41 protein-coding genes are annotated in these 49,817 nt (G+C 43.6%); 21 read left to right on the top strand and 20 right to left on the bottom strand.

Translation table 11 applies throughout. From position 1 onward, the window contains the following. On the top strand, positions 1 to 213 hold a 213-nt coding region (locus tag DFP82_RS14025), incomplete at its 5' end, for a copper resistance protein B (RefSeq protein WP_146221345.1). A 77-nt stretch (positions 214 to 290) separates the two neighbouring features. Here DFP82_RS14025 and cobA read toward each other — a convergent pair. The 5 genes from cobA to DFP82_RS14000 form a co-directional block, all read right to left on the bottom strand. Continuing rightward, the gene (cobA, locus tag DFP82_RS14020; RefSeq protein ID WP_110924345.1) at positions 291 to 1,202 is read right to left on the bottom strand and encodes a uroporphyrinogen-III C-methyltransferase; all 912 of its coding nucleotides are present in this window, start codon (positions 1,200 to 1,202) and stop codon (positions 291 to 293) included. Between the two features lie 157 nt (positions 1,203 to 1,359). Then, positions 1,360 to 4,854: a molybdopterin-dependent oxidoreductase gene (locus DFP82_RS14015; protein ID WP_110924341.1), complete on the bottom strand. Its 3,495-nt coding sequence runs from the start codon at positions 4,852 to 4,854 to the stop codon at positions 1,360 to 1,362. Further along, entirely contained in the window at positions 4,851 to 6,329 is a 1,479-nt protein-coding gene (locus DFP82_RS14010) for an NAD(P)/FAD-dependent oxidoreductase (RefSeq protein ID WP_110924340.1), read from the bottom strand. The genes DFP82_RS14015 and DFP82_RS14010 overlap by 4 nt, the downstream gene beginning before the upstream one ends. 52 nt (positions 6,330 to 6,381) lie before the next feature. Further along, positions 6,382 to 8,571 (bottom strand): bifunctional protein-serine/threonine kinase/phosphatase, encoded by a 2,190-nt coding sequence (locus tag DFP82_RS14005; RefSeq protein ID WP_342767481.1) that lies wholly within the window; start codon positions 8,569 to 8,571, stop codon positions 6,382 to 6,384. A 16-nt stretch (positions 8,572 to 8,587) separates the two neighbouring features. Beyond that, a complete protein-coding gene (locus tag DFP82_RS14000; RefSeq protein ID WP_110924339.1) occupies positions 8,588 to 10,096 on the bottom strand; it encodes a NarK family nitrate/nitrite MFS transporter in 1,509 nt (502 codons plus the stop codon). A 641-nt stretch (positions 10,097 to 10,737) separates the two neighbouring features. Here DFP82_RS14000 and nirB point away from each other — a divergent pair. Together nirB and nirD are read left to right on the top strand one after the other, a co-directional pair. Next, positions 10,738 to 13,338 (top strand): nitrite reductase large subunit NirB, encoded by a 2,601-nt coding sequence (gene nirB / locus DFP82_RS13995; RefSeq protein WP_110924338.1) that lies wholly within the window; start codon positions 10,738 to 10,740, stop codon positions 13,336 to 13,338. A gap of 136 nt (positions 13,339 to 13,474) precedes the next feature. Continuing rightward, the gene (gene nirD, locus DFP82_RS13990) at positions 13,475 to 13,825 is read left to right on the top strand and encodes a nitrite reductase small subunit NirD (RefSeq protein ID WP_110924337.1); all 351 of its coding nucleotides are present in this window, start codon (positions 13,475 to 13,477) and stop codon (positions 13,823 to 13,825) included. Between the two features lie 149 nt (positions 13,826 to 13,974). Here nirD and DFP82_RS13985 read toward each other — a convergent pair whose 3' ends face one another. Together DFP82_RS13985 and DFP82_RS13980 are read right to left on the bottom strand one after the other, a co-directional pair. Continuing rightward, entirely contained in the window at positions 13,975 to 14,796 is an 822-nt protein-coding gene (locus tag DFP82_RS13985; protein WP_110924336.1) for a DODA-type extradiol aromatic ring-opening family dioxygenase, read from the bottom strand. 113 nt (positions 14,797 to 14,909) lie between these two features. Beyond that, the gene (locus tag DFP82_RS13980) at positions 14,910 to 15,362 is read right to left on the bottom strand and encodes a DoxX family protein (protein ID WP_110924335.1); all 453 of its coding nucleotides are present in this window, start codon (positions 15,360 to 15,362) and stop codon (positions 14,910 to 14,912) included. A gap of 161 nt (positions 15,363 to 15,523) precedes the next feature. Here DFP82_RS13980 and DFP82_RS13975 point away from each other — a divergent pair, with 161 nt between their 5' ends. Then, positions 15,524 to 16,450, top strand: a complete 927-nt coding sequence (locus DFP82_RS13975; RefSeq protein ID WP_110924334.1) for a LysR family transcriptional regulator — start codon at positions 15,524 to 15,526, stop codon at positions 16,448 to 16,450. A gap of 164 nt (positions 16,451 to 16,614) precedes the next feature. Here DFP82_RS13975 and DFP82_RS13970 read toward each other — a convergent pair whose 3' ends face one another. From DFP82_RS13970 to DFP82_RS13945, 6 genes are all read right to left on the bottom strand, one after another. Then, complete coding sequence (locus DFP82_RS13970; RefSeq protein WP_110924333.1) at positions 16,615 to 17,340, bottom strand: DUF3726 domain-containing protein; 726 nt, start codon at positions 17,338 to 17,340, stop codon at positions 16,615 to 16,617. Next, on the bottom strand, positions 17,324 to 19,063 hold the full coding sequence (locus DFP82_RS13965; RefSeq protein WP_245905735.1) for a hypothetical protein: 1,740 nt from the start codon (positions 19,061 to 19,063) through the stop codon (positions 17,324 to 17,326). Before DFP82_RS13965 ends, DFP82_RS13970 begins: the two co-directional genes overlap by 17 nt. A gap of 134 nt (positions 19,064 to 19,197) precedes the next feature. Continuing rightward, the gene (locus DFP82_RS13960) at positions 19,198 to 20,889 is read right to left on the bottom strand and encodes a BCCT family transporter (protein WP_110924332.1); all 1,692 of its coding nucleotides are present in this window, start codon (positions 20,887 to 20,889) and stop codon (positions 19,198 to 19,200) included. 195 nt (positions 20,890 to 21,084) lie between these two features. Beyond that, on the bottom strand, positions 21,085 to 22,074 hold the full coding sequence (locus DFP82_RS13955) for a membrane dipeptidase (protein ID WP_110924331.1): 990 nt from the start codon (positions 22,072 to 22,074) through the stop codon (positions 21,085 to 21,087). A 107-nt stretch (positions 22,075 to 22,181) separates the two neighbouring features. Then, complete coding sequence (locus DFP82_RS13950) at positions 22,182 to 23,657, bottom strand: aldehyde dehydrogenase family protein (RefSeq protein WP_110924330.1); 1,476 nt, start codon at positions 23,655 to 23,657, stop codon at positions 22,182 to 22,184. Between the two features lie 59 nt (positions 23,658 to 23,716). Continuing rightward, complete coding sequence (locus DFP82_RS13945; RefSeq protein ID WP_045445827.1) at positions 23,717 to 24,106, bottom strand: RidA family protein; 390 nt, start codon at positions 24,104 to 24,106, stop codon at positions 23,717 to 23,719. Between the two features lie 189 nt (positions 24,107 to 24,295). Here DFP82_RS13945 and DFP82_RS13940 point away from each other — a divergent pair, with 189 nt between their 5' ends. Beyond that, positions 24,296 to 25,186 carry a LysR family transcriptional regulator gene (locus tag DFP82_RS13940; protein ID WP_110924329.1) on the top strand — a complete coding sequence of 297 codons (891 nt, stop codon included), beginning with the start codon at positions 24,296 to 24,298 and terminating at the stop codon, positions 25,184 to 25,186. Positions 25,187 to 25,337: 151 nt separating this feature from the next. Here DFP82_RS13940 and DFP82_RS13935 read toward each other — a convergent pair whose 3' ends face one another. Next, positions 25,338 to 26,576 (bottom strand): NADH:flavin oxidoreductase/NADH oxidase family protein, encoded by a 1,239-nt coding sequence (locus DFP82_RS13935; protein WP_110924328.1) that lies wholly within the window; start codon positions 26,574 to 26,576, stop codon positions 25,338 to 25,340. A gap of 77 nt (positions 26,577 to 26,653) precedes the next feature. Beyond that, a complete protein-coding gene (locus DFP82_RS13930) occupies positions 26,654 to 26,962 on the bottom strand; it encodes an ArsR/SmtB family transcription factor (RefSeq protein ID WP_110924327.1) in 309 nt (102 codons plus the stop codon). A gap of 177 nt (positions 26,963 to 27,139) precedes the next feature. Here DFP82_RS13930 and DFP82_RS13925 point away from each other — a divergent pair, with 177 nt between their 5' ends. The 12 genes from DFP82_RS13925 (at position 27,140) to DFP82_RS13870 (ending at position 41,506) form a co-directional block, all read left to right on the top strand. Then, positions 27,140 to 28,837 carry a phosphoethanolamine transferase gene (locus DFP82_RS13925; RefSeq protein ID WP_110924326.1) on the top strand — a complete coding sequence of 566 codons (1,698 nt, stop codon included), beginning with the start codon at positions 27,140 to 27,142 and terminating at the stop codon, positions 28,835 to 28,837. A 43-nt stretch (positions 28,838 to 28,880) separates the two neighbouring features. After that, a complete protein-coding gene (locus DFP82_RS13920) occupies positions 28,881 to 29,567 on the top strand; it encodes a response regulator transcription factor (RefSeq protein WP_110924325.1) in 687 nt (228 codons plus the stop codon). Positions 29,568 to 29,676: 109 nt separating this feature from the next. Then, positions 29,677 to 31,023, top strand: a complete 1,347-nt coding sequence (locus DFP82_RS13915; protein WP_110924324.1) for a sensor histidine kinase — start codon at positions 29,677 to 29,679, stop codon at positions 31,021 to 31,023. Between the two features lie 407 nt (positions 31,024 to 31,430). After that, entirely contained in the window at positions 31,431 to 31,820 is a 390-nt protein-coding gene (locus DFP82_RS13910) for a diacylglycerol kinase (protein WP_245905737.1), read from the top strand. A 164-nt stretch (positions 31,821 to 31,984) separates the two neighbouring features. After that, positions 31,985 to 32,746: a PAP2 family lipid A phosphatase gene (locus tag DFP82_RS13905; protein ID WP_110924322.1), complete on the top strand. Its 762-nt coding sequence runs from the start codon at positions 31,985 to 31,987 to the stop codon at positions 32,744 to 32,746. A 348-nt stretch (positions 32,747 to 33,094) separates the two neighbouring features. Further along, positions 33,095 to 34,516, top strand: coding sequence for a cytochrome c (locus DFP82_RS13900; RefSeq protein ID WP_110924321.1), 1,422 nt, complete (start codon positions 33,095 to 33,097; stop codon positions 34,514 to 34,516). Between the two features lie 69 nt (positions 34,517 to 34,585). After that, positions 34,586 to 36,232: a flavin monoamine oxidase family protein gene (locus DFP82_RS13895; protein ID WP_110924320.1), complete on the top strand. Its 1,647-nt coding sequence runs from the start codon at positions 34,586 to 34,588 to the stop codon at positions 36,230 to 36,232. Positions 36,233 to 36,368: 136 nt separating this feature from the next. Further along, positions 36,369 to 36,983, top strand: coding sequence for a c-type cytochrome (locus tag DFP82_RS13890; RefSeq protein ID WP_110924342.1), 615 nt, complete (start codon positions 36,369 to 36,371; stop codon positions 36,981 to 36,983). 665 nt (positions 36,984 to 37,648) lie between these two features. Next, the gene (locus tag DFP82_RS13885; RefSeq protein ID WP_110924319.1) at positions 37,649 to 38,923 is read left to right on the top strand and encodes a patatin-like phospholipase family protein; all 1,275 of its coding nucleotides are present in this window, start codon (positions 37,649 to 37,651) and stop codon (positions 38,921 to 38,923) included. Positions 38,924 to 39,150: 227 nt separating this feature from the next. Then, positions 39,151 to 39,846, top strand: coding sequence for a haloacid dehalogenase type II (locus tag DFP82_RS13880; RefSeq protein ID WP_110924318.1), 696 nt, complete (start codon positions 39,151 to 39,153; stop codon positions 39,844 to 39,846). A 42-nt stretch (positions 39,847 to 39,888) separates the two neighbouring features. Then, positions 39,889 to 40,305: a DUF6789 family protein gene (locus DFP82_RS13875; protein WP_342767482.1), complete on the top strand. Its 417-nt coding sequence runs from the start codon at positions 39,889 to 39,891 to the stop codon at positions 40,303 to 40,305. Positions 40,306 to 40,594: 289 nt separating this feature from the next. After that, on the top strand, positions 40,595 to 41,506 hold the full coding sequence (locus DFP82_RS13870) for a haloalkane dehalogenase (protein WP_110924316.1): 912 nt from the start codon (positions 40,595 to 40,597) through the stop codon (positions 41,504 to 41,506). A gap of 423 nt (positions 41,507 to 41,929) precedes the next feature. Here DFP82_RS13870 and DFP82_RS14745 read toward each other — a convergent pair whose 3' ends face one another. Further along, positions 41,930 to 42,103, bottom strand: a complete 174-nt coding sequence (locus tag DFP82_RS14745) for a hypothetical protein (RefSeq protein ID WP_181416335.1) — start codon at positions 42,101 to 42,103, stop codon at positions 41,930 to 41,932. Positions 42,104 to 42,234: 131 nt separating this feature from the next. Beyond that, positions 42,235 to 42,870: a DUF411 domain-containing protein gene (locus tag DFP82_RS13865; protein ID WP_110924315.1), complete on the bottom strand. Its 636-nt coding sequence runs from the start codon at positions 42,868 to 42,870 to the stop codon at positions 42,235 to 42,237. Between the two features lie 478 nt (positions 42,871 to 43,348). Between DFP82_RS13865 and DFP82_RS13860 the strand changes: the two genes are divergently transcribed. From DFP82_RS13860 to DFP82_RS13845, 4 genes are all read left to right on the top strand, one after another. Then, positions 43,349 to 44,068, top strand: coding sequence for a heavy metal response regulator transcription factor (locus DFP82_RS13860; RefSeq protein WP_110924314.1), 720 nt, complete (start codon positions 43,349 to 43,351; stop codon positions 44,066 to 44,068). Beyond that, complete coding sequence (locus DFP82_RS13855) at positions 44,058 to 45,542, top strand: histidine kinase dimerization/phospho-acceptor domain-containing protein (RefSeq protein WP_110924313.1); 1,485 nt, start codon at positions 44,058 to 44,060, stop codon at positions 45,540 to 45,542. The genes DFP82_RS13860 and DFP82_RS13855 overlap by 11 nt, the downstream gene beginning before the upstream one ends. Positions 45,543 to 46,258: 716 nt before the next feature. Continuing rightward, a complete protein-coding gene (locus tag DFP82_RS13850; protein WP_110924312.1) occupies positions 46,259 to 46,519 on the top strand; it encodes a hypothetical protein in 261 nt (86 codons plus the stop codon). 69 nt (positions 46,520 to 46,588) lie between these two features. Further along, positions 46,589 to 46,942: a hypothetical protein gene (locus DFP82_RS13845; RefSeq protein ID WP_110924311.1), complete on the top strand. Its 354-nt coding sequence runs from the start codon at positions 46,589 to 46,591 to the stop codon at positions 46,940 to 46,942. Between the two features lie 254 nt (positions 46,943 to 47,196). Here the strand turns inward: DFP82_RS13845 and DFP82_RS13840 are convergent, their stop codons facing one another. From DFP82_RS13840 to DFP82_RS14970, 3 genes are all read right to left on the bottom strand, one after another. After that, a complete protein-coding gene (locus tag DFP82_RS13840; protein WP_110924310.1) occupies positions 47,197 to 47,844 on the bottom strand; it encodes a glutathione S-transferase in 648 nt (215 codons plus the stop codon). A gap of 92 nt (positions 47,845 to 47,936) precedes the next feature. After that, complete coding sequence (locus tag DFP82_RS13835; protein ID WP_181416333.1) at positions 47,937 to 49,607, bottom strand: phosphatase PAP2 family protein; 1,671 nt, start codon at positions 49,605 to 49,607, stop codon at positions 47,937 to 47,939. Positions 49,608 to 49,755: 148 nt separating this feature from the next. Further along, positions 49,756 to 49,815 carry an IS3 family transposase gene (locus tag DFP82_RS14970; RefSeq protein ID WP_077447752.1) on the bottom strand — a complete coding sequence of 20 codons (60 nt, stop codon included), beginning with the start codon at positions 49,813 to 49,815 and terminating at the stop codon, positions 49,756 to 49,758. Positions 49,816 to 49,817: the final 2 nt, after the last annotated feature.

Below are 49,817 nucleotides of genomic sequence, written 5' to 3'. Positions count from 1 at the left end.
AGTAAAGATGACCATGATAATGACATTACCAAAGGCTTTAATGAGATGGAAGCTGAGGTTAGGCTGACTTATGAGACGTTTAGTCGCCAGCTAGCCCCTTATGTGGGTGTTAGTTATGAGACAGCGCTTGGCAAGGCTCGTGGTCAACGACGTCAAGAAGATGAATCGGTTGATAGTAGTAGTTTGACTGCGGGGGTCAAATTCTGGTTTTAGCTTTCTGCTCGTTTTAACCCAGTATGAGATGATTAGCTGTAGACACTTTTAGGATTTTTTACTAGACGTGCTTCAACTTATACAACACTCTCAAGACTGGGTGCTAAAACTTCACTGTCTATGACTTCGTTCACATCTATAAATGACGTTTTATCCAGATTGCCAAGGTTGTAGCCTGCAAACTCATGATATAAAGCGACCACATCACCCATGATTAAAAGTGCAGGGGTTGGCAGTTTTGCTTCAGCTTGCTGATCAGCGATATCACTTAATGTACCGATAAGTACCTGCTGCGTTGGCATACTGGCATGGCTAATAATGGCAAAAGGCGTCTCGCTGTCGCGCCCACTTGCTATCAATCCTTGTGTCAGCTCATGCAAACGGTGCAAACCCATATAAAACACAACTGTCTGGCTGCTGTCCATTAGCTCACTATAATCATTATTAGGCGCGCCATTTTTTTTGCAAGCGGTAACAAACTTGACCGACTGAGCATGGTCACGGTGCGTTAGTGGAATCCCTGCACGGCTAGCAGCAGCACTTGCGGCAGTGATACCTGGAATAGACTCAAAATGAATGCCATGACGCACCACTTCCTGTAGCTCCTCACCACCGCGTCCAAAAATAAAGGGGTCGCCACCTTTTAGACGAACCACTATCTTGCCTGCCAGCGCGTGTTTGACCAGTAGCTCGTTAATACTCTCTTGTGGCAATGCATGGTTGGCGCGGCGCTTACCAACGAATATTTTTTCAGCCGTAGTCGCGCACATATCCAAAATATCTTCAGACACCAGACTGTCATATAACACTACCTCTGCACGCTGCATCACTCGCCACGCTTTTAAGGTTAAGAGTTCAGGGTCACCAGATCCTGCGCCAATCAGATGCACGGTGCCTCTTTTGGTGCAAGTTTGCACGTTTTCTGCGCAGTGTTGACCCATTAGCTGATAGGTCTCATGCGTTGAGGTAGCGGCAGATATATTGGTCATGGTGGTGACTCCTGATAACAGCGTGAATACAGCAAAATGGGCAACCACAAGCAAAGTTTGCAATAAACCCCTACTCTAAAATGGCTTATTTTTCATAACACAACACTCAACCAGTAATTGCATATAAAAGGTTGCAAGCGACGTGCCACACGACTATCTAAGCTTGCGCCAAGGGGGCGCATTCTGCGATTAATGCATTGATTTGCCCCACGCAAGAGCCACAATTGGTACCTGCTCGGCACTGCTTACCCACTGCCGTCGCACTAGTACAACCATGCTGCGTGATAGCGTTGAGAATGGTGTTTTTTCCAACTGACATACAAGAGCATACTAAGGGTCCTGGATCGACATAACCGCTGGCAGGCCGCCCCGCGAGTAACCATTTGTATCGTTGATTGGCAGGTATTTGGCTAGTATCCGTAAAGCAGCTATCGAGCCAGCGGACACTCGGTAATTGCGTTTGCGTTGGGGCAACATAAACAGCCATAATCAGTTGTGTACTGGGCCTTTCATCATCAGATGACCCACTATTTATGACAGCGTTATTTGAGTCTATCTCAGGCGCAGATTGCGTCACAATAAGACGCAATTGATTCTGTACATTATCGACCGTAAACGCTGTATGCATGACACGCTCTTGAGAGTTTGGCTGTGATAATGATTGCATAGAGGCCATAAACTGCTGCCAAAACTCGGGGCACGCTAAGGTACTGCTAGCCTCCACCATCGGGCTAGCGAGATTGATCAAGACGCTGTTATTTTGATGACTCAAGCTCCAAGTGAGTGCAGGTAATGCCTCTGGTAAAATGTTGTTTGAACGTGCCTTGTATTTTGTTTCAGACAATTCTTTCTCTGACGCTTTGGCAGAAAAATTGGCCAAAATAGTACGTAATTGCACTATAACGGCGTCTTGCCACTCAGGATGCACCAAAATCTTGCCAAATGATTGCATAGAAACGGGCGTGACACTAATCGCCGAATTTTTGAGCTCTGGCTGCCCTGAATGTGGATCGACGACTGTTGGGATAAGCGGGCCTACTCGGGCAAAGCTAGCAAAAGCATTGCTCCAATGCATGGGCATAAATGCATCACCAACGCGCAACGTATCGCTAATGGCAACTTGCGCCAGTACGGTACTTGCGGGCTCGTTGCCATTCCTAGCCGTACTCATCGCGGTATCACTGACTATGCCATCACTGGTCACGCCGTTCTCATAGCTTTCATACTTTTCGTAGTTTTCATACCTACGATGCAGTTGCACAAAGTCATTGTCTTGGACACCCAGTTGCTGTGCATCGTTAGCGTGTATGGTCAGTGTGGGTATTGGCTGATGTTGGTTCAACTGCGGTGCAAGGCCTGTACGAGTCATGGTATGCCACTGATCACGCAGCCTGCCCGTAATCAGGCGTAAATGGATCGCTTGGCTCTCAAATTGAGTATGATAATCAGATTCATGTTCAAAGGATGCTCGATTCTCACCAATCCGTTGAGGATTCTGCCTTCTTTGACGTCGATGCACATTGGCTATGCTCGCTTCATTAGAGGGCGTAATAGCGATTAACTGTGACTTAGTAATAGTAGCAGCGGAATTAATGATCTCGTTTTCTAAAGGTTTTATCTTATCAATCATAGAGATACGCGTGCCACCCCATTGAAATGGTAACAGCTCTTCGTATGCTTGATGACTGAGTGCGATTGGGGTATGTATTTGATTGCCGTTCTGATTAACATACTGGCTAATATATTGTTGAGCTGGTTTATCGGCTGGCACCTCATCCGTCATTAAAGCATACAAGTCTTTGCTAAGATTCAGGTAGCGAGGATAGGTCTTAGTGGAGTGAGATGTGCTGTGGTTAGACGTATTACCATAAGCAGTCAATGCCACATGTTCATTAAATACCTCGCTTGGGTGTTGGTAATCAAATCCCGTTAACCCCATGCGTGTGGCAACTTGAGACAGTATCCACCAATCTGGTTTGGCAAGCCCTGCTGCAGGCATTAATGTCCGCTGCCGAGAGATGCGCCGTTCAGAGTTGGTGACCGTTCCAGATTTTTCACCCCACCCTTGAGCAGGCAATACAATATCGGCACACTTCACCGTATCACTGTCTACCGAGCAATCAGAGACAATCACCAAATCACATTCAGCAAGTGCTTGGCGAAAATTATCAGCATCTGGCAAACTGACTACAGGGTTAGTGGCCATAATCCAAATAGCTTTGATACGACCATCCAATATGGCAGCGGCCGCATCGCAGGCTTTCACACCCACATTTGGGGAGATAGGCTGAGACGACTGCCAAAAGTCTGCCACAAGCTGCCGGTGATCAGCATTGTCTAGTTCTAAATGCGCCGCCAACAGATTAGCAAGGGCGCCTACTTCTCGTCCACCCATGGCGTTAGGCTGTCCAGTGAGTGAAAACGGACTGGCCCCTACTTTGCCCACACGCCCTGTGAACAAATGGGTGTTGATGATGGCATTGACCTTATCGGTTCCGCTTTGTGATTGATTGACACCCATACTAAAGGCAGTGACTGTTTTATCAGTAACGGCAACGCATTCATAGAACTGGCGGATACTATCAGCAGACACTTGGCAAGCGCTGGCGACTTCATCAATGCTCCATGCTTTGGCCGCATTCACCGCATCATCAACGCCCAAGCTTTGGCTAACATACTCATCATTTTGGTAACCCTGCTGATCTAGGTAATGCAGCAGTCCATTATATAAATGTGTATCCGTGCCCGCAGCAATTGGTAAATGTAAATCGGCAAACTCGCAAGAGTCCGTACGGCGCGGGTCTATCACAATCAGTTTTTTATTATGATTGGCTTTTTTGGCTGCTAAAAATCGACCAAACAAAATAGGATGGCACCACGCCATATTGGAGCCTACCAGTACCAATAAATCACAAGCTTCCAAATCCTTGTAATTACCCGGCACAAGGTCTGCACCAAATGCACGTTTGTGCCCAGCTACTGCGGATGACATACACAGCCGAGAGTTGGAGTCGATGTTGTTATTACCGATAAACCCTTTTATAAATTTATTGGCCACGTAATAGTCTTCAGTCAGCAATTGACCTGAGACATAAAACATAACGCTGTCTCGCCCATGCTTAGTGATGGTGTCATTTAAACGGCTGGCAACGTCCTCTAGTACGGTATCCCAGTCTGTCTGCTTTATAAGTGGCTTCTCAGATAGGTTTCTAGCAGTAAAATTATTATTCGATTGCATAGGCTGATGCTGTTGCATGACTACGTGCTTGTTTTGATAATATGGCTCGGTCAAGCGGCGCGCGGTACCCAGTGTTTGTGCCAGTGCACTCCCTTTGGAGCACAATTTACCAAAGTTAGCCGGATGTTCAGGATCTCCTTTGACGCTCAGCACCTCTGTTGCATTCACACTCGCTAAAACACCGCATCCCACGCCGCAATAAGGGCACGTCGTGCGGATAGTAGTTATCAAAGCATCAATCGAACTATCAATCAAATCACTATTAGATGACAACTGTGCTTTTTTGATATTTTTGGCAGCACTTATATCATGTGTTTCAATGACGCGGTCTGTTGTTTTTTGCACGCCATTAAGTAGGCCATTAGCTGATACTACTTTGCTAGCAGCAGATTGATTGGCGGTAGCATCATTCATAATGCATCCTCTAACAGTTCGGCCACTTTATGATGATTAATGTTTTTTTCTGTATCATTAAATTCTACATCTACTTCCGTAGTTGGCGAATTGTTAAGCGTGATTTCGTCCAAATGACAATATGCCTCGCCAAATATGAGTGTGTCTTTGATAGGCGTAATATCAACATTATCTATAATCAACTGACTGTAAAAGCTGCCATCGCTGGTGTCCCCATAAAGCACAGCGCCAATGAGTTTGTTTTCTTTGAGGTACAGACAGTGATAATGGTTTAAGGCAGGCTGACGATACACGAGGGTTTCAACAGTATCAGCGGCTTCGTCATCAAAAGCGATTTGCCCTGCAGAAAATGCCGACATACCAGATACTTTCAATTTTAATGACAACGGCTTGCTGACAAAGGGAACCCAGTGGTCTGGCACGGTGGCTTTACTATCTATGACATTTATATCGTTTTCTATCAAAGCATCTTTTAAAACCGTGACCAATGTATCCACTTGCTGATTGACCGGCGCCACCATTCCAAATAGCTCACCCTCTCGCTCTATACACTCACCAATGGCATAAACATTGGGACAACTGGTGTGCATAAAATTATCGACCACAATACCGCGATTAACCTCAAGCCCGCTTTGTTTGGCAAGCGCTGTATTGGGTATCACACCCACTGCCATCACGATAAAATCGGCCGCTAGCGTATGCCCGTCCTTTAAAGACAATCCGCATACTTCTCCTGCATCATTCATCTCAATGGCCTCAGTATGGGCAGAAACTGCGAGATCAACCCCTCGGCGACTGAGCTCAGCTTGCAAAAGCTCGGCCGCTGGCAGGTCTAGTTGGCGATTGAGTACATAACCGTCCATATGAATGACCGTCATGCTCGCGCCCTGTGCCGCTAACGCGCAGGCAGCTTCCAATCCCAGTACGCCACCGCCAATCACCAACCCCGTTTTTCCTTGACGGGCATAGTCCATCAGAGCGGTCACATCGGCAAGGTCTCGAAACACATGCACGCCCTTAGCTGTGTGATTGGGGAATGGAATGACTCGGGCAGTTGATCCTGTGGCCATTACTAACTTGGCATAGTTGAATGTTTGCCCATCATCTAGCTCAATACACTGGCACTTGGTATCTATTGTCTCTACCGCAACCCCAGCCAGTACGGTGATACCCAGCTGCTCATACTCTGAGTTGTCATATAAATAAGTATCTTCAAACGCTGTGTCGCCAGCCAATACGGGTGACAACATAATTCGGTTATAGCCCACGTGCGGCTCTTTACTGATTAACGTAATTGGTAAACGGGATTTATCATCATTCGATTGTGTGCGAGCAAGCTCAATGGCAAAGCGACTGCCTGCCATGCCCGCCCCGATAATAACGATGCCAGCGTTTTTTTGATGACCTGATGCTAAGGCGTGATTGTTGGTATGAATATCTACCGTAGTGGCGGCTTGCGATATAGATAACGACATAAACAGAAAGTCCCTTAGCCGCGCGGAGCAGCATTGAATGCAAAACAGCGTGTCATGAAAAGTACGCCAACAATAATAAAATGATGACAAACTCTATGAAGCAAATGCCATGCCATACCAGTAGAGGGTTACGCTTAATGAGCGGTTCTGGGTCACGGCTGTGCGCCTTATTATCGGGATTAAAGTCCTGTAAAAACTCACCAATGGCTTGATAGCGCGCGTTAGTATTGACATGCAGCGCACGCATGAGTGCCTGTTGGCTGGCGTCAGGTACGTTCTGTTGCCGTAGCGGCTGCGCGGGCATCATTAGTGTTTGGTTTGGCATCATTAGTGTTTGGGTATTAAATGGCAATTGCCCCGTCAGCAGTTCATAACCAATCACAGCAATCGAGAACAAGTCAGAATGCACGCCTTTTGGTGCATCGGTGTAATATTCTGGTGCAGCATAGTGCAAATCACCATTTGGTGGTCGAGTGCTGTCTTTTAAGATAGAGGAGCTGGCGGAACCAAAATCAATAAGTTTGACGGCGCCAGATTTGGTTAAAAGAATGTTTTCGGGTTTGATGTCTTGATGCAACAGATAATTGCGATGCATGACTCGAACCGCCATGCCAATTTTGGTGAGTAAATCAAAGGTTTGCCACACATCACAAGGCGTATGACGATCCATAAAGTCCCGTAAACTCTCACCAGCGATATATTCAGTCAAATGATATAAGTATGTGGTACTTGCTGGTACTGGATAGTAACGCAGCAGCCCCGACTCACTGAGTCCAGAACCCACGTTATGACCAATATTATTGGATGCAGGATTGATAGGTAATCGATTGGGGTCAGCTTGATTGTAAGCCGACTCGCCCGCGCGGCGATGTTTTGATAGGCTCAAACCAATTTTGCGTTCCTTTAAAAAATCACGCAGATAGTGACCATCGGCCACAGAGTCTAAACTAGGCGATTTCAAGACAAAGTCACGGTTGTCTTCATCTTGTACCCAGTACACGTGACTGCGAGCCGTGCGGGCAATGATACCAATCACAGTAAAGCCATCAATATGATCGCCTATCTGTAAATCGGTTGGCAGCTGGTAGCGATTCACATCATGTATGACCGTATCCAGATTATCAAAGTCAATGCCATTTAAATGACCAATACCTTTAGCGCCATTGATAGAAGGGAAGCGGGCTGACCGTGTGTTCATACTCAGCATAACCATGCTTAGATTGTCATGACTACCTGCAGTAAAAGCTTGCTCGCACACGGTTTGACTGGTATTGAAATCTAGCGGTAATTTGTGTGTGGTTGCCATCAATCGAAATATATCAGTCGCACTGCTGCACAGCTCAAATTGCAACTCTGTGGGCTCTATATGCTCATAAACCCCATCTGTCATGATAGCCAAACACTCGTTTTGATGAAGAGTAAATACCGATTGTTGTAGCTCTAACTGACTATCTGCGCCGATTGCTGCAGCAAGCGCGCCTTTATCTTGGCCGCGGTGCACACGGTGATCTTTGCTCAATACTGTCAGACAATCTACCCCAACGCGGTATATTCGAGAGTCGCCTGTATGAAATAGATGAATACGGTCACCAATACAGAGCAAGCCTGATAACGTAGACAACAACGGCGGCACCCTTTGATACGCTTGAGGAAAATATAAGATGTCGTTGGCTTTGTTGACTGCTGTTTTGATGATACTAGCAACTTGATCATCGTCAAAACTGATGGATGACGTCTCATCTTGTGAGTGTGCCAACTCGGTCAAACCCAATGTGATTTTGTGGGCAATAGTATTCACCACCAGTCGACTTGCCTGTTTTGGAAACTGGCAAGCACTGACCCCATCTGCCATCAACACCAATAATGGCGCTGATGAGGACGGGTGAGATCTTGCTTGAGATATTGAGCGATTGGCACTAGATGATTCTTCACCTGAACATTGATAGGGCAAGCAGGTGGTAATAAGTAAACTGTCTTGATTTTCCGTCTTGCGACCTGCCATGGTGAAAAAATCAAGCCACCATAATGCAGTACTAGCATCATCAACATCCTTACTGTCACCAGTCTCATCAATAGCGTGGCTATCAATGCTCTGGCTGACATCATTGGCAACAAACTGACCTGACTCTATCAAAGATGACGGATTGCCTGTATTAAAATGAACCGCCATCTCATCAGCGTTTTGGTACATATCACCATCCGCATTTTGACTATTGTTTCTATTGGCGTGTGCTATCGTCATCTGTCTTCACCCCGTACTATCTATGACTCACTTGTATTTCGGCAAATGTACCATCTGGCATTTCTTCAATAATGATGCCTTCTGGTTCTTTTAAGAAAAACAATGCAAAGAATCCAGCCACTGCTGTCGCGGCAATCACAAAGAAAAACACCTGATAAGACACCAGACTCAGCACCGTTAAATACACCACTGATCCAACATTGCCATACGCGCCTGTCATCCCTGCAAACTGCCCTGTCATGCTGCGTTTGATCAGAGGAATCACCGCAAAAACAGCACCCTCACCTGCCTGTACAAAGAATGAGCAAAACATCGTAATTAATAGTGCCAATGCAAGTGGCCACGTTGAGTCAAGGAAGCCCATTAACAGATACCCGATGGCCAAACCAGCTGTCAAAATCAATAAAGTTATTTTGCGACCAAACTTATCACTGAGCCAACCGCCGCCTGGACGTGACATGAGATTCATAAAGGCATAGCTCGATGCCAATACCCCCGCCATCACAATCGATAAACTAAAAGTTTCTTGGTAAAACAGAGGTAGCATTGACACGACGGCAAGCTCTGAGCCGAACGTAGCAAAATACAAAATATTTAAGATACCCACCTGCTTAAAATCATAACGATGCGCCACTGGTACAGGCGTGGTGAAAACCTCTTTATTAAAACGGTAGCTACTAACGAATTCGTAAACATACAATATCGCAAGGCCAATATAGACCATGGTGACACTAGACTGGCTCAATAAGCTCACACCATCAGGTGATAGTTTCCATGCCAATAATGCCAATGCCAAATACATAGGCAGTTTAAAAACCATCATTAACCAAAAATCACCCGATGACGTCACCATCATGGCACCTGATTTTTTAGGTTTAAAATAAGTAGCGCCTTTGGGTGTATTACGCGCCATCTTATAAAAAATGATGCTATAAAGCGCCATCACGACCCCTGATGTGGCTGTTGCATAACGCCACCCTTCATCACCACCGAACACTGCTGCTGCACCAATCGCTATAGTTGGTAATAACAATGCCGCTGCTGCCGAGCCAAAATTACCCCAACCGCCATAAATACCTTCAGCCGTCCCCAATTCATTGGTTGGAAACCAATCACTCATCAAACGAATACCCACCACAAAACCTGCACCAACAAAACCCAGCAAAAACCGAGACAGCGCCAAGGTGTTGTAATCCTGAGCGAACGCAAAGGTAAAACAAGGAATAGCGCCAATGGCTAAAATGGCGGTATAAACAATGCGAGGGCCAAAACGGTCTGTCAGCATCCCGATAATCACACGGGCAGGAATGGTCAATGCTACGTTTAAAATGAGTAACGTTTTGATTTGGTCTTTACTCAGATTGAGTGTTTCTCCAATCGCTGATAAAAATGGTGCATGGTTGAACCATACAAAAAAGGTAAGGAAAAATGCCATCCAACCTAAATGAAGGATTTTATTTTTACCCGTAAATGACAAAACATTAAGCTTGTCTTTACTAGGTGCAACGGGGGCTGATGATGACATAGGCAACTTCCTCAAATGATTAACTTCAGGGTTCTGACAACGTACTAAAGGTACTAGGTGTTCAAAAAATGCAGTGTTCAAATATGATAAGTAGCAATGTTTCAGGCGGTGCAATGGTTATGCCAGTTATTTGTGTACGCTGCCAAATCTATATAAAGACCAACGCTTATTGAGTCTCTAGGCGCCTTTACTGGCGGGTCTATAACCATCATCACACCTGACGCTTATGCTAATAAAGCATTAACACAGCAGGTTTAAAACACTCCATCAGCCTCCCTTATAAACAGCAATAACATCCAACGTGGGGCACAGCAGTATCTATTTTGGTGCATTAACTTCTGACATTGCAGTCGGCAACAACGGCATCTATCCTGATTTTTGGTAAGTAATAGAGCTAGCCATACTCACACAAAAACCTTTGTACATAAGCGACTGGTCCTGATAAAGCATACCTTTCTATCTAATAGCAACGCGCAAAAACTCAGTCAATCAAAGTGCCATGGCATGATTATTGAATGCTCTGTAATAGTAGGTATTAAATGCTGTTTATCAGCTGTTGTTGAGAAACGAAACCGTTTATAGCGTGATAAAAAAATAAACGATGACCGTATCCAACCAGCCCCATTACTAAGGACAGACGCATGAGTAGCACTGCATTGAGCACAGAAAGTAAAGGCAATTTGGTGGTGATTGGCAATGGTATGGTCGGTCATCACTTTATTGAACGAGCAATTGAGCAAGGACTACACCAGCAATTTGACATTCATGTGTTTGCTGAAGAAGACCGCCCTGCTTATGACCGTGTTTATTTGTCGAGCTACTTTGAACATAAAGATGCCAGTAAGCTGAACCTAGTAGATTTAACAGCTTATGAATTATCAAAAGTTAATTTGCATTTGAATCAGTGCATTGTAGATATCGATTCGGCCGGTCAGCGTATTACTACTGAGGCAGGCGAGATTATTGAATACTCTGAGTTGGTACTAGCGACGGGCTCATATCCTTTTGTGCCGCCCATCCCAGGTCGCGAGCATCCGCATTGCCACGTATACCGTACCATTGCGGATTTAGATGAGATTTTAGCGATTGCTGAGCTGCCCACTGTCAAAAAAGGCGTGGTGGTTGGTGGTGGCTTACTGGGACTTGAGGCTGCAAAAGCGCTCGTTACGCTAGGGCTTGATACTTATGTGGTCGAGTTTGCGCCTCAATTGATGGGTGTTCAACTTGATGCCGCTGGCGGTGAGATTTTAAAGCGAAAAATAGAAGCACTGGGCGTCAAAGTGCTAACGGGGAAAAATACCAAAGAGATTCTGTCTAATACTGCGCCGAACTCTGATGACACCAGCGGTGATGATCAATATTTAACCATGGAGTTTACAGATGGTACCTCTCTAACGACCGATATGATTGTGTTTAGCGCCGGTATTAGACCGCAAGACGATCTTATTAGAAACAACCCAGAATGCGGTATCGAAATGGGCGGGCGTGGTGGCATCTTGATCAATGAGCAATGTCGCACCAATGCTGATCATGTTTATGCCGTGGGCGAATGCGCAGTATGGGACAACAAAGTATTTGGCCTGGTGGCTCCCGGCTACAATATGGCCAGTATCTGTGCCGCGCAAATTGCTGGTGATAGCAAGCAGATATTTACGGGTGCCGACATGAGCACCAAGTTAAAACTGATGGGTGTGGATGTAGGCAGTATTGGCGATGCACATGGCACGAGCGAAGGCAGTTTAAGCTATCTGTATCAAAATCCTGCTGAAGGCATCTATAAAAAACTCGTCACCACACCTGATAACAAACGCTTGCTTGGTGCCGTATTGGTAGGCGACACCGAAGACTATAACAACCTATTGCAATTGTATTTAAATGACATTGACCTACCTGCACATCCCGAAAGTCTGATACTACCCAATGTCGAAAAACCCGTGATGGGCATCGACAATCTGCCAGATACCGCCACGATTTGCTCTTGTTATAACGTGACCAAAGGCGCTATCTGCTCCGCCGTCGAAAACGGCGCATACTCCGTCAGCGATGTAAAAACCATGACCAGTGCCGGTAGTGGCTGTGGCGGCTGCGCCCCTATGGTCAAAGATACGGTCAGCTATCAACTCACCGCCATGGGCTTCGAAGTAAACAATGACTTGTGTGAGCACTTTGCGTACTCTCGTCAAGATTTATATAGCCTGATTCGTGTGCACGGTATCAAAACCTTCGATGAATTATTGACTGAACATGGTAGCGGTCATGGTTGTGAGATATGTAAACCGACGGTCGCCTCTATTTTGGCATCGTGCTGGAATGACTATGTACTCAAAACCGAGCTGACACCACTACAGGACAGTAACGATTACTACTTAGGTAATATCCAAAAAGACGGCACTTATTCCGTCGTACCGCGTGTGCCGGGCGGTGAAATTACCGCAGACAAGCTCATCGTACTGGGTCAAGTAGCGAAGCAGTTTAATTTGTACACCAAAATCACTGGTGGGATGCGGGTCGATCTGTTTGGCGCACGCATGGAGCAATTGCCTGATATTTGGACGCAACTGGTGCAAGCAGGCTTTGAGACTGGCCATGCCTATGGTAAATCCTTACGTACCGTGAAATCTTGTATTGGCAATAACTGGTGCCGTTACGGTGTCGACGACAGCATTGGCCTCGCCTTGAGGTTAGAAGATCGTTATAAAGGCGTGCGCTCACCGCACAAAATCAAGATGGGTGTGTCAGGCTGTATGCGCGAATGTGCTGAGGCACAAAGTAAAGACTTTGGCATGATTGCGACTGAAAACGGCTGGAATTTATTTGTCTGCGGTAATGGTGGTATTACCCCACGTCATGGCGAGCTGTTCGCCACCGATCTCGATACCGAAACCATGGTCAAATATATCGACCGCATCATTATGTTTTATATCAAAACAGCGGACAAGCTACAGCGCACGTCAAAGTGGCGTGAAAGCTTAGATGGCGGGCTTGACTATCTGAAAGCTGTCATTATTGAAGACAGTTTGGGCATAGCAGATGAGCTCGAAGCACAAATGCAATTGTTAGTCGACAATTACGTGTGTGAGTGGGCAGCAACAATTAACGACACCGAAAAACTTAAACGTTTCCGTCATTTTGTAAACAGTGAGCAAGGCGATGAGAATGTCGTTTTCGTGACCGATCGTGAACAGATTCGCCCAGCGACTGATGCGGAAAAAGCAACCATCAATCTGGTTGAATTGGCCTAGCCAATGATGAGTGCCTTGTTTGTTATCACAAAAAGCAAGGCACAGTTTTTTGACTCATATTTTGCAAATTGCAGCTTGTCACTCACAATTTACCACTCATACAGAGCAATATTATCATCACTAAGGATACCGCCTCATGAACCAACAGACTATTTGTACACTTGACGATATCATTCCTGAAACTGGTGTGTGTGCACTGATAAATGGCAAACAAATTGCTATTTTTCGCACCAAGCAAAACGATTTATTTGCTCTTGATAACTACGATCCATTCAGTCAAGCCAATGTACTGTCTCGGGGTTTGATTGGTGGCACCACGATTACAGATGATACAGGAACAGCAAAAGAAGTACTTTATGTGGCTTCACCTATCTATAAGCAGCGCTTTAACCTTGCTACTGGTCAATGTCTAGATGACGACAGTATCGTGCTCAACACCTATAAATTTGAACTTGATGGAAATAATGTGGTGGCAACATATGAATAATAAGAGACGTTATCCCTCATTTTGAAAACTTTGACATGTCACTAATAATTGCTGTATTAATCTAAAACATCCTTTGAGTCTGAGATTCAAAGGATGTTTTATTTTTGACAACCACGCTGAAATACCATGCATTAAACGTTTCAACATATTTAGCCAAACTGAAAGGCCGATATTTGAGTTTTTAGCACTTGCTCAGAATAGATTTTGCGCCCTGTATCACTCCCTGCTGCCCCTGCTATCACCATAAGCGGTAGCAAATGCTCTTCTGCACCCAATACATGTGAATCAAGCGCGTGAGGAGCCTCTGACCAATTCGCAAGGGCTACAAGTCGCTCATCTGAATCTACCGATTCCACAGTATTAGTCAGCCATTCATCAAAACGTTCTGACGGTTCAGTAAAACTGGTATCGCCATAACCGCGCATATTATGAAAACTCATGCCGCTACCAATAATCAACACCCCTTCTTTACGCAATGATGCCAGCGCTCGACCTGCAGCCAGATGCGCCTTTGGGTCTAGATTGTTACGTAGTGATAGCTGCACCACTGGAATATCGGCCTCAGGATACATCAGCTTTAAGGGTATAAAAGTCCCGTGATCAAATCCTCTCGTGGTATTTTTTTCATTAGTGATACCTGCATCGGTAAACAATTGGCTAATCCGCTCGGCCAATACTGGCGCGCCACATGCAGGGTAAGTCAGTTGATAGGTATGATCAGGAAAACCATAATAATCATAAATGAGCTCAGGTTTCGTGCCAGCGGTAATACTAAATTCAGATGTCTGCCAATGCGCACTAACCATCAAAATAGCTTTGGGACGCTCAGGCAATCGATTAGGAATACTTTTTAAAAATGTAGCCATGTTATTCCACGTATCAGCCGGTTGCCAATCCATGAAAAAGCACGGCCCCGCACCATGAGGGATAAAGAATACTGGCTGTGTGACCGAAATCGACTCGTTGCCCATTCGCTTTTACTCCATTATGCTTCACTTTAATGCTCAATAACCCAATAATAAATACCAATGTTTAAGCTGAGAAATGGCTCTAGATGACGCAAGTTTTAAACTGCTGACAGCTATTAAATCTGCTCGACTTTTCCTGATAGCATTTTGTCGATACTGAAACTTCCGCCCCCTTGTATCATTAACGCGAGCGAAGCCACCATCAATGTCAACGCGTATTCGTAACCACCATTATCAGCAAATAATCCATTGCCGATATGGACAGAAAAAATAGCCACCAACATGGTAAATGCTGCGGCTAAAGCGGCTGGTCTGGTTAGCAAACCCAATACCAGAGCAAGACCACCAAAGAATTCAGCGCCGCCTGCCAATATCGCCATTAAGTAACCAGGTTCCATACCCATACTGCTTAACCATTGAGCCGTACCTGCTAGCCCATTACCACCAAACCAACCAAATAGCTTCTGGGCACCGTGGGCTGCCAAAATCAGGCCAACTGGTATACGAAGAACTAAGGCCGCTGCTCCAGCGTTCGATGTCAAAACTTTATTTAGTAGTGATGTTGTCATTGATGCTTACTCCAGAATGTATGATTAGGATAAATAGTGTCGGAAATGATATGAGCACACTTTACTATCAACGATATAAAAGAGTAAGCTAAGTTATATTGAATAATTATCAACGTATTGTTTATAATATATTTAATATTAGGATAAATACAGGAAAAAACATGGATAGAATCGATGCGATGCGTGCCTTTGTAGCAGTCGTGACAGAGGGCAGTTTTAGCAAAGCCGCCATCACGATGCAGCTCTCGCCGCAACTGGTGAGCAAGTATGTGGCAAAGCTAGAGGATGAACTACATACTCGCCTGCTTAATCGCACTACCCGTAAAGTGAGTATAACTGAGGCTGGTAGCCAATATTTTACGCATGCGCAGCAGGTTTTATTGAGCATTGATGAAATGGCGGCGCAATTAGGCGGCCTACAGCAGCACCCTAAGGGAATCTTGCGAATCAGTGCGCCTGTCTCATTTGCTTTAAAGCATATGGCAAGACTGATCACTGATTTTCAATCACAATATCCTTCTGTCACTGTTGACCTTCAGCTAAGCGATCGGAAAGTTGATATCGTTGAAGAAGGCTTTGATATTGCACTGCGTATCGGACAGTTAGAGAGCTCATCACTCGTCGCTAAGCAGATTGCGCCTATTCGCGTGGTTTTATGCGCATCACCTGAGTATTTAAAAATTCACGGCCTGCCTAAGAAACTTGAAGATTTGGAAGCGCATCGCTATTTGCATTACAGCTATATGAATGTTGAAACCAAAGGTCACATTTATAAGTACCTAAAAGCAAAACAATTCAAGGAGCATAGTATATTTCGTAGTAACAACGGTGACGTACTCGTTGAGGCGGCTATTGCAGGTGGAGGATTAATATTACAACCGACTTTTATAGCTAGTGATGCACTACATACTGGTAAGTTGGTCGTAGTGTTGCCTGAGTATGAGCCCGACCCTTTGGGTTTATATGCCGTCTATGCGCATAGAAAGCTGCTGCCCCATAAGGTCAGATGTTTTATTGACTTCATGACCGACTATTATGGTGCCCCGCCATACTGGGATGAGCACATCACGCAAGCGCCAAATAGCTAATTGCTTATTAATATCTAGCCAACCTTCTATAAAAGAGTGACAGCGTTAACCTCGCTTGAAGTATCACATATACCTCTGCACTCGGTTGCCTCGTCTCTCTTTTAAACTGAACCAACTATACATAAAGATATTTGATAGAGTAATGAGAAATTTGGCTTTATACACTATATGCCTCCCGCACCTTTACTTGATGCTTCACTATTCTCAACCAATATTGCGGCGGCTGTTGTTTTGAGTATCGCCCATTGTTCATCGTCGACATAGATACCTTCTTTCCACGCGCGCTGATGGGTTGAAAACAGTTCATCTGTTGATATTTTACGATCGAAATTTTGGGTGTCGTGTTCAATATCAAAGTTTTGAGTCGCAATCTCAATAATCATATCATTGGTATTATAGTTGGCTTGTGCCTTATCAAAAAAGTATAGATCAGGATAGATAAACCCTTGATTTAACGTGAATAACGTTTGTTTAGGTACAGAGCCATTGTCCCATTTAGCCAGACAGGCAAAACCCTTGCTTGCCAATCCTACCAGCTCACTATAAGCCAGCCAGCGGTTATGGCAGTTCTGCAAATAAATATGAAAATGCGTTAGATCACCCATTTTTTCAAGAGCATAATCAATGATAGCCGGCAAGTGACAAGCCAAACTGTTACCATGCAAATCTAAACGAATAGCACCTTCCTCTTGATGGACGATATCGATGGGCGTATCACGTTCAATTAAGATATACGGACTGGCATTATTAAAGTGCCTGACACCATCCAAGCCCGCCATCTGTAGCTCAGCGACCATAGTGGCAATCACATCAGCCTCGCCCACCTCTCGGTGCAGCCCAGTAAAGGCTTTGTATACCATCACGACGATTTCATTATGCGATACGATCATGAGTCAAACCTCCCTGTTCTGTCGACAAATCGGGTAGTAATGGAAACAGCCATTCATCACTATGCACTTCTGCAAATAAAGGCGCACCTTGAAACAAGGTAATCCGCACCCAACGATCGGATCTAGGATCAAATTTTGTCGCACCAAACATCGATAATTTACACCGTAGCAGATGCATGGGTAATGCGGTTTTATGCAAGACATTCATTTGAATATCACCCAGTGGTTTATGCCCCATCGTCCAAACGCGACGCGCAATTGAACGGTACTTTGGTTGATTTAAAGTAAACTCAGAAATCAGTTGTTGAGCATTGGCTTGCTTAAGCGCAAAATATAACCGGTTTGCTTGCCGTGCAATGTCTAATGCCAGCTCACGATCAGCGCCAGGCTCTTGCCCGCGTACACCCATGCGTGGCTCTTCTTTATCCACTGAACGATACCAAAACCAATAGCTGTTTTCAGGCTGGCTAAAATCAATATCAATCGCCCACTGATAATACAGCTCTAATACATCGATTAAATCTTGAATCACCTTTCCTTTCGGTAACGATAAAGCTTCATCAGCATTTACCTTTTTTTGAGAGGTATCGACACGCTCAGGATACAACTCCATTAAGCAAGATATGATGACTTCTTGACTCTCAAAACTCAGGTAATCGTGAGCTTGCAAAAACTCTGCCCATGTCGCGTAATTATTAATACTTATCATCAAATTGTTTTGTAGTACTGTTAACTCTGTGACGACCGCTTCATTGAGCTTAATTTGCTGCTCATTGATAGTGACGATTTCGCTAAAATGCTGAATGGCACGTTTGATTAAACTCGCAAAATGCGCCGTTTCTTTGGGTTCCACCTGACAGACCAACGTTGCTTGCAATGCCTCTTCACGCGTCGCAAGCCATTGGTCAACGACACAAGGATGGTTGATCAAATACGGTGCCATACCCAGACCCGTGGCATTACCAATCCCAAGATAACGTTTAATCTCTGGATGCAACGTGACTGCATTGCTACCACCTTTTTGCTTTGCCAAATAATCAACCCAATCTAAGCTAAACTCGCGCAGCAGGTAGACGGCACACATCTGTGCCCGAAACGATTGATCAAAGTCTTCACTATGCTCCAACGGCTTAAAATCATAAATACCAAACTTACCATTGCCATAGACAGCAGTGGTACGCAAGATATAACCAACTTGCGATAGCACAGCCAAGTCCGGTTGCTTACCAACAGCGAGCGAGCTGATAATATGGTCAAAGACCCTGACGCTCTTATTTGCTCGTGCCAGCACCATCACCATATTAGAGTTGCGACCTGCTTCTTGTAGCGGCACATTAGCTTGTAGATTATCTAATAGTTCTTCACTTATCTCGCCGAACACCAGACCAAAGGTGACATCCCACTTTTGAGCAATCACCCTATCATTACGCTCGTCATCAGCCAGCTCATTACAGAAAACCACCAGATGATACAAGTGCTCTGAAGTGTTGAGGCGGTAGATAACTTTGCCGTAACCTTGCTCATCCAAATCCCATAAGTGCGTACTGAGTGTCCATTTTTCTTTGTCAATTTTGCGTAGTAGTGTGCGCACAAAGCTAATACGGGTCTGATGCATTGCGCCCAATCTTTCTGCATTCATAATCACATCACGAGTACGAAAACCCGTACTAAGCGAGGGTGGTTTGACGTCGATACTTTTATTATTTGCATAAACCATGTTCATAATTTCACTACCTTACCTAATATACCGAGCCAGCAGCTTCGTTAATAATCTCAATGATGATATCTATTGGTAAATATAAAATTAGCGGTGTAGGTGATGGCTGTCTCATATTTACCGTTTAGTGATTTAGTGCTTCAATCAATTTTTTCAGCCAATTTTTCCTGAGCACGTTTTTCTTCACTAATTTTATGTCTGGTTTCTACCTTATTGGGACGATACAAGTCTTGCTCTCGCGCCATTTTTTGTGCGATTTGTGGTCCGTTCCATAACGACGGCAGCAGCACAAAAGACACGGGCACGGCGGTAATCACGATAAAGGACTGCAACGCTGTCACGCCGCCCGAACCTAGAGAGATTAAAACAATCGCCGTTACACCCATCATGATGCCCCAAAAGGTGCGAATCATGGCGTTCGGCTCACGCTCGCCACTGATGACCACACTGATGGTATAAGTCATCGAGTCGCCAGTGGTCACGATAAATACCGTCGTCAAAATCAAGAACAATATCGAGGTAATCAAAGGAAATGGTAGTTGCTGCGTGACGGCTAATAATGCACCGGGTAGATTGAAGCCTTCAAATGCACTACTGACACTACCAGGGTTGGCAATCTCGAATGCTAAACCAGAACCACCAACGACGGTGAACCAAAAGCACGTCACGAGCGGTGCAATAATACAAACGGTGGTAATTAATTGGCGAATCGTACGACCACGTGAGATGCGAGCGATAAAGATGGCCATCATCGGGCCATAGCCTAAAAACCAACCCCAAAAGAACACTGTCCAACCGCCAAGCCAACCTTCATCACCGCGAAACGTCGCCATTGGGATAAAGTTATCGACCATCGTACCGACACCTTGGATATAACCATTCACGATAAAGTTGGTCGGCCCAAATATCAGAATAAAGAGCATCAGGGCAACCGCCAATATGACATTAAAGCGGCTGAGCAACTGCATGCCTCGAGCAAGCCCACTGATCGCTGATAAGGTATAAAGCGCAATAGCAAATACAATAATGATGAGCTGAGTGGTAAACGTATCAGGGATACCAAACAAGGTGTTGAGTGCATAGCTGGTTTGTAGACCCAGAAAACCGATAGGACCAATCGTACCAGCGGCGACGGCGACGATACAGCAAGCATCGATAATCGCGCCCGTTTGACCAGTGAGTACGCGCTCACCAAACATAGGATAAAGAAGCGTACGAGGTTTCAGCGGTAAGCCTTTGTCATAATGCAGATGCATGACCACAATCGCTGTCAAACTACCGACAATCGACCACGCCAAAAATCCCCAGTGCATAAAAGACTGTGATAAGGCGTTAAAAGCCCGTTGTTGTAAGTCTGGTGATTCACCATATAATGGAGGTGCTGAAACGAAATGAGCAATGGGTTCTGCCGCAGCCCAAAAAACCCCGCCGCCAGCCAGCAACGTACAAAACAGAATAGCCATCCATTTGAAATTGTCCATTTCAGGCTTTGGTAAATTGCCCAAGATGACGCGACCAGTGCGACCTGCGCCAACCGCTAACGCGATAACAAAAGTAGCAAGAAGCAAAATTTGCCAGAAAGGACCGAAAATATTAGCCGACCATTGAAAACCAACATCAACGATCGTGGCTAACTGCGCTTCTGCAAAAATCGCCATGAGAACAAAGATCGTAATAAAACCGCCACTGTACCAAAAGGCAGGGTTTTTAAGCCCTAGCGTGTCAGCATCTGTAGAAATTAATGTGCTAGTGACCTTTTCCGCCTCTGTATCTGTATTGGCAGCGCTTGAGCGTCCTTGCTCATCTTGATTAAATCCCTTTAAATCGGCCATGATGTGGCTCCATATGCTAACGTTTCGTTATTTAAATCAGAGGGGTAGCAATGAGGATATAGCCAAACAACCTCACTATACATACTATCTAATTCGAAATTACCTACTTCAAATGGGTATACGCTATAAGACGACAGACGTCTTATAGCGATTTCGAGTAACCGTTGATTGAAACACTATTTTCAGACTGAGTGGTTAAGACAAAGGCTTTAAGCCTTGTTCTAAAAAATCGAACCAGTTTTGACCGATGACTTTTCCAGCATCACTTTCATTAAAACCGTGCTTTAGCAGACCGTTATAGATATTTTCCATACCGTCTTTGCCAGCGAACCATGGCAAAGTATCTGGCCAACCTGAATTATTGGCATTGCCTTCACCATAGTCCATGGCTTTTGACCAGCGTCCATTACGCATCCACTCAAGCACGGCTTGCGGCTGATTGAGACATAAGTCACTGCCAATCGCTAAATGCTCGACGCCATATTTATCAGCGCAATTGGCAATCATGGTGCAAAAGTCATCAAGCGTACAGTCACTACCATTTGGCAAATGAAACGGATATAAGCTAAACCCTAACAACCCGCCTGCTTGGGTCAAGGCACTGATGACCGTGTCTGATTTATTACGCAAGGCCTCATGAGCCGTGGTCGGATTGGCATGGCTGATACATATCGGACGCGATGACACTTCTATCGCCTCAAGCGTTGAGCGCTCAGCGCTGTGTGACATGTCAATAATCATACCGACACGGTTCATCTCAGCGATGGCCTGCTGACCAAAACGAGTAATGCCGCTGTCATTCTGCTCATAGCAACCTGTTGCTAGTAAGCTCTGGTTGTTGTAAGTCAGTTGCATAATCAATAGACCTAAGCGGCGCATCACGCTGATTAGGCCAATCTCATCATCAATTGGTGAGCAGTTTTGCGCACCGAAAAAGATGCCAACTTTGCCCTGCTCTTTTGCCGTTTTGATATCAGCCACTGAGTACACGGGCAAGATAAGATCTGAGTTTTGCTCAAAGCGTGCATGCCATTCAGCAAAGCGAGTCGTGGTTTGGCGAGCGTCTTCGTGATAGACCAAGGTGGCGTGTACCGCATTGATACCACTGGCTTGTAGCATCTTAAAGTAGTCGCGATCCCAATGGCTATACTGTAATCCGTCAATGACGATATGGTCTTGGTACATATCAATTCCCTTTAATACTTTTATAAGTGACCGCGATCATTTGCCATTAAGTGCGTGTTTACACCCTGTCGCGTCGATAGTGGCTAACATGCTTGTCAAGAAGGTCTCTAATACGCTTTTTGATAAGCGGTTTTGACGATGGTATAGAACTCTTTGGCATATTGACCTTGCTCACGCGGGCCAAAGCTTGACTGTTTACGGCCACCAAATGGTACGTGATAATCCGTACCTGCAGTCGCTAGATTGACCATGACACAGCCTGCTTGTACTTGCTCTTTAAACATCGCACTGCTACGCAAGCTTTGGGTGATGATGCCACCCGTCAGACCAAAGCGCGTATCATTGGTCATGGCAATCGCTTCTTCTAGGTTTTTGACACGCAAGACACACGCCAGCGGGGCAAACACTTCTTCTTGGTTGATATCCCAGCTGTTATCCGTCTCAGTAAACAACGTGGGCGACATATAATAGCCGTCATACGGCATCTCTAGACGCTCACCACCAAAGGCTAAATTGGCACCAGACTGTTTGGCCTTTTCGATCCAGTCCATGTTTGATGCCAGCTGCTTGTCATCGACAACAGGACCCATAAAAATACCGTCATCAAGTGCATGGCCGACCTTTAAGGTTTTCATTTTAGCAATCACACCATCCACAAACGCATCGTGGATACCGTCCATCACGATGAGGCGTGAAGAAGCCGTACATTTCTGCCCTGAACCGCCGAACGCACCAGCCACTGCTGCATCGATAGCAACTTGCAAATCGGCATCATCAGCGATGACCAAGGCGTTTTTGCTGCCCATCTCAAGCTGACAACGAATAAAGTTTGGTGCAGTCGCAGCCGCAACTTTGCGACCCGTTGGTACAGAACCTGTAAAGCTTACGGCATCGATATCTGTAGAATTAGTGAGCGCATCACCGACTGATGAGCCGCCACCCAATAGTAGGTTAAACGTACCTTCTGGCATGCCTTGACGGTGGATGATTTCAGCCAATGCCACTGCACTGGCTGGTGTTAAATTCGCAGGCTTCCAAATGACAGTGTTACCAAAGGCCAAAGCTGGCGCGATTTTCCATACAGCGGTGGCAGTTGGAAAGTTCCAAGGCGAGATAATGGCAACCACACCGACTGCTTCGCGGGTAACTTCGACCTTAACACCAGGACGCACTGAATCAGCGCTATCACCCATTTGACGCAATACTTCCGCTGCATAGTAATGAAAGAACTGACCAGCGCGGTAAATCTCGCCGCGACCTTCGGCAAACGGCTTACCTTCTTCAAGAGACAACAGCGTACCTAGCTCATCACAGCGAGCAATCATTTCATCGCCAATTGCTTGTAGGATAGACTGCTTTTTTTCTAAAGGAGTCGCTTCCCACTTTGGCTGAGCGTGACGGGCAGCAGCAATAGCGTCTTTGACTTGATCGCCACTGGCCTGGGCGAACTCACCGATAGTTTCAGTGATATCAGATGGGTTGATATTGGCAACGGTATTTACGCCTGCCTGCCATTCACCATTGATGTAAAGTGATTTGGTTGGGTCTTGCTGCAATATCTGTTGGGCGGTGTGAGCTGACATAAGAGCTTCCTTGATAAAGTATTAAATATTTGATTTATTGACTAGAGTACATTCAAAATTTAGGGCACAGCGGCATATACGACCAACTCAACCAGCATCTCTTCACGAGCCAATCCGGCTATCACCAATGCCGCACGATTTGGATAGGGTGCTTCAAAGTATTCAGCATAGACTTGATTGACTGTTTTTAGATAATCGCGATCGGTCACATAAATCATGACCTGTAATACCGAATCCATGCCAACATTGGCACATTCTAATGTGTGCTTAAGATTGTCTAGCGTTTGACGGGTTTGCGCTTCAATACCACCTGCAACCACATCACCATTTTCATCGATAGGAATCTGCGCAGTGTACAACGTACCATTGCTGGTGATTGCCCATTCTAAAGGGGCTTTAGATGCATAAAGTGAGGTTTTGATAGCTTGTTTGGTTGAATGAGTCGTCATGTCGTCAGATCCTTTGATAAGTGGTTTCAGCAGTAAGCGATCTGAAATTTATTTAATCATTGCCAACTGCTATATAACTTATCCTACTTAATTAATAACGATAAATCTAACTAATTAAATTTTAATCTTGATAGATTTAATCTATCATTTAAGATAAGTTATTGAATAATAGTCTTGGATGATCTGAATATGAAGCTACAGCAATTACGACATTTTTTATTTGTGGTAGAAGAAGGCGGCTTTCGTGCGGCGGCTGATCGCGCTAACCGTTCGCAAGCCGCCTTATCAGCCTCGATAAAGGAATTAGAAAAAACGTTAGGTCAGCGTTTATTTGAAGTGGGAAAAAAAGCCATATTGACGCCCTTTGGTGAAACCTGCTTACCAAAAATGGAGCAGTTCCTTACCGTTTATCAAGCGCTAGAAGACGATCTTAGAGCCTCTGCATCTGGCGATAAAGGCAAAATTAGAATTGCAAGTGTGCCATCACTAGTGACTAAATTATTACCTAGCGTGTTGGTCGAATACTCAAAAAAATATCCTGATATCGAGATTGTATTGATAGATGACAATTCTGTCGGTGTGGCCAATCGGTTATTGGCCGGTGAGATAGATTTGGCATTGGGCAATTGCACCAGTATTGATAAAGCAAATATAGATTTCACCTTATTGATATCAGACCCCATTGGCGTTGTCTGCCTTAAAGCCAATGAACTGAACAACGAGTTAAATCAATCGCAAGGGCTAACATGGCAGCAGCTCATGGCGCAGCCGTTTATCTATAACGGCACTTGCAGATTGCTCGAAAACACGCCAGCCGAGGCGCTCAATCGCAGAGCAAGATATACAGTAGAAAATATCACATCGCTATTTTCTTTATTGCGTAATGATCTTGGTATCACTACTCTACCCAAGCTTGCCTTCCCTGCTAATGAGCCCGATTTGGTTTGGATAGATTTAGTTGAACCATCTTTGAACCGACAGATAGGCATCTTTAAACTCGCTAATAAATCTATCTCTCCGCCCGCCCAAGCATTTTATAATCTCTGTATTGCGTATGTTCAAGAAAACTACTGGCTGTAGAGTGACAAGGTTTACTCTGAAGAAGAAAACCAAGACCTAAAATCAAGGTATCTTGCGTTAGATATAGTCAGCGAACTGCTAAACGGTTACGGCGTTACCTTCATTAGATGTACTACTTGTACAATCTGCAATCGGCTGCCTTGTACCCATTTTATAATTCTTTGACTATACGACCAAAAGCCTGACGCCAATCACTACAACAATCCTCATCTCTCTCATCATAAATACTCATAGCAGATTCTAGGTCTAAATCGAATGCATCCTCATTATTTTCTGCTAATGCTGTTAGTCGCATGGAATACCAAGCAGTGACGCCACCTGAAGGGTTGGTATCGAATCTTGGAAACTTTGAGTCACCACCTTCCATACTTAACCAGTCATTGGCTAGATTTGGATTTAATGCCATACCACGACCTATACTAACCATATCGACCGCGCCACTCGCAATAGCATCAACAGCTTGCTGACGCGTTTTAAAACCGCCTGTCGCCATAATAGGAATAGTGGTTATCTGCTTTGCACGTTGTGCAAAACTAACGAAGTAAGGGCCGCTACCAGAGCTACTGTCTGAGCTTGCAGGCGCTCCTGGGAAATAAGTACCACCGCTAATATCAATCAGGTCGATAGACGTCTGATCGAGGATACCAATCATTTTCATGGCATCTGCCTCTGTTAGGCCGCCTTTTAATTGATCTGTCGAGTTTATCTTGATGCCAATGGGGAATGTATCTCCCACCGCATCTCTAACGGCCTCTATCACCTCATGCACGACACGGAATCTTCCTTCTACAGAGCTACCGTATTCATCAGTGCGTCGATTGAACAACGGAGATAAAAACTGACTTAACAGAAAACCATGGCCTGCATGTATTTGAACGCCACCGAACCCTGCTTCTTTAGCAATAAGCGCTGCGTTTGCATACATAGTGGGTAATGCTTCGATGTCTTCTATACTCATTCCTTCGCATTGTAATTCTGCCAGATCTAATGCAGAGGGGCCTTTGGGTTTACTAACAGGCAAATATGACAATGCACCAGCGTGGCCAAGCTGCGGCCAAAGATGTGCACCATCGATAGATCCACGACGTGCCAAATCCTGTAATGCCTCGATATCTGAATTTGGGTTTAGTACTAAATTGCCAGGCTTCTCAGGATAATGAGGAGTACCTTGTACTTCGCCAATCAATGACAATGCGACGCCGCCTTGCGCCCAGCGCTCATAAAGACGTGATTGAGCATCCGTTGCATTACCACACCCATCACCGAGAGAATCTGACATTGCGGCCTTCGCCATTCGGTTTTTGAGCACTACCCCGCAAGGCAGTTCAAGTGGCTTACCTAATATTTCTGCTAGGTTGGTTGGATTAATTTTGGTCGTTGTTTGTTTCATTGGGACGCTCCATCGCCATATCGAAATATCTCGATATTGTATTTTAAAAACCTATCTTAGACTGTGAAAACAGTGTATTAAAGCTTTAGCAGTTCTTTCTCAACCTCGTTGAGAAAAGCTTTAATATTAGCCTCATCGCGTTGATAAAATGTCCATTGTCCATGGCGTTCAGCAATGACCAATCCTGCTTTTTTTAATACACCCATGTAATTCGAAATGGTTGATTGTGACAATCCTGCTTTTTCTTGGATATATGCCACACACACACCGTCTAAATCAGCATGCTCTGGTAATGAGGCTGGAAAGTTCGACCTGTCTTTTAGCCATTCAAGGATTTGACGGCGCATAGGATTATTAAGGGCGGATATTACATTTTCTATATTCATAAATCATGGTATCTCGATATACTATCAAGAGTCAATTACTTCTCTAGCACAACCTTGCTTAATAATTTGATCAATCATAGCGTCCTATTAAAAAACCAGCTACCTTAACGTCTTCTTAACAGGCCCCTTGTTATGGTGAGGAATATATTCCCTATAACTCTGTTGAGAAGCCAGATTATGTCAATACCTCAATTAATGAGCACCAATGATACTAAGACTTATAATAAAAATAGAGATATACACACAATAAGCAAAGTGTCTAATCGCGAGATTAATCTCCATTATTTGATTATAATCGTTGCGCTCTACTTGGTCGCCACGGCGAATATTGGGTTTTTTGAGCAAGTGCTGAATATTTATCCTTTTCGAACGCATATTGCTTTTATAACATCCCTCGCAGGTCTGTTATTCGGACTTATGTGGCTACTGTTTCAGTTGCTATGCTATCGTCCAATTGCAAAGACCGTGCTGATTGCGATGGTATTGATAGCTGCTGTATGCGGGTACTTTACGGATGCTTACGGGACGATATTTGACACCAACATGCTGATCAATAGTATGGAAACGGACCAAGCCGAAGCAACGGGCCTGATGGCACCAAGCTTTTTTATTCGTCTTATTTTATTGGGCATCATACCCGCTTTTATTATTGCCAAAACCCCTATAAAACGTAGTCCTTTACGTCGTGCTGTCTTACAACGCATTATGACTTTGATACTGTCGCTTGCTTTTATAGGCGCATGCCTTTTGCCCTTGGGCGATCAATATGCCACCTTTTTTCGTCAACACAAAATCATCCGTAGTTACGCCAACCCCATCACCCCTGTCTATTCTGTTATCAAACTGGGCACTGATTACATTGATGAACTACGTCGGCCTGACACGTTGATACTGCATGCGACCGATGCCAAGCGTCTAGCGCCTGTCACTGCGACGGGCACTAATGCAGCAAAACCTAAGCTAATGGTATTTGTCGTCGGTGAAACCGCCCGTGCCGATCATATTAGTCTCAATGGCTATCAGCGCGATACCATGCCATTACTGGCTAGCCAGCCAGACATTTATAGTTTCAAAAAAACCACCTCTTGCGGGACGTCTACCGCTTACTCGGTACCTTGTATGTTCAGTTATGCCAATAGAGAAAACTATGACTCTAAAAATGCAGACTATAATGAAAACGTACTGGATACGCTACATAAACAAGGTGTCAACGTTATTTGGCGAGACAACAACTCTAGCTCTAAAGGTGTGGCCGATCGCGTCACGTTTGAAGACTATAAAACCGCTGAGACTAACCCTAATTGCGATGTTGAATGCCGAGATATTGGTATGCTCGATGGTTTTGACAAACTTGTCAAATCAGGCGAGACACCTAAAGATACGCTGATTCTATTACATCAAATGGGCAATCATGGTCCTGCTTATTACCAGCGTTACCCTAACGAGTTTGAAGAGTTTAACCCTGTCTGTATGACCAATGAGCTAGCTAAATGCGATGACCAGTCTGTTATCAATGGTTACGATAATGCCATTCGTTATACCGATTACTTCTTAGATAACGTTATTGATACGCTAAAAAATTATGAGCAAGACTATGATGTGGTGATGGTATATATCAGCGATCATGGCGAGAGCTTGGGGGAAAACAATATTTATTTGCATGGTTTACCCTATAGTATTGCACCCGATGCCCAGAAGCAGGTGCCAGTCATTATTTGGTCGCCTACTAGTAACAGTATTGATAATCATAGTCTTGCTCGTATGACTGACCAGCCTGTATCACATGATTTCATTACGCCCACTTTACTCAGTTTCTTCGGTATCATAACCGATGAAGTGGCAGCAGAACCCACTTTTTTTAAGCTGGCCAGTTAGCGTTTTAATCCATTCACGACTGGCATTTATGCACGAGACATCTATGTACAAAATACTTATTATTGAAGATAATCCTGATATTGTGGCCAATATTTATGCTTTTTTTGAGCCCAAAGGCTTTGAGTTAGATAATGCTCACAATGGTATTAGCGGCTTAACGCTCGCTGCTAATAATCGTTATGACGTGATTTTATTAGATGTGATGCTACCTGGCATGGACGGTACAAAACTGTGTAAAAAGCTAAGAGATGAGCTACATAATAAAACCCCAGTACTCATGTTGACGGCGCGCGATACTATTTCAGATAAAGTCGCAGGATTCGATAGTGGTGCCGATGATTATCTGGTTAAGCCCTTTTCTTTAGTAGAACTAGAGTCACGCATCAAAGCCCTTATACGTCGACATCAAGACGACCACTTCCGGCATAGTATAGAAGTCGGCAAGCTGTCGTTAAACACGGAAGAGCACACCATCACACGTGAAGGACAGTCGCTGAAACTCACGCCAACAGGCTTTAAGATACTAAATGTGCTCATGAGCACTTCTCCTCGAGTCGTCAGTAAAAACGAGCTAGAAGAAAAGGTATGGGGTGAGGACATTCCTAGTAGCGATGCCCTGCGCACACATATGCATAGTGTACGTGCACAAGTCGATAAACCCTTTGTACAAGCCATGATAATCACGATACCTGGTGTGGGTTACCAAATCATTGATCCAGATAAAATATAAAATCCGCTGATAGATTTAACAACCTATCCTTGTGATAAAGAATATTTAGCTATCTGTATGACAACCTCTCTCTCTCTTTCTTTCTGCCTTTCATTACGAAGTAAATACCATGTTTAGTATCGACTCCATCGTTAACAAGTTTCGAATCTCGTACTTCTTATTTGCTCTACTGCTTTGCGCAACTTTCGTCAGTATTTTTCTGTACGCGGAGAGCAGAATAGAACAGGAGTTGGTCAAGGCTCGTCTATTACAGCAGCTTGATCTTAGTCAAGAGAAGTACGGCGATCAGCCTATTTACACTGCCGACCCAGGTATTAAAATTTACCGCTACGATGTTGCACCTGCCAACCTACAAGCATTGGCGAATGAAAAAGTGCAAGAAATATCGGTCACTATCAACGATGAGTCTGGCAAAACTCACGCCAACCTTCATTTTTTTATCGATCAGCAGGGTGAGCAAGCTTATATCTTGACCTACGTAGAAGGGGTTGAGATGGTGATGAGTCACTATCCGGTTTTAGAAATCTTCGAAAGCTTAGAGGATATTTTCGCCAATGCCTTGAGAGCGGCTGTCATTTTGAGTTTATTAATCGCAGCGATATTCTCTCAGCTGTCCTCTAGGCAAATCACCAAACCACTATTAGACTTAAAAAAAGCCGTAGAAACGGATCATCAAAACCTATCTCAACTGACACATATGCCTTCAGAGGTTGGCGTCTTGGCTCGAGCTATCGATGATAAAAACCATAAGCTAGAGCAATATCTAAAACGTGAGCAGTTGTTTACAGGCGATGTCAGCCATGAGCTGCGCACCCCTTTGACTATTATCATGGGAGCATCAGAGGTACTGGCCTCACAATTAGAACATGACAGTCACTTAAGTGAATTTACCAACCGCATTAGCAATACCGCTAAAGAAACTTCTGAGATTATCAGTGCTTTACTGTTACTCTCTCGTGCACCTGAAAAACTAGACACACCGCAAACCTCCATCAATGATATTGCCTCAAATGAAGTGGCGCGCTTAAGATACCTGCTACGCAATAAGGCAGTGACTTGCACCGTAATGGCTGAACAAGAATATTTCGCGTACGTACGACCCGAGCTACTAAAAATGGCATTGGGCAATCTAATAAAAAATGCATTTCAATATACTGATGATGGTGAGGTAGTCATTACGATTGATGCCGAAAAAATCACCGTCACGGATACAGGGCTTGGTATTCCTGAAGTAATGATGCCTTTGCTATATGAAAGATTTGAGCGTCTAGAGCAACAGAACAATGACCAACAACTGGATACCGAATCATTGTCAAAAGGTCAGTCTAGCTACCAAGTTGAAGGCAGCGGTTTGGGGCTTAGCATCGTGCAACGCATCATGACTCATATGGACTGGCAACTAACGCACCAAGCCAATGAGGCTGGCGGTAGCACCTTCAGCATTTATTATACGTAGCCTCTTCTATAGTCAGTCCTCTATAAAAGAATGCCAGCTTGAAGTATTGCATCCACACTTAACAATCGCATAAGTACATCGCATAAATATAAAAAAAGCAAAAGCATCCCGTCTTAACACTTTCTTAACAGCGCCCCGCTCATACTAATACCCAAGTGCTAACCAGTGACCTCCTACACTGGGATCATTAAAACAATAATTATAGGAATGATTGCACTTACTCTATATTTTCAGAGATAAGAAAAGCGAGTGAAAGCACTACATACTCCTTGCCATACACTCAAAATATCCATAACGATTGAGCCATCAATATGAGCATCAATATGAACAATGTCGAAACCATTTCTATCGAGCATCAACAGATAGATTCCTATTCTAAAAATAAGAGCGCACCTGATACTCTTGTGATGTCCGGCAGCTTTGCAAGTAATGCCAAGGGTAAAAAAGGTCTGGATCGACTCCTAAATGCAACAGGATATTCTATAGATGGTTTCCGTGCTGCTTATAAGTTTGAAGCCGCATTCAGACAAGTTCTTTGGCTTAATCTACTGCTGTTAATATTCACTATATTTATGCCTTTCGCTGTCAATATAAAAATGATGCTGGTGTTCGCCTCTTTCTTGTCCTTAATCGTTGAGCTTATCAACACTGGTATCGAAGCGAGTGTCGACCATACCTCTACTGAGCAACATCCATTAGCCAAAATAGCCAAAGATGTCGGTTCAGCTGCTCAGTTTCTAGCATTGCTGTTATTGTTTGTTTTGTGGCTAATGGCATTATCGACCTTTTTATCTTAAACAGTATTTGGTGAGCAGTATCACTACCATAATGTATGTATGGTTTATTCAGTTTAAAAGAGAGACAAGGCGACCAAGTGTAGATGTATATGTGATACTTCAAGCGAGGTTAACGCGGTAACTCTTTTATAGAGAATTGACTATAGGACTAGTTGAGGTTTTAAATGATTCTAGAGGACGATTCAACGGATTGGGTTTGGCTTAAACTCTTGTGCTTAACGATTATTGCGGCTTTAACTTTTGAACATAGCCAATTTGATATTCGTATTAGTGAGCTGTTTTATAGCCATGGGCAATGGCTCATCCAAAAAGATGCACAGCCTTATGCTTTCATTTTTTATGATGGACCTAAAGCGTTATTGATTCTCCTAGCACTCTATTTGATTACCGTATTAATCTTAAAGTACAGACACTCCCTAAACAGTATCTCTGCAACCAATAGCAGTAAGCTCCATAAATTTATTACCCCTTTATCCATTCGTGAGATAAGTTATCTTTTGACGATTCTTATCGTAGTACCTACGTCTATTGCACTATTAAAAGGGATGACACATGTGAGTTGCCCCAACCATTTAACCCTCTTTGGTGGGAGCTTACCCTATCTAAATGTCTGGCAAAGCATAGTCGCCGACACGCCAGCCAAATGCTTTCCAGCCGCACATGCGAGCGCAGGATTTTCTTTATATGGTTTGGCATTTTTACCCACTCTAAAAAAGCATCGTTATAGAATATTTGAGAGCGTGACCGTCTTAGGCTGGACAATGGGGTTATACAAAATGCTCTTTGGCGACCATTTTTTTAGTCATACATTGGTATCGATGCTGCTATCACTAACCATTGCTTGTGCGCTTTCAAGTGTCTTTTTTAAGAAGAAGACTACCAGCACAATTAAAAGTATTACCCTCAATCCTCAAAGAACTTTATAGATATCCTTAATAGCCAAAAACATCCTAAAACGATTTGACCGTAACGATGGTGCGGCCATCGTCGAGTAAACACTACTTAGATCATCCATATTACTCCCACTAAAATATTGCTACTAAATATTTGAAAAACAATGTATAAATAATCAATAGCAACCAATATTTGACTCGATAAAAATATGAATCGCACTCGTCGTAACCGTCATTGATGTGTAGATGACCGACAAAGGAATGTCGCCATGAGCCTTCTATTTGAGTGTCAGAAAACTGCTGTGATAGAAGCCGCCAATACGATTGGTACTGTGAGCAAGCGTTATAGATAGGAGCTATTACTAGCATTATAGGGATATTATGAAACCACTTTCTATACCGATATCAGCACTGGTTGTTAGTCTGGCTTGCAGTACGGCCTATGCTGATAATATCTATCCTGCACACACTGATTTGCCTGCTAGAACTAGCCTGCCAAATGTTAGTCCACTTAATAGTGATCTCACCAATCGCGGGGCTTATGTGGCACGTACGGCAGATTGTATGGCTTGCCACCGTGAAGATTACAGCGGCGGCGTACCGATAGAGACGCCTATTGGCAATATTTATTCGACTAATATTACGCCTTCTACGCAGTATGGTATCGGCAACTATACCGAAGCTGATTTTAAAAATGCACTTCGTAAAGGTCGTGCACCAAAGCATCAAATCTATCCCGCCATGCCCTATCCGTCCTATCACGGCATGTCTGACGATGATATCAGCGCTTTATTTGCCTATTTTCAGACCGTGCCTATCATTGATAAACCTCCTGAACAGATCACTCATTTACCATTTCCATTAAACATCCGTAGCTTGATGCTGGCATGGAATGTCATCAATGTACCCTCTACTGAAAATCGCTTAGGACTGAGCCAAACCCAGCAGCGCGGTGAATATTTGGTGAACAATCTAGAGCATTGCGGCACCTGTCATACGCCGCGCAATCTTACCCAAGGCCTCGATAAAGATCGCTATCTATCCGGAGCACCGCTCGGTAAGTGGTTTGCCCCTAATATCACGCCTGACAACGATACGGGCATTGGGCGCTGGTCTGAGCGTGACATCATCGCTTATTTGCGTACTGGAAAGCTTGATAAGCAAGCTTATGCCGGTGGCCCTATGGCAGAAGCCGTAGCACATAGTACACGCTATCTCACTGATGAAGACTTGAGTGCGATGGCTAACTATCTAAAAGTCGTCCCAGCAATCAAGACGGATGATTACCTAATACCAGTTAATGTCGCTCGACTCCCTAGCCCGAAAAGCACTTCTATCACCTATGATTTACTCGAGCAAAAGGATTACTTAGCTAAGGCAAAAGCTGACACGCCTCATGTCAGTATTAATCAAAGCAGTAATCAAATCAGTAATCAAAGCAGCAGTCAAAATAACAATCCAAACAGAGTAATGGAAAATAGTACTTCACCAAAATCCCTATATTTGACTCATTGCGCCAGCTGTCACGGTGTCGATGGTTACGCGCAACCTGATGCCCGCTATACTGCTATCGTCGGTCTCAGTAGCATCCGCCGTGCTAAACCCGATGCGCTTATCGGCGTGATTGCGTTTGGGGCAAAAGGCGCATTCAATACCGCACCCAAGATGCCAGGCTTTGAGAAAGATTTGAGCCACGCACAGATTGCTAGTATTACCAATTATGTGCGAATCAACTTTGGTGGTTTACCCAGTAGTGATGTGAGTGCTGACGAGGTTAAGCGAGTGATAAAAGAGAAAGGCTAACCCCAAAAATTAATTGAACCGTTTGCGTCTTATGCCAATATAGAGACTGAGCACCACAAGGACATTTAAATGAAAGATTTGCTGCATTCCCCTACACGGCGACAACTGCTCTCGATGATTGGTAAGACGGCTGGCGCGACGGCCATGTATCAGGCAATGACCACATTGGGCTTCGCTTCCGAGTCTAGCTTTCAAAAAGAAATAGATCTAAAAGGCGCACCTGCTGGGGCCAGCATCGTTATCCTAGGTGCTGGATTGGGTGGGCTGACAGCGGCTTATGAATTACGCAAAGCAGGCTATAAAGTCACCGTCCTTGAGTACCAGAATCGCGGCGGCGGACGCAGTTGGACGCTAAATAGCGGGGATAAATACACGGAATTAGGAGGCGAAGAAGTCACCTGCGACTTCGAAAAAGGCAACTACTTCAATGGTGGGCCATGGCGACTGCCCGTGCATCACTATGCAGTCTTTCATTATTGCAAAAAGTTCAATGTGGCATTACAGCCCTTTATTCAAACCAACGATCGTGCTTATCTACATCGCACCAACCATTTCAATGGTGCGCCGCAGCGCTTGGGTGACGTGCAAAGCGATATCCGTGGCTATGTATCAGAGCTATTATCCAAAGCCGTCAATAAAGGCAGCTTGGATGATACGGTGACTAAAGAAGACAAAGAAAAACTGTTAGAAGGTCTCAAAGGTTGGGGCGTGCTCGATACTGATTATCGCTATGTCAAAAGCCATGAGACGGGCAAACATCGTGGTTATAGCGTCTATCCAGGTGGTGGACTGATGCCCGATGCCAAACCCTCTACGCCCATCCCAATGGATAAGCTGCTCAGTTCAGGCATGTGGTCTGATCTCTACAACAACTATACGGTTCATGTGCATCAACCCGCTATGTTCCAGCCCGTTGGTGGCATGGGTAAAATCGGTGATGCTTTCACCCGTGAATGTCGCGATATGATTCAGTTCAAGGCTAAGGTGACTAAGATTCATCAAGATGAAACGGGTGTCACGGTTGACTATATCGATGCCAATAACTCTAAAGGCAGCAACTCTGAAAGCGGTAACTTTGAAAGCGGTAACTTAACAGGTAGCATTAAAAGTATTCGTGCTGATTGGTGTATTTGCAATATTCCACTGTCAGTATTGACGCAAATTGACATCAATGTCTCAGAGCCAATGAAGCAAGCCATGGCTGCAGTGCCTTATGACACTTCCTATAAAGTAGGACTTGAGTTTAAGCGTCGGTTTTGGGAAGAAGATGAATGGATATACGGCGGCATCACTTATACAGATCTGCCCATTACCCAAATCTCCTACCCTTCACAAGACTTATTCACCTCAGGTTCAGGCGTGTTATTAGGTGCTTACGGCTTTGGAGAGGCGTCTTATAAATTCAATGCGTTAACGCCAAAAGAGCGCATTAACGTTGCTTTAGAATATGGCAAATATATTCATCCGCAATACACCAAAGAGTTCCGCGCAGGTACATCAGTCGCTTGGCATCGTATTCCTTGGTCGCTCGGCTGCTATGGCATTTGGAGTGAATCGAGCCGTCAGCAGTATTACGAGTCGCTTTGTAGCATTGACCATCGTATTGTATTAGCGGGTGAGCATTGTTCTCATATTCCTGCTTGGCAAGAAGGTGCGATACTCTCAGGGCTAGACGCAGCCAAGCGCTTACATCAAAAGGCCAAGAAACTTGGATAACACGTATTTAAATAATAAGTCTGGCGTTGACGCAAGAATGATAACAATGAGACTAGGCACATTAGGAACAATCATGACTATGGTGACATCAAACCCATTTAAATTATCTAGCTCGCTTAGCTCCAGTAAGGCAGTAATGACCCTCGTTGTTGGTGTATCGATAGCGTTAATAACGTTGTCAGGCTGTAGTCAGCATAGAACCGAAAACGTAGCTACTATCGCCAGCCAGCAAACAGCGCCCATGGTGTTTGACAATCAGGCCAGCCGCAATAATGGCGCTTGGGGCGGCGTCTATCTATCAAAAGAAGCGCTGACACGCCCGCCTATGGATATCGTCGACATCAGTGCTATACCAAAAATGAGTGACGATGCCAATTTGCAAAAATGGTTAGCCAAATTTGAAGGCAGTACACAAGGTAAGACTGGGTTTTTCGCGACGGATGGTAAGAAGCTTTATGACGACTCCTGCGCGGGCTGTCATATGCTCAAAGGCGAAGGTGCACAGGGAGCGGGTTACTATCCACCATTAGCCAACAACAGTAAAATGGAGTCTAAATATTACATCATTAGCATCCTTATCAATGGATTACGCGGTATGCCCTCTTTTCATAGCATGATGAATGATCAGCAGATAGCCGCTGTTACCCAGTACGTGCATAGTGATTTAAATAACTATACTGATACGGTGACGACTGACAACGTATCTCAGCTGCGCCATGACTTTCCACCGGGATCTGATCCTAGCGAATAAGTATGCTGACGACGGCTAATATATAGTCATTCTCTATCATCAGACTTTGGACTTCAGCATAATTGTCTAGCTCTGCTTAAAACAGACAATCTCTATATTCAAACGACAACATATGTCTTCTAGAGGGATTAATCTTAAACACACCGCTATCAACATTGAAGGACTGCTTAATTTTATCTTGACTGACCATTGCTATGCCGTTACTGTTTATATTCAACAATTGGACTATTGACTGCCATTTACATTGTAAACTGTAGACCGTACGCATCAGCTATCTATTATAAGAAAGGTCAATACAATAAGCGTCAAGCGCTCTCTAAAATTTCATAAAAAGTGTCACGGATAGCCGCTTTGAAATAACTGGGAGACAAGAGACCCGACCTATAGTTGAGTTCAAGTAATTTCGATACAAGGAAACCGAGTGCAAGCTATACATTAGTATGGTTAGCGAGGGTGACGATGTAGCGAATTTATGTGGATTTTACTATACATATTTTGAGGTAGTCTGCATGCGTATATACTTATCTAATTGCTATGAACACCTCCTTCAAAGGCTATCAAACCGCATAGCTGCGCCGCCATTACGCTTCATGATTTTCCTCTTAATGCTTATCCTTATATCCAGCTTATTGACCGGTTGTACGCAACGAGTCTGGAACGAAGCCATGGCAGATACAACCACCACTCGTTATGACTTTGATAATACGTTACCTCAAAACTCAGATGATGTATTTGTGGTGCTCGCCTTTTCTGGTGGTGGCACACGGGCAGCGGCGCTTAGCTATGGCGTGCTCGAAAAACTGCGTGACACCCCAGTGACTATCAATGGCATAGAGCGCCGACTGTTAGATGAGGTAGATGTCATCTCCTCAGTATCAGGCGGTAGTTACACCGCTGCTTATTACGGCTTGTTTGGTGATGATATTTTTGAGCGGTTTGCCCCAGAGTTTTTATATGAAGACTGGCAATCTCGACTGATCAGGCTTGCATTACGTCCGAAAAGCCTAATCGCCATGAGCAGCTCTGAATACAATCGAGGCGATCTGGTAGCGGATAACTTAGACAGTAATCTGTTTCAACAAAAGACTTTTGCGGATATGGGTCGAGGCAAATTACCTTACGTCATCCTCAATGCCAGCGATCTAAATAACGCCATGACCTTCTCATTTACTCAGCAGCAATTTGATTTTTTATGTTCAGATTTATCGAGCTATCCCGTGGCCAATGCAGTGATGGCCTCTTCATCCGTACCCGGCATCTTTGCCCCCATAGCCCTACGTAACTTTTCTGACTGCGCACAGCGAGAGCAATCTTGGGTGGATGAGGCGCTGAATCAAGACGATCATCTACCACGCAGTTACGCAATCGCCCGTGCATTGGATCGCTATTCACAGCCAGATCGTATGCCTGTCGTTCGCTTGGTAGATGGCGGCGTCACTGATAATCTAGGGGTTCGTGGCTCGATGATGAGTCCTGTGACTCAATATGGCGACGTCCCAAATATGGCTGGTGCATTTAGCCCTGATAAGTTGCGTCAGGTCAAACAAGTGCTAGTCGTCATTGCCAATGCACAAACCTACTCAGAGCATGACTGGTCTTTAGAAAGTAAAGATCCTAGTTTCCTCGAAACCATTTCAGCCGCCAGTGAAGTCGCATTAGGTACTTTGAATAATGACACTGTCTCATCGGCTAAAAAAGAGTTCTTGCAGTGGAGCGAGCATGTGAATGCTCAGCGCGACTCAGCCTCTCCTCAAGTTGCAGTTCACTTTTCAGTATTAACCTTTGATCAAGTAAAGGATAAAAACGAACGTGCAAAGTTCGATGCGATGCCAACGACCTTTCACTTGCAACCTGAGCAAGTCGATGAATGGCGCTCACTTGGCAGCAGTCTGCTTGATCAATCTGAAGAATTTCAAAACTTTCGTAAAGCCCTTCAGTAATATACAAACAAGTACCTTAAACTAAATAATCTAAGTCAATCGAGCTATTTAAAAATCTCGATTAAGCTTAACCATTCAATTTGAGCGATTACTCAAATTAACTTGAATGCTTGCTTAAGTCCAGTTACTGTAAGAGCTACTAACGCTTTTGCTCTAATACTTATAACTGCAAAGTGCCAACATTTAATACGTTTATTCAACACACTTATATATTAAAAGGAGCTTTTATGCCCTCTAACCTATCTCCTTCAATCATCGTATTCGATGTCAACGAGACATTATTAGATATCGACACCCTCACACCTTTATTTGCTCGTCTGTTTAACAATGAGAATATATTAAGAGAATGGTTCGCTCAGTTGGTACTGTATTCGCAAGCCATGACTTTATCCGGTCTTTATACATCTTTCGGTGAGCTCGGTGTTGGCACATTACAGATGACAGCTGATATCCATCAAGTCACGCTAACAGATGATGACATCCAAGAATTCAAAACCCGCATGGGTAACATGCCCGCTCATCCTGACGCTGCGCCTGCATTGACCAAACTACGTGCAGCAGGGTTTAGACTCGTGACATTGACCAATTCAGCGAGTAGCACCTCGCCTACACCACTTGACAAAGCAGGATTGAGTGAGTTTTTTGAGCAATCTTTTAGCGTTGAGACAGTAGCGAAGTTCAAGCCTGCACCTGAGACCTATCAAATGGTGGCTAAAGAGCTATCGGTGGAAATGTCTGATATGTGCCTAGTCGCTTCTCATCTTTGGGATACGATTGGTGCACAAGCAGTTGGCTGCCAGGGGGCTTTTCTCACAAGACCTTACAACGCTATGTTACCCGCGCCTAATGTCCCAACCCCTGACTTTATAGCGTCAGATCTTGTCACACTGGTTGAGCAAATTATCTCAAAGAAGAAAAAATAACCTTAAAACTATAAAAAAGGAATATTTATCATGAATGAATAAATAGCAGGAATAATTGCAGGATTTATTGCTACTATCGTCATGTCTTTACTACTCATGTTCAAAAGTATGATGGGACTGATGCCTGATTTTAACATCATCGCGATGATCGCATCCAAAATGGGTGATAGTAAAGCCATCGCTTTGGTGGCTCACTTTATGATTGGTTCTATCGGCTACGGTATTGGCATCGTATTAGCATCTGGTAATAATTTACATAGAAACTTCGTCGGACTAGGTATCGGGATAGGTTTTGTAGGTTGGCTTGTGATGATGGTTGCCGTGATGCCAATAATGGGTAAAGCAATGTTTGGCTTAGATATGCCAAGCGGTTTCATGATACCTATCGCAACCTTAATGCTACATCTCGTCTTTGGCGTGGTATTAGGCAAAGCTTATACCAAGCTCGTTCATAAATAATAAAGCTTATATACAACAATCCATTTATTAATGTAGTTTGAATTTGTCACTATTGACACGCCATATCGCTCGTATCCTTTTCAGCACTCTCTGTGTTGCATGAACAAAAGTATGTGCGATATAGTTTTTATTGAAAATATATAAAATGAGCTTACTCACTATAGTAAATGTCTCTGCTGATTGAGGTGACTACCCGTCGAAGTAGATAGAATATAATTATTACATCACGTACCAAAAGCACAACCCTGAAGTCACACTTAATAGACCTAAACGATAACAAGGATGATATATGAAAGTACTTAGAACCCCTGATTCGTGTTTTGCGAACCTATCTGATTACGACTTTGAGCCGAACTATTTGATGGTCGACGATAGCGAAGGGGGTGAACTACGTGTGCATTACCTCGATGAAGGCCCAAAAGATGCCGCTCCAGTATTACTGTTACATGGAGAGCCTTCATGGTCTTATCTATATCGCAAAGTCATTCCAATATTAACTGCCGCTGGTCATCGTGTGATTGCCCCAGACCTTCCTGGTTTTGGACGTTCGGATAAACCTGCGTCTCGTGAAGATTATACTTACCAGCGTCACGTCGACTGGATGCAATCGGTACTTGATCAATTAGATTTGAAAGACATTACCCTGTTTTGTCAAGATTGGGGTGGTCTAATTGGCCTGCGACTTATGGCAGCACACCCAGATAAATTTGCTCGAGTAGCAGCTGGTAATACCATGCTCCCTACAGGCGACCATGATCCAGGGGAAGGCTTTCGAAAATGGCAAAAATTCTCACAAGAAACGCCATTATTCAATGTAGGCGGTGCTATCAAGAGCGGTACTACCACAGAGCTATCACAGGCGGTAATCGATGCTTATGATGCACCGTTTCCTGATGAGTCTTATAAAGAAGGCGCCAGACAGTTCCCTCTACTTGTCCCTACGACACCGAATGATCCTGCCTCAGACAAGAACCGTGCAGCTTGGGTTGAACTGAGTAAATGGACAAAGCCTTTCATCACCTTGTTCAGCGATTCAGACCCAGTTACCAACGGTGGCGATAAGATAATGCAAAAGCTTATTCCGGGAACCAAAGGTCAAAACCATACGATTATTACCAATGGTGGGCACTTCCTTCAAGAAGATCAGGGCGAAGTATTGGGTGAGCTTTTGGTTACGTTCATTAATGACAATCCTGAATAACCTTTTTACTATAGTCAGTTCAATATAATTTGGATACAAGGAAGCCGAGTGAAAGCACTACAAGTAGTAGGCTAAGCGAGACTGACACCGTACCCAATTTATAGAGGATTGACTATAACTGGCAATATTTTAATAATCATCTGATAGCAAAGCATTAGACAATATATTAAATGACGTCATCACCATACCAGTAGGGCTGGCAATTTTATTAAATTGCCAGCCCTATTAAGTTGTTAAATCCTATTTACGCTATCCAAGCAGGTTACAGTGTCAGAGCCTCATGGCTGCTTATCGTCTATGTGAATTTTCAGGTATATCACACTTGATCAAACGCTCTGTTGAGAACCATCAGCTTGAAATAATTTCTGACAACTTGGGACAGACGCATTATCTCTATCCCCTGCTGCCAGATACGGCCATTTATTATGCAATTGCTGCTGGCTTACGCAACTGTTTTATCAGTGCGATGCCAGCCAATATGAGTACGGCAAATAGCAATAGTGCAAATAGCATACACATCATCATGCCACCCATGCCCATACCTTGCATCATGGTTCCGTTCATCATTGCTCCATTCATAGCGGTATCGTTCATCATCGTACTTCTCCATGGTTCTAAATTTATGGTACTGATATCAAAAATGATGTTTAAGCATTTCATTTTCAATAGGTTGTTTATCATTGATAATAGTGACACCCTATCCATTTTATAGAGGATTGACTATAGCGTTACAACTGCTGCTGAGCAGACGTAATATCAGCATATACTTCTGTTGTGCCATCTTTATTCATCTGCATTACTTGGTACGGCATAAATTTATCTTGTTGCTCCATACCAGGACTGCCCACTGGCATACCCGGGACAGCAAGGCCAATGGCTTGTGCCGGCGGGCTCGCTAAGAACTGCGCCATATATTTTGTAGGCACATGACCTTCGAAGACGTAGCCATCTGCGGTAACGGCCGTATGGCAAGTGCGCATCTGCTGCGGAACATCATAACGATCTTTAAATAAAGACAAGTCTTCAGGATGTTGAACACTTGCATTCAAACCATGACTTTCTATGTGTTCTATCCAGTCCTCACAGCAGCCGCAATCTGGCGTTTTGTAGACAGTGGCTGAAACATTTTTAAGTGATGTAGACGAGTCGGACACAGGAGTCATGACTGGCTCTATCTCAGCAGCGCTTGTTTGTACTGCTTGCGAGTCAGTAGTGGCGGATTTATCGTTTGATACACTTTGTATATTCTGCTCATCCGTACTTGGTTGGCTACAAGCAAAGAGTAACGATGTCAGCGCCACTAACAAAATATGACTCGATATCTTGTGATGCTTATACGTATAAGTACTATTATTGTGTCTCATAAGACCGCCTCTAATTTGTTTCGTACCAAGATTAATTTAATATTGAGATAGGCTTGTATTTAAATATACACCAATCAAGCTGCCATTGATTTGAGTGGCTACATCAAGGAACTCTATTGGTTTGATTCGATGCTAATAAAAACTATAGGGCTAGTAGGATTGACATTACAGTCCATTAAATTAGCATGAAGCATACACGGTTGATTCTGACTGATAGATGACACCAACATGACAATTTTGTCATGTTGATGTCTTTGGATTCTAATGCGCGACCGTTTCCTTTAATATGAGGTTTAAACCTGATGATTATGTCAGCTGTATGATTTCTATCAAACATATACTGCCACACAGAATTGACGCATCAAAAACTGATATAACTTGAATCCTAAACACCTGATAGCATTAATGGCATCTACCCTATCCATACCCATGCCCTTCAGTTGTGATAAATACGCGCACCATACTAAATAGAGAAAATATGAAAGTATTACTGGTTGAAGATGAAATAAAACTCGGTGAATATATCAAAAAAGGATTAACCGAAGCAGGTTTTATTGTAGACCACTATATGACTGGTTTAGATGGTCATCATGCGTTGATGACAGATGATTTCAGCGTGGTAGTCATGGATGTCATGTTGCCAGATATTAGTGGCTTTGAGTTAATCCGCAATTATAGAGCGGCTGGAAACTATACGCCTGTATTATTTTTGACAGCAAAAGATGATCTGAGCGACAGAATCAAAGGTATCGAAATTGGTGGGGATGACTATCTGACCAAACCTTTTGCTTTTGCTGAGTTGATTGTAAGAATCAAGAGTTTGCTACGCCGTGCTAATCAAGCAGATTATAAAAGCAGCATCATGCAAATCGCAGACTTAAGGATGGATCTCTCCAAGCGCACAGTCAATAGAGGTCACACCACCATAAAACTTACTGCTAAAGAGTTCTCTCTACTGCAGTTCTTTTTAGAGCACCATGGCGAGGTATTACCGCGCTCTGTCATTGCCTCTCAAGTCTGGGATATGAACTTTGATAGTGACACCAACGTCATTGATGTTGCCATTCGTCGTTTACGTCTAAAAATCGATGATGACTTTGATATAAAACTGATTCATACCGTACGAGGTATGGGTTATAAGTTAGATACACCAGACAATAGCAATGACAACGCTGAGCAAGCATACAATGAAGAGTAACGTCCACAATCGACGCTTGCCTTTGCTATGGCGTACTATTTTCTTGCTAACGATATTTGTCGTTATCTCTCAAGCCATCATCTATATCTGGGTTCAGCGCTCTGTCAGTAACCATTTCGATCAAATGGATACTGAAATGCTGTCTCATGCCGCCTTCAACCTGCGTAAGCGTGTCAATGGCACTGATCAACAAACGACTCTATCTAATGCTTTGACATTATCTGCACCTGCTGATGCGGATCACCTGCATTCTTCATGGCTTGATTACGATATAAAAACCCTTATTTTTGATAAAAACGGAAAACTGCTATCGAGTGCCCCTAGCGAATTTTCAGCCTTTTTACCCGAAGACTTTCAAGTATTGCCATTATGGGACACCCACCATGAGCAACAGTTTTCATTGGCAATGAACGGTAAAAACTACCATGCCATTATTATTCAAAACAACCAAACATTGGCACTGATTGCCTTACCTATCGATGTTCATCAGCAATACCTATTACACTTCAATCGTCAGTTAAGTATTATTTTAGGGATTATCACCCTGCTACTAATATCAGTGGCCGCCATGAGTGTCTACTGGGGTTTTGCACCGTTATCTACCATCGTCCAAAAAATGAAAGGCATTAATCCTGAGCGCTTGGATGAAAGGGTCATCGTTACTGATATGCCTAGAGAGCTACGACCACTGGCTGAATCTTACAATCTCATGATGGCAACCCTTGAAAGCAATTTTGAATCGCTGTCTCGCTTTTCAGATAATATCGCGCACGAGCTACGCACTCCGCTTGCCACGCTCAGCACCCAAACTCAAGTAATGCTGAGCAAAAATAGAAGCTGCAATGAATATGTCGAACAGCTGCATCATCAGCATGACACCCTCGAGCATCTGTCTGCGCTAATCAACAATATGCTACTGCTCGCAAAAACCCAAAAAGGACTGTCTGACTCACAGCTCAATCGTATCGATACCGAGTCAATGATGACCAACCTTATCTCTTACTATGAGCTGGTAGCAGAAGAGCGTGACATCACCTTTCAAAAAACAGGTAACTTCCAAGCAGTATTGGGAGATGAAAGTTTATTGCAGAGGTTATTTGCCAACTTGATATCAAACGCCACTTATTATGCAGCGAGTGATAGTAGCATCACTATTGAAGCCTTTTCGATTGAAAACTCTGCGCTGACGCATACAACTAGGAGTAGTCTACAAAAGACTTCAGCACCTGCATTAAAGCAATCTTCTCTAAAAATCGTGATGACCAATCGTTTAGAGGAACCAATGACCCAGCTAGAGGTAGATAAATTATCTGAGCGTTTTTATCGTCATCATAAGACAGACAACAAGCACACAGGAGCGGGCTTAGGATTATCAATCGTCCAAACGATTGCACAAGCTCATAAAGGTAATGTCAGCATCACTATCAAAGATGATTATTACTTTCAAATCAGTGTTGAGCTATTGAGGGCTTAATTTAAGTGAGCGCTATCTAAATTAGGGCGGTACTTTAACGATGTGTTAAAAAATCTCAGTACTAATTAGTACTAAACAGGAACAACCACCACATTACTTCCTTATTGCCATGGCTGAAACTCAGCCATGGCTTTCTAGGGCGTGTCCTCATTTTAGAAATGGTGATAAAAATGAGATAAATTACAGTCAAACAAGGAAAATAGCGCAGATAATATCGAGATATTAGTCAGCTATTTGACGCCGTTTGGCAAGATTTAGCCATTTTTAACCCATTTAGATGACTATCGATTGAATTGAGGACACGCCCTAGTATAAATAATAAGTTAGTACTATCAGCTAGCAACGTTTCTAAATTCCGTATCCCCTGCCTATTGCCAATATGCCGTCTGACTCCCCTCTCAATGATGGTCTGGATAGTTAGTTGGTGTGGCCATATCAGAATGTAGTAAGGATCTAACGGAAAAGCAAATTGATGATATTAAGTAAGTATCCTCTCTAGAGTATTGCTAATTTGCCTATCACTCGCACAACTCACGTGCGTTAGTGTAAATAGTTGAGTATTGGCTAGAAAACGTCACCTTTCTTTAACTTTCATAAACGTACGTAACACTGCAATCCGTTATGATTTCCTTATTCGATAGAGCGACGTTCTATTTGTATATTTCTAACCACTCAATAAATACTCATACTTATAATGAGATTAAAAGGACCTTACTATGAAAAACCTTAACTTGAAAAATATCGCCATCAGCTCACTAATTGCTGTATCTACTTGCTTTGCTGCGATTGGTCAAGCAAATGCTGCACCACAAGTGATCGTTGTCAAAGACAAACCTAAAGCAACACAAGTAGTCGTTGTTAAAAAAGCCCAACCTAAAGCGAAAAAAGTAGTCGTCGTTAAAGCAAAACATAAGGCCAAGCAAGTTGTCGTAGCGAAAGCAAAACATCCAACAAAAAAAGTGGTGGTCGTTCGATAGAACAACTTTATATTCATACCTCTTTAACCACTTAATAAATGCTTATAATGAGCTTAAAAAGGCTTTACCATGAAAAAATTCAACATGAAAAACATTGCCATCAGCTCACTAATTGCTGTATCTACTTGCTTTGCTGCGATTGGTCAAGCAAATGCTGCGCCTCAACCAGATACGCATCATTTGACCCAAAAACAAAAAAATGCAATAGAGGCAAAACAAAAAGCCAAGCACAATGCAGAACTTAAAGCCAAAGCTAAACACAAGGCAGAATCAAAGCACCACTCAGATCTGAAATCGAAACAAAAAGCCAAGCATGATGCAGAGCTGCGAGCAAAACAAAAAGCCAAGCAGAAAGACGCACATCATGACAGCAAAACAAAGCACAAAGATAGTAAGTTTGAACAAGATAGAAAACATGGCTAAGTAAAGATAGCTGTTATTCATGCTTATTTACACGACTGTATTAGATTCACGGCTTTGGGTCTACTGATGACAGACCCTAGGGCGTGTCATCATTTTAAAAATGGTGATAAAAATGAGATAAATTGCCGTCAAACGAGGAAAATAGTGCAGATAATATCGAGATATTGACCAACTATTTGACGATGTTTGGCAAAATTTAGCTGTTTTTAGCCCATTTAGAGGACACTCGTTTGAATTGAGGACACGCCCTAATATTAAGAAGAAAAAACCACTATCTCATCGCCTTCCTGCCATGGCTGAAACTTAGTCATGGCTTGTATGAATAATGGATGCGCCAACCAATGTTTTAGCCATAGTTGCAATTTCGGATAAGGCAAACTATAAAAGACATCACGATCTACATGGGCAAATTGGCGAACGAACGGCATAATACCAATATCAGCAACAGTCACGCTATTGCCTAGTAGATACGTATTATTAGTCAATAACACTTCTAAATCCTGCAAAAAAACTTCACCCTGTTGCCGATACTCTGTCTGAGTCATTTCAGGATGACGATCGGCATATTTGTAGCGATCTAGCCACTGTTTAAACTCATTGTCGTTTTTTGCTATCAGAGCATTAGCCTGAGATAAAACGCTTTCATCCAGCAGTCCTTGCGGATCTTTTTGCTCAAGCGCCCACATCATTATCTCTGCACTCTCTTCAAGCACAGAACCATCTAAAAGCTGTAATACTGGCACCGTACCTTTTGGACTAATCGCTAGCATCTGCGCTGGCTTATTCTTTAGCGTGATTTCTCGTAGCTCTACCGGTAACTCGGCAAATAATAAACCAAGACGAGCACGCATAGCATAGGGACAGCGACGAAAAGAGTACAAGCAAGGCAGTGAAGCGTTCATAGACATTTCCATAGTTGAATAGGAATTAAACAGTAGGTAAAGAGTAAATAAAGAAAAAGTAGCAGGCGCAGACCCACTGACATCAATGTACATTAATGAGTTGTTGGATATTCGATAGATTTATAATTAGCCACCGCTTCTACCAGTGACTGTGGCAGATAAGCATCTGTCAGGTGCGCATGTGGATAATGCTGCTCAATCCACGATTGATAATTATGGATGGTTAGCGTACCACAATATAATAAATATAAAACCTGCACGCCGATGCTACGTGATAACCCCATCACACAATGGAAGTTGATAATCGTAGTGAGGCTATCCTTTACCTGATCATCTTTTACCTGACCATATTTTACCTGATGACCCTCTACCCGACTCTCATTATCAGCAGTTATCGCTCGCGTTTCTGCTGATTGTGTCAACGCTTCAAGTCGCTTAAATAGATCAATATGATCTTTAAGCAATACATCACTCAATGGCTGCAAGTCTAGTAAAGGCAAATATAAGTAATGAACAGGCATCTTAGTGATACCGTTAGCAGCTACTTCAAGATGATAAACATGACTAGATATCTCAGCGGCTAAATCAATGACGATAATCTGACAATGAACTGAGGACGGCATTTTTTCTGGCAAACTCGGCCACTCTAATGAAGTGCAGTCAAACAGCCAATGCGCTAAATGGCTATGCAAATCAGCCTGCCTCAATCGAGGGGAAGCCACAACTTTGACCCTATTATTAATAGCATATGGTGTGAGCAGATGTCTTTGACCTTTTGAGAAAACTTTAAAATACCACTGGCCCAAAAATGACATACCATTGTAAATAATAATGATGGGCGCAAACTTCATCCAAGTATATACGGTGAGTCGACCGCTATTCGACTTTTGAAACCAGCGTGTATTCTGTATTGATTTAGCCTGTTGATAGGCACAAGCCAACATTGTAAAACTGATCAGCCAATATGCAGCAATAATAATGGCTAAGTTTTCTACAACTTCAGACACTATCATACTCATATTGGCAAGGTAAAATCCTCCTATCGCTATCAATAAAAATCCAATGCTACCCAGTGCTAAGTGCTTGATTACCAGTGCGTTACGGATTCGACTTGAGAGTATGAGCACCGCAACGGCCAACACTGCCCCGCCTAGCATGTCTAGCAAATGATGTTGATATGTCAACACCGTTGAAAGTGCTATCAATGTACATATGCTAATAAGTAATAATCGATAAGCGACTGAAATCCATGGATTTTTAGACGCTACCACCTCCCATAATGACACGCCAAGCAATATGGCATAAGTGACATGCAAAGATGGCAATTGATTAAATGGCTTGTCCACCAACTGCAAAAACTGATAGCCGAATTGCGTCCAATCATCAGGTACAACCCGATTGAATGAGAAACGAGCAGGATAAAAATAGAAGATCAAGCAGGCAAAAACAGTCGCCAAGATTAAGCGCCATGTCAGTAAGGATAACTGCGTGGACGTGCGTACTAAAAAAAAGCCGACCACAAATAAAATCAACGACCAGCTATAAGGGATTATCATAACCGGCATAAAAGGTATGACGACATCAAATGGCGTGGCCAAATTATGAATGCTCGAAGGGGCACTCTCATATAACGAGACGCTATAGAATGTCGTCACATTATAAAGCAGATAAAATATCGCTAACGCAAGGCATAGATGCCGAAAGCGCGTGGATATCGATAGCGCATGAGTCGTGGACAAAAGATGCGTAGACAAATTATTCAATGACATAGCCTTGAGATATTGCTGAACGGTTTGTATTCGCTAGGTATAGCTACAGAATGAAGTATAGCAAATCACTTTTTATAAGATACAACGAAGACAAAAAAACCAACCTTTGTGAACTGACCCCCAAATATTGGACGGTTTAAGTTTATATCAAGGACTGAGTTCTGTATTGCACAGGACTCAGTCCTTTTAGTTTAAGCTGAATTC

The organism is Psychrobacter fozii, from assembly GCF_003217155.1.
In the GTDB taxonomy this organism is placed as follows: Bacteria; Pseudomonadota; Gammaproteobacteria; order Pseudomonadales; family Moraxellaceae; genus Psychrobacter; species Psychrobacter fozii.
Note: the sequence above shows the minus strand (reverse complement) of the source record. Positions and strands in the feature narration are given on the sequence as shown.

Excerpts from the sequence above, each read along its gene's own strand:
- cobA (WP_110924345.1), bottom strand. The coding sequence starts at position 1,202 with ATGACCAATATATCTGCCGCTACCTCAACGCATGAGACCTATCAGCTA.
- DFP82_RS14015 (WP_110924341.1), bottom strand. The coding sequence starts at position 4,854 with ATGAATGATGCTACCGCCAATCAATCTGCTGCTAGCAAAGTAGTATCA.
- DFP82_RS14010 (WP_110924340.1), bottom strand. The coding sequence starts at position 6,329 with ATGTCGTTATCTATATCGCAAGCCGCCACTACGGTAGATATTCATACC.
- DFP82_RS14005 (WP_342767481.1), bottom strand. The coding sequence starts at position 8,571 with ATGACGATAGCACACGCCAATAGAAACAATAGTCAAAATGCGGATGGT.
- DFP82_RS14000 (WP_110924339.1), bottom strand. The coding sequence starts at position 10,096 with ATGTCATCATCAGCCCCCGTTGCACCTAGTAAAGACAAGCTTAATGTT.
- nirB (WP_110924338.1), top strand. The coding sequence starts at position 10,738 with ATGAGTAGCACTGCATTGAGCACAGAAAGTAAAGGCAATTTGGTGGTG.
- nirD (WP_110924337.1), top strand. The coding sequence starts at position 13,475 with ATGAACCAACAGACTATTTGTACACTTGACGATATCATTCCTGAAACT.
- DFP82_RS13985 (WP_110924336.1), bottom strand. The coding sequence starts at position 14,796 with ATGGGCAACGAGTCGATTTCGGTCACACAGCCAGTATTCTTTATCCCT.
- DFP82_RS13980 (WP_110924335.1), bottom strand. The coding sequence starts at position 15,362 with ATGACAACATCACTACTAAATAAAGTTTTGACATCGAACGCTGGAGCA.
- DFP82_RS13975 (WP_110924334.1), top strand. The coding sequence starts at position 15,524 with ATGGATAGAATCGATGCGATGCGTGCCTTTGTAGCAGTCGTGACAGAG.
- DFP82_RS13970 (WP_110924333.1), bottom strand. The coding sequence starts at position 17,340 with ATGATCGTATCGCATAATGAAATCGTCGTGATGGTATACAAAGCCTTT.
- DFP82_RS13965 (WP_245905735.1), bottom strand. The coding sequence starts at position 19,063 with ATGAACATGGTTTATGCAAATAATAAAAGTATCGACGTCAAACCACCC.
- DFP82_RS13960 (WP_110924332.1), bottom strand. The coding sequence starts at position 20,889 with ATGGCCGATTTAAAGGGATTTAATCAAGATGAGCAAGGACGCTCAAGC.
- DFP82_RS13955 (WP_110924331.1), bottom strand. The coding sequence starts at position 22,074 with ATGTACCAAGACCATATCGTCATTGACGGATTACAGTATAGCCATTGG.
- DFP82_RS13950 (WP_110924330.1), bottom strand. The coding sequence starts at position 23,657 with ATGTCAGCTCACACCGCCCAACAGATATTGCAGCAAGACCCAACCAAA.
- DFP82_RS13945 (WP_045445827.1), bottom strand. The coding sequence starts at position 24,106 with ATGACGACTCATTCAACCAAACAAGCTATCAAAACCTCACTTTATGCA.
- DFP82_RS13940 (WP_110924329.1), top strand. The coding sequence starts at position 24,296 with ATGAAGCTACAGCAATTACGACATTTTTTATTTGTGGTAGAAGAAGGC.
- DFP82_RS13935 (WP_110924328.1), bottom strand. The coding sequence starts at position 26,576 with ATGAAACAAACAACGACCAAAATTAATCCAACCAACCTAGCAGAAATA.
- DFP82_RS13930 (WP_110924327.1), bottom strand. The coding sequence starts at position 26,962 with ATGAATATAGAAAATGTAATATCCGCCCTTAATAATCCTATGCGCCGT.
- DFP82_RS13925 (WP_110924326.1), top strand. The coding sequence starts at position 27,140 with ATGTCAATACCTCAATTAATGAGCACCAATGATACTAAGACTTATAAT.
- DFP82_RS13920 (WP_110924325.1), top strand. The coding sequence starts at position 28,881 with ATGTACAAAATACTTATTATTGAAGATAATCCTGATATTGTGGCCAAT.
- DFP82_RS13915 (WP_110924324.1), top strand. The coding sequence starts at position 29,677 with ATGTTTAGTATCGACTCCATCGTTAACAAGTTTCGAATCTCGTACTTC.
- DFP82_RS13910 (WP_245905737.1), top strand. The coding sequence starts at position 31,431 with ATGTCCGGCAGCTTTGCAAGTAATGCCAAGGGTAAAAAAGGTCTGGAT.
- DFP82_RS13905 (WP_110924322.1), top strand. The coding sequence starts at position 31,985 with ATGATTCTAGAGGACGATTCAACGGATTGGGTTTGGCTTAAACTCTTG.
- DFP82_RS13900 (WP_110924321.1), top strand. The coding sequence starts at position 33,095 with ATGAAACCACTTTCTATACCGATATCAGCACTGGTTGTTAGTCTGGCT.
- DFP82_RS13895 (WP_110924320.1), top strand. The coding sequence starts at position 34,586 with ATGAAAGATTTGCTGCATTCCCCTACACGGCGACAACTGCTCTCGATG.
- DFP82_RS13890 (WP_110924342.1), top strand. The coding sequence starts at position 36,369 with ATGACCCTCGTTGTTGGTGTATCGATAGCGTTAATAACGTTGTCAGGC.
- DFP82_RS13885 (WP_110924319.1), top strand. The coding sequence starts at position 37,649 with ATGGCAGATACAACCACCACTCGTTATGACTTTGATAATACGTTACCT.
- DFP82_RS13880 (WP_110924318.1), top strand. The coding sequence starts at position 39,151 with ATGCCCTCTAACCTATCTCCTTCAATCATCGTATTCGATGTCAACGAG.
- DFP82_RS13870 (WP_110924316.1), top strand. The coding sequence starts at position 40,595 with ATGAAAGTACTTAGAACCCCTGATTCGTGTTTTGCGAACCTATCTGAT.
- DFP82_RS14745 (WP_181416335.1), bottom strand. The coding sequence starts at position 42,103 with ATGATGAACGATACCGCTATGAATGGAGCAATGATGAACGGAACCATG.
- DFP82_RS13865 (WP_110924315.1), bottom strand. The coding sequence starts at position 42,870 with ATGAGACACAATAATAGTACTTATACGTATAAGCATCACAAGATATCG.
- DFP82_RS13860 (WP_110924314.1), top strand. The coding sequence starts at position 43,349 with ATGAAAGTATTACTGGTTGAAGATGAAATAAAACTCGGTGAATATATC.
- DFP82_RS13855 (WP_110924313.1), top strand. The coding sequence starts at position 44,058 with ATGAAGAGTAACGTCCACAATCGACGCTTGCCTTTGCTATGGCGTACT.
- DFP82_RS13850 (WP_110924312.1), top strand. The coding sequence starts at position 46,259 with ATGAAAAACCTTAACTTGAAAAATATCGCCATCAGCTCACTAATTGCT.
- DFP82_RS13845 (WP_110924311.1), top strand. The coding sequence starts at position 46,589 with ATGAAAAAATTCAACATGAAAAACATTGCCATCAGCTCACTAATTGCT.
- DFP82_RS13840 (WP_110924310.1), bottom strand. The coding sequence starts at position 47,844 with ATGAACGCTTCACTGCCTTGCTTGTACTCTTTTCGTCGCTGTCCCTAT.